Source organism: Haloarcula sediminis, from assembly GCF_035656455.1.
In the GTDB taxonomy this organism is placed as follows: Archaea; Halobacteriota; Halobacteria; order Halobacteriales; family Haloarculaceae; genus Haloarcula; species Haloarcula sediminis.
The window spans coordinates 164,078-205,243 of the sequence record NZ_JAYMGA010000008.1; the positions used below are offsets into that span (position 1 = coordinate 164,078).

General features: G+C 57.4%; 40 protein-coding genes and 3 pseudogenes (1 of these 43 running past the window's edge). 22 read left to right on the plus strand and 21 right to left on the minus strand.

What is annotated here, in order from left to right:
- A protein-coding gene (locus VJ162_RS14775; RefSeq protein WP_324665338.1) for an alkaline phosphatase family protein crosses the window boundary here: on the plus strand, nt 1–799 show its 3' portion. The gene continues 128 nt to the left of window position 1, outside the view; only the last 799 of its 927 coding nucleotides appear in the window; the start codon falls outside the window, past its left edge; it ends in the stop codon at nt 797–799.
- Complete coding sequence (locus tag VJ162_RS14780) at nt 796–1,935, plus strand: glycosyltransferase family 4 protein (protein ID WP_324665341.1); 1,140 nt, start codon at nt 796–798, stop codon at nt 1,933–1,935. The genes VJ162_RS14775 and VJ162_RS14780 overlap by 4 nt, the downstream gene beginning before the upstream one ends.
- Before the next feature lie 160 nt (nt 1,936–2,095).
- Here the strand turns inward: VJ162_RS14780 and VJ162_RS14785 are convergent, their stop codons facing one another.
- Nucleotides 2,096–3,256, minus strand: coding sequence for a glycosyltransferase family 4 protein (locus VJ162_RS14785; RefSeq protein ID WP_324665343.1), 1,161 nt, complete (start codon nt 3,254–3,256; stop codon nt 2,096–2,098).
- Nucleotides 3,257–3,333: 77 nt separating this feature from the next.
- Here VJ162_RS14785 and VJ162_RS14790 point away from each other — a divergent pair, with 77 nt between their 5' ends.
- Both VJ162_RS14790 and VJ162_RS14795 read left to right on the plus strand, forming a co-directional pair.
- Nucleotides 3,334–4,767, plus strand: coding sequence for an oligosaccharide flippase family protein (locus VJ162_RS14790; protein ID WP_324665345.1), 1,434 nt, complete (start codon nt 3,334–3,336; stop codon nt 4,765–4,767).
- Between the two features lie 701 nt (nt 4,768–5,468).
- Nucleotides 5,469–5,783, plus strand: coding sequence for an alkaline phosphatase family protein (locus VJ162_RS14795; protein ID WP_324665347.1), 315 nt, complete (start codon nt 5,469–5,471; stop codon nt 5,781–5,783).
- Here VJ162_RS14795 and VJ162_RS14800 read toward each other — a convergent pair.
- The 6 genes from VJ162_RS14800 to VJ162_RS14825 all read right to left on the minus strand — a co-directional run bounded on the left by VJ162_RS14800 (nt 5,774) and on the right by VJ162_RS14825 (nt 13,853).
- The gene (locus VJ162_RS14800) at nt 5,774–6,589 is read right to left on the minus strand and encodes a DUF2334 domain-containing protein (RefSeq protein WP_324665349.1); all 816 of its coding nucleotides are present in this window, start codon (nt 6,587–6,589) and stop codon (nt 5,774–5,776) included. The genes VJ162_RS14795 and VJ162_RS14800 overlap by 10 nt on opposite strands.
- A gap of 85 nt (nt 6,590–6,674) precedes the next feature.
- Nucleotides 6,675–7,661, minus strand: a complete 987-nt coding sequence (locus VJ162_RS14805) for an SDR family oxidoreductase (protein WP_324665351.1) — start codon at nt 7,659–7,661, stop codon at nt 6,675–6,677.
- 67 nt (nt 7,662–7,728) lie between these two features.
- Nucleotides 7,729–7,878 (minus strand): hypothetical protein, encoded by a 150-nt coding sequence (locus VJ162_RS14810; protein WP_324665353.1) that lies wholly within the window; start codon nt 7,876–7,878, stop codon nt 7,729–7,731.
- A 60-nt stretch (nt 7,879–7,938) separates the two neighbouring features.
- Complete coding sequence (gene aglF, locus VJ162_RS14815; protein ID WP_324665355.1) at nt 7,939–8,697, minus strand: UTP--glucose-1-phosphate uridylyltransferase AglF; 759 nt, start codon at nt 8,695–8,697, stop codon at nt 7,939–7,941.
- Between the two features lie 41 nt (nt 8,698–8,738).
- The gene (locus VJ162_RS14820) at nt 8,739–9,311 is read right to left on the minus strand and encodes a metal-dependent hydrolase (protein ID WP_324665357.1); all 573 of its coding nucleotides are present in this window, start codon (nt 9,309–9,311) and stop codon (nt 8,739–8,741) included.
- 897 nt (nt 9,312–10,208) lie between these two features.
- Nucleotides 10,209–13,853, minus strand: coding sequence for an ATP-binding protein (locus VJ162_RS14825; protein ID WP_324665359.1), 3,645 nt, complete (start codon nt 13,851–13,853; stop codon nt 10,209–10,211).
- A gap of 357 nt (nt 13,854–14,210) precedes the next feature.
- Here VJ162_RS14825 and VJ162_RS14830 point away from each other — a divergent pair, with 357 nt between their 5' ends.
- Both VJ162_RS14830 and VJ162_RS14835 read left to right on the plus strand, forming a co-directional pair.
- On the plus strand, nt 14,211–14,354 hold the full coding sequence (locus VJ162_RS14830; protein WP_407066865.1) for a DUF2080 family transposase-associated protein: 144 nt from the start codon (nt 14,211–14,213) through the stop codon (nt 14,352–14,354).
- Nucleotides 14,355–14,362: 8 nt separating this feature from the next.
- Nucleotides 14,363–15,586 (plus strand): RNA-guided endonuclease InsQ/TnpB family protein, encoded by a 1,224-nt coding sequence (locus VJ162_RS14835; protein ID WP_324665363.1) that lies wholly within the window; start codon nt 14,363–14,365, stop codon nt 15,584–15,586.
- On the opposite strand, the gene VJ162_RS14840 is transcribed toward VJ162_RS14835, so the two are convergent.
- The 6 genes and pseudogenes from VJ162_RS14840 to VJ162_RS14865 form a co-directional block, all read right to left on the minus strand.
- Complete coding sequence (locus tag VJ162_RS14840; RefSeq protein WP_324665365.1) at nt 15,558–15,851, minus strand: DUF234 domain-containing protein; 294 nt, start codon at nt 15,849–15,851, stop codon at nt 15,558–15,560. The two genes, VJ162_RS14835 and VJ162_RS14840, sit on opposite strands and share 29 nt — an antisense overlap.
- 385 nt (nt 15,852–16,236) lie before the next feature.
- A complete protein-coding gene (locus VJ162_RS14845; protein WP_324665367.1) occupies nt 16,237–16,671 on the minus strand; it encodes a PIN domain-containing protein in 435 nt (144 codons plus the stop codon).
- Nucleotides 16,672–16,923: an AbrB/MazE/SpoVT family DNA-binding domain-containing protein gene (locus tag VJ162_RS14850; protein WP_324665370.1), complete on the minus strand. Its 252-nt coding sequence runs from the start codon at nt 16,921–16,923 to the stop codon at nt 16,672–16,674.
- Nucleotides 16,924–17,231: 308 nt separating this feature from the next.
- Nucleotides 17,232–17,633 (minus strand): HVO_A0114 family putative DNA-binding protein, encoded by a 402-nt coding sequence (locus VJ162_RS14855; protein WP_324665372.1) that lies wholly within the window; start codon nt 17,631–17,633, stop codon nt 17,232–17,234.
- Nucleotides 17,626–17,980: pseudogene (locus VJ162_RS14860) on the minus strand (toxin-antitoxin system TumE family protein). Before VJ162_RS14860 ends, VJ162_RS14855 begins: the two are co-directional and overlap by 8 nt.
- Before the next feature lie 110 nt (nt 17,981–18,090).
- A pseudogene (locus tag VJ162_RS14865) lies at nt 18,091–18,233 on the minus strand (IS200/IS605 family transposon protein TnpB); the annotation flags it as partial.
- A 237-nt stretch (nt 18,234–18,470) separates the two neighbouring features.
- Here VJ162_RS14865 and VJ162_RS14870 point away from each other — a divergent pair.
- The 3 genes from VJ162_RS14870 (at nt 18,471) to VJ162_RS14875 (ending at nt 20,804) form a co-directional block, all read left to right on the plus strand.
- Nucleotides 18,471–18,989: a DUF7342 family protein gene (locus tag VJ162_RS14870; RefSeq protein ID WP_324665375.1), complete on the plus strand. Its 519-nt coding sequence runs from the start codon at nt 18,471–18,473 to the stop codon at nt 18,987–18,989.
- 89 nt (nt 18,990–19,078) lie between these two features.
- Complete coding sequence (locus tag VJ162_RS18510; protein WP_407066866.1) at nt 19,079–19,423, plus strand: hypothetical protein; 345 nt, start codon at nt 19,079–19,081, stop codon at nt 19,421–19,423.
- A 535-nt stretch (nt 19,424–19,958) separates the two neighbouring features.
- Complete coding sequence (locus VJ162_RS14875; protein WP_324665376.1) at nt 19,959–20,804, plus strand: DNA-binding protein; 846 nt, start codon at nt 19,959–19,961, stop codon at nt 20,802–20,804.
- A 619-nt stretch (nt 20,805–21,423) separates the two neighbouring features.
- Here the strand turns inward: VJ162_RS14875 and VJ162_RS14880 are convergent.
- On the minus strand, nt 21,424–22,650 hold the full coding sequence (locus VJ162_RS14880; RefSeq protein WP_324665377.1) for a Cdc6/Cdc18 family protein: 1,227 nt from the start codon (nt 22,648–22,650) through the stop codon (nt 21,424–21,426).
- Between the two features lie 782 nt (nt 22,651–23,432).
- Between VJ162_RS14880 and VJ162_RS14885 the strand changes: the two genes are divergently transcribed.
- From VJ162_RS14885 to VJ162_RS14900, 4 genes are all read left to right on the plus strand, one after another.
- Nucleotides 23,433–23,603: a hypothetical protein gene (locus VJ162_RS14885; RefSeq protein ID WP_324665378.1), complete on the plus strand. Its 171-nt coding sequence runs from the start codon at nt 23,433–23,435 to the stop codon at nt 23,601–23,603.
- A gap of 54 nt (nt 23,604–23,657) precedes the next feature.
- Nucleotides 23,658–23,897, plus strand: a complete 240-nt coding sequence (locus VJ162_RS14890) for an antitoxin VapB family protein (RefSeq protein ID WP_324665380.1) — start codon at nt 23,658–23,660, stop codon at nt 23,895–23,897.
- Entirely contained in the window at nt 23,894–24,268 is a 375-nt protein-coding gene (locus VJ162_RS14895; protein ID WP_324665381.1) for a type II toxin-antitoxin system VapC family toxin, read from the plus strand. The genes VJ162_RS14890 and VJ162_RS14895 overlap by 4 nt, the downstream gene beginning before the upstream one ends.
- A 193-nt stretch (nt 24,269–24,461) precedes the next feature.
- Nucleotides 24,462–25,397: an ArdC-like ssDNA-binding domain-containing protein gene (locus VJ162_RS14900; RefSeq protein WP_324665382.1), complete on the plus strand. Its 936-nt coding sequence runs from the start codon at nt 24,462–24,464 to the stop codon at nt 25,395–25,397.
- A gap of 257 nt (nt 25,398–25,654) precedes the next feature.
- On the opposite strand, the gene VJ162_RS14905 is transcribed toward VJ162_RS14900, so the two are convergent.
- Both VJ162_RS14905 and VJ162_RS14910 read right to left on the minus strand, forming a co-directional pair.
- Nucleotides 25,655–26,056, minus strand: coding sequence for a hypothetical protein (locus VJ162_RS14905; protein WP_324665383.1), 402 nt, complete (start codon nt 26,054–26,056; stop codon nt 25,655–25,657).
- The gene (locus VJ162_RS14910; protein ID WP_324665384.1) at nt 26,053–26,325 is read right to left on the minus strand and encodes an AbrB/MazE/SpoVT family DNA-binding domain-containing protein; all 273 of its coding nucleotides are present in this window, start codon (nt 26,323–26,325) and stop codon (nt 26,053–26,055) included. Before VJ162_RS14910 ends, VJ162_RS14905 begins: the two co-directional genes overlap by 4 nt.
- A 241-nt stretch (nt 26,326–26,566) precedes the next feature.
- Between VJ162_RS14910 and VJ162_RS14915 the strand changes: the two genes are divergently transcribed.
- Nucleotides 26,567–27,508 carry a transcription initiation factor IIB gene (locus VJ162_RS14915; RefSeq protein WP_324665385.1) on the plus strand — a complete coding sequence of 314 codons (942 nt, stop codon included), beginning with the start codon at nt 26,567–26,569 and terminating at the stop codon, nt 27,506–27,508.
- A gap of 215 nt (nt 27,509–27,723) precedes the next feature.
- On the opposite strand, the gene VJ162_RS14920 is transcribed toward VJ162_RS14915, so the two are convergent.
- From VJ162_RS14920 to VJ162_RS14930, 3 genes are all read right to left on the minus strand, one after another.
- Entirely contained in the window at nt 27,724–28,179 is a 456-nt protein-coding gene (locus VJ162_RS14920) for a type II toxin-antitoxin system VapC family toxin (RefSeq protein WP_324665387.1), read from the minus strand.
- A complete protein-coding gene (locus VJ162_RS14925; protein ID WP_324665389.1) occupies nt 28,176–28,529 on the minus strand; it encodes a hypothetical protein in 354 nt (117 codons plus the stop codon). Before VJ162_RS14925 ends, VJ162_RS14920 begins: the two co-directional genes overlap by 4 nt.
- 133 nt (nt 28,530–28,662) lie before the next feature.
- Nucleotides 28,663–29,970 carry an acetamidase/formamidase family protein gene (locus VJ162_RS14930; RefSeq protein WP_324665390.1) on the minus strand — a complete coding sequence of 436 codons (1,308 nt, stop codon included), beginning with the start codon at nt 29,968–29,970 and terminating at the stop codon, nt 28,663–28,665.
- Between the two features lie 150 nt (nt 29,971–30,120).
- On the opposite strand from VJ162_RS14930, the gene VJ162_RS14935 reads away from it, so the two are divergent.
- Nucleotides 30,121–30,591: an SWIM zinc finger family protein gene (locus VJ162_RS14935; protein ID WP_324665391.1), complete on the plus strand. Its 471-nt coding sequence runs from the start codon at nt 30,121–30,123 to the stop codon at nt 30,589–30,591.
- A gap of 41 nt (nt 30,592–30,632) precedes the next feature.
- Here the strand turns inward: VJ162_RS14935 and VJ162_RS14940 are convergent, their stop codons facing one another.
- Nucleotides 30,633–31,883, minus strand: a complete 1,251-nt coding sequence (locus VJ162_RS14940) for an RNA-guided endonuclease InsQ/TnpB family protein (protein ID WP_324665392.1) — start codon at nt 31,881–31,883, stop codon at nt 30,633–30,635.
- 509 nt (nt 31,884–32,392) lie between these two features.
- Here VJ162_RS14940 and VJ162_RS14945 point away from each other — a divergent pair.
- The 7 genes and pseudogenes from VJ162_RS14945 (at nt 32,393) to VJ162_RS18515 (ending at nt 40,506) form a co-directional block, all read left to right on the plus strand.
- Nucleotides 32,393–32,638 (plus strand): hypothetical protein, encoded by a 246-nt coding sequence (locus VJ162_RS14945; RefSeq protein ID WP_324665393.1) that lies wholly within the window; start codon nt 32,393–32,395, stop codon nt 32,636–32,638.
- A gap of 158 nt (nt 32,639–32,796) precedes the next feature.
- On the plus strand, nt 32,797–34,362 hold the full coding sequence (locus VJ162_RS14950) for a hypothetical protein (RefSeq protein WP_324665394.1): 1,566 nt from the start codon (nt 32,797–32,799) through the stop codon (nt 34,360–34,362).
- Between the two features lie 158 nt (nt 34,363–34,520).
- The gene (locus tag VJ162_RS14955) at nt 34,521–35,204 is read left to right on the plus strand and encodes a hypothetical protein (protein ID WP_324665395.1); all 684 of its coding nucleotides are present in this window, start codon (nt 34,521–34,523) and stop codon (nt 35,202–35,204) included.
- The gene (locus VJ162_RS14960; protein ID WP_324665396.1) at nt 35,204–36,439 is read left to right on the plus strand and encodes a hypothetical protein; all 1,236 of its coding nucleotides are present in this window, start codon (nt 35,204–35,206) and stop codon (nt 36,437–36,439) included. The genes VJ162_RS14955 and VJ162_RS14960 overlap by 1 nt, the downstream gene beginning before the upstream one ends.
- A gap of 4 nt (nt 36,440–36,443) precedes the next feature.
- Nucleotides 36,444–37,454: a hypothetical protein gene (locus VJ162_RS14965; protein ID WP_324665397.1), complete on the plus strand. Its 1,011-nt coding sequence runs from the start codon at nt 36,444–36,446 to the stop codon at nt 37,452–37,454.
- Complete coding sequence (locus tag VJ162_RS14970; RefSeq protein WP_324665398.1) at nt 37,451–39,484, plus strand: VirB4 family type IV secretion system protein; 2,034 nt, start codon at nt 37,451–37,453, stop codon at nt 39,482–39,484. Before VJ162_RS14965 ends, VJ162_RS14970 begins: the two co-directional genes overlap by 4 nt.
- A gap of 145 nt (nt 39,485–39,629) precedes the next feature.
- Nucleotides 39,630–40,506: pseudogene (locus tag VJ162_RS18515) on the plus strand (hypothetical protein).
- A 186-nt stretch (nt 40,507–40,692) separates the two neighbouring features.
- On the opposite strand, the gene VJ162_RS14985 reads toward VJ162_RS18515, so the two are convergent.
- A partial coding sequence (locus VJ162_RS14985; RefSeq protein ID WP_324665401.1) for an IS5 family transposase occupies nt 40,693–41,166 on the minus strand: 474 nt, incomplete at its 5' end.

Below are 41,166 nucleotides of genomic sequence, written 5' to 3' on the forward strand. Positions count from 1 at the left end.
CTTCGGTGAGGACTGGGACAACCTGCTGATTCTCGACGCCTGTCGGTACGACATGTTCGCCGACCAGTCGACACTCCCGGGGCGACTGGAGTCCCGGCAGTCGCGGGGGTCGAGTACCAGGGAGTTCCTGCGGGCGAACTTCGCCGGGAAAGAGCTTCACGACACCGTCTACGTCACTGCGAACCCACAGTTTTACCGGCACAGCGACTGGCTGGACGCGTCGTTTCACGCGGTCGACCACATCTGGAAGACGGACGGCTGGGACGAGGACCACCGTACCGTCCTCCCGGAAACGACGACCGAACACGCCCTCTCGGCGGCCGAGCGGTACCCGGAGAAACGGCTGCTCGTCCACTACATCCAGCCCCACTACCCCTTCATCGTCGAGGGCGACCAGCCGTTCGACGACGACCAGGCGTTCCTGAAACCCGACGTTCCCGGTAGCTGGGCCCAGCTGATGACCGGCGACCTTGATGCCGTCCCCGAGGAGATATGGCGGGTCTACCGGGCGAACCTGGACCGGACGCTCCCGCACGTCGACCGGCTGCTGGACGGTATCGACGGGAAGTCGGTGGTCACCGCCGACCACGGCAATATGGTCGGCGAACGGGCCGCCCCGCTCCCGATTCGGGAGTGGGGTCACCCACACGGCATCTACACCGACGAACTCGTCCGGGTCCCGTGGCTGGTCGTCGACGGCGACCGGCGGCGTATCGAGTCGGCACCGCCAGTCGAGACGGACACGGAGACGGCTGACGACGTGGTCGCACAGCGGCTGGAAGATCTAGGATACCGATGACGTCCCCGTCGGGCGACCTGACCGTCGGCATCGTCATTGCGGACCTCGACGCTGGCGGCGCGCCGTGGAACTACATCAAGAACCTCCCCATAGAGTTCGCTGATGACGACAGGGTAACGCCGGTCGTCGTCTACCGTCGCGGAGACCCAGATCAGTTTGACGCCCATGTCGATACAATCAAACTCCCGGACAAGTCGTACCCGACCAGCTGGCTTCCGGAACGACCGTTCCCTATACGCGTTCGGTCAGTCGAGAAACGGCGGGACATCGACCTCTTCCATCTCAACGCAATCCCTGACCTCGGCCACTGGTTCGCGCTGGAGTCCACAGCGCCCGTCATCGCCACAGTCCACGGGACCCTCCACTGGGAGAATCTGCCTATCGAGGTACAGACGTGGTCGTATCGACTCCGTCGGCGCTGGTTCGATCGGCTTGGCAGATTCAGCCTGGACAGGCTACTGACAGTCAGCGACTACGTTCGGGAGACGATGGTGGAGCGAGCCGGGTATCGGCCAGAGCAGGTCATGACGACGTATGAAGCCATTGATAACTGCTTCTTTTCGCTCCCTCCGTCTGATGGACTAGTCGACGCTCCAGACGAATACCTACTCCATGTCTCGAATGCGGCACAAAAAAAGAACATCCAGACACTGCTGGGAGCGCTGAAACGGCTGCATGACGCCGGAAGATCTCTCGAACTCGTCGTGGCCGGCGACCGCTGGGAGTCGACCGGCCCGGAACTCGTGGAAAAGTATGGTCTGGCTGAAGACGTACATTTTGCCGGCTACGTTTCCCAAGAGCGGCTCGTTCACCTCTACGACGAGGCGCTCTGTTTTGTGTATCCCTCATACCACGAGACGTTTGGTCTCCCCAACGTCGAAGCGATGGCGCGTGGCACACCGGTTGTAACAACCGCAGCCTACGCTATTCCGGAAATCGTCGGTAACGCGGCCATTACTGTGGAGAACCCACATGACATGGCTGCATTGGCCGATGCGATTCGAACTGTTATCGACGACACGTCCCTGCAGCGCCGGCTAATTGATAACGGGTTACAGCGTGCTCAACGGTTCCGATGGGACACTCACTGTGACCATCTGGTGAAGACGTATTCCCGAGTACTAGCCACAGAGTAATTACAACACGTTGGTTGCCGTTGACAATGCTCGGTTGGCCGGACTATCTGACATTTCGAGCCTTTTGTCCGCGTTCAGTACTGCTTGTTCAGCATGCTCCCTGCAGGCGTGTTAGTGCGGTAATCAAACTTCCTCTGGCTCCCGTAGTAACTGAACGCGATTACGTTTGGAGACCCAACGCCTCGATGACCTTTTGCGCATGGCAATCCCATGTCTGTTCCGACGCTGTTTTCAGGGCCCGTTCGCGCATCCGTCGACGCTCTGTCGGGTTTTCGCGTAGATATTTGAGCCGATCTGCGAGGGCCGCTGCATCGCTGGCCGGAACGACGAATCCCTCTTCGCCGTCGGTGATGATATCGGTCGTCCCTGTCCGGTCAGTTGTTATAATCGGTAACCCAGCCGCTATCGCCTCGAGTGGCGCCCTTGGACAACCATCAGAAACCGAGGGGAAGGCGAATACTGACGCTTTCTGGTGGTAATCACGCGGGTCGACGAACCCTGGGGTCGCGACGTTCTCGAAGTTGTATCGGTTCAGGACCTTCCGCATCGTCGACGAGACGTGCCCACAGAGTACCAATCGCGCCTGTTCATCGTCTCCCCATCCGTTGTGTTCCCAGGCGTCGAGCAGATATGGAATCCCCTTTCCGATGGTTACAGAGCCGATGTAGAGGACGGTGAACTGTTCCTCGGTGGCCGCCGGACTTGTCGGATAGTCAGCAGTATCTATACCCAATGGTGTCACAGATATCTTCTCTGCCGGGAACCCACCGTCGACGAGCGAATCCTTGACGAACGAGGAGACGGCGAGTATCTCATCACACTCATTTAGGGTCTGATCCTGTGCGTCAATCCGGCGCTGTTGGGTAGCCGGCTCAGGGGGTTGTATGCCAAGCCGCTCGTGTTCAGTTGCGATCCGCTGGTAGCAGGACACCGCGTACTCCGTCGTTGCCTTGACGACCGTCCTGCTTCCAGCTCGATTCCCGGCCCGCAGGGTTCGCAGGTACCCCGGCGTGTGGTGGAGCTGAACGTCCGTGTCACGAACCTCTCGGGCGGCGAACGTATCGAACAGCTGTTCTGCATAGTACCGCTTGTTGAACCGCTCGGTCACGTACCGCTGGACCCCTGTCATCGCCCGGGGTATCTTGCGCCCGAACGGAATCGGCGTCGTCACGAGCTCTGCGGGCAGGTCGTACGCTTCGACGCCCCGGCAGTACACCTGGTCGAGGAGCCCCCGCTGGTGGAGCCCGCGGGACAGTTCGGTGATAGGGCGGCCCGTGTGGAGCCCGATATCACCGTAGGCGACAAAGGAGACCGGCTTCATCGCCCATAGTTGGCATAGCCGAAACAAAAGACGTTTGGCTCCGACGACTCGTTCTGGCGTCTGTAACACTCACACTGATGTCCCGCTTTTCCGACCGTTCCATCGCAAAGCAGATTCTCGGAAACGGCGGGTTTGGCGCGGTCGGACAGGTCGCGAGTTTCGTCGGCGTTATCGCCTACACACAACTGGTTCCACAGGCGGTACTCGGGTCCTACTTCCTGCTCGTCGCGGTGCTCCGGATAACGTCGTTCGTCGGTGCGACCGGGGTGTCGACAGATATCACCCGCCGGCTGAACCAGTCGACGACGCCGGGAAGAGCGCTGACAACGGCCACCGTGTTCGCCCTCGCCGTCACCGGTGTCCTCGTCCCCGTCACGGTGCTTGCCGACCCGCTCGTCACGGGCTACGTCGACAACGGGTTCGGCCGCTGGCTGGTTGTCCTCCTCCCTGTTACCGTATTCGCGCTGTTCGCCCGGGCGGTGCTCCAGGGCGAACAGAAGAACACCCGCGCGGCGGGCCTCGTCGCTGCACAGCGGGTAACGACCTACGGCATCGGAAGCGGGGCTGTCCTCGCTGGCTTCGAGACGAGCATCGCCCTCGCCGGCGGCCTTCTCTGTGGCCGCCTGCTGGTGCTCGGCGGCGGGGTCGCCATGATAGACGTGTCGCCGACGGGTCGCCCGACGATAGGGGAGCTGCGGGCACTCGCGTCCAGAGCAGCCACTCTGACGGCCGCGAGCCTGGGGCATCTCGGCCAGGAGTGGACGGACACGTTGCTCATCGGGGCGTTCCTGACGCCGGATGCAGTGGCCCTCTACGAGATCGCCTGGCGCCTTTCGGCGGTCGGATTACTCGTGACGAACCCGGTCGTGTCGGTCCTCTACCCCCGGTTCGCCGAGGCGGCGGGGGCGGAAAACCACGGCGAGATCGGGGCATACGCCAAGAAGGCCGTCTTCTATCTCTCTGCACCGATGATAGCGCTGTTTGCCGGCGCCGTCGCGCTCGGCCCGGAACTCGTCACCGTGCTCTACGGGGTCGATTACGCCGGCGCCTTCGTGCCCTTGCTGGTCCTGCTCGCCGGGCGCCTCCCGTACAGTGTCGCTCGCATCACCACTGTGGTGAGCTACAGCTACGACCGCGACCGCGGCGTGACCACCGCCAGCGTCGGGGCGGGGCTGTTCAACGGCCTCGTGAACGCCCTGCTGATTCCGCTCGTCGGCATCGTCGGGGCCGCAGTCGGCAGCCTCCTGTCGTTTACTCTGCTGGCGCTCCTCCTGTTCCGGCTGGTCGCGGATCGCGTGCCGTACCCGTCGGTCACGCAGTTCGCACCCAGTGTCGTCGCGGCCGGCGTGATGCTTATCGCGGTCCGAGTTGTCGCTGTCCGTCTGCCCGCGACCCTTCCATCGCTTCTGGGCTCGGTCGCCCTAGGTGGCGCGCTGTTTGTGGCCGTGTTCGTGCTGGTCAGTCCCCGCGCCAAATCGGATGTCCGCAGCCTCGTCGACGGCGGCCGCTAGTTCGGTCCGTTCGCCGGCTGGCAAAGGGATTTATCCCCGCTTCCACGTAGTCCGGGTATGCCCGTCGATTTCGCCCAGTGGGCGGCACAGAGCCGGGAGCGAATCGGAGACTCGCCGGCCCGTGGGACTCTCAAAACGCTGTACTACGGTTACGTGGGTGCGCTCCTCCACGCGGCAAAGCGCGTGCCGCTGGGACGGAACGTCTTCGACGCCGACTGGGACCTGCTTATCGTCCTCGACGCCTGCCGCGTGGACGCGCTTCGAGCGGTCAGCAACGAGTACGACTTTCTCGGCGAGGTGGACTCGGTCCGGTCGGTCGGGAGCACGTCATTCGAGTGGTTGGCGATGACCTTCGGCCGCTCGTACCTGGCGGCGATTCGACGGACTGCGTACGTCTCCGGCAACCCGTATCCGGGACTCGTTTTCGACCGAAAGCTGGTCCCTCCCTACGAGAGTGCAGTCCCGTTCGGGCCCCGCGAGTACGATGTCGTCGACAGCGACGACTTCCGTTATCTCGACGAGGTCGCCGAGTACGGCGTCGATCCGGACCAGCGGGCGGTTCCAGCCCGGACGATAACCGACAGGACCGTCGCGGCCGGCCGGAGACGCGATCCGGACCGGCTCATCGCCCACTACATGCAGCCACACACACACCGTATCTCGGCAATCCGCCAGGGGAACGCCCCGATTTCGCCGATTTCATGGCCGGTGACGTGTCACGAGCGGAGATGTGGGACGCGTATCTGGCGACCCTGCGGTACGTCCTCGACGACGTGGCGCTCCTCCTCGAAAACGTCGACGCCGAGCGGGTCGCCATCACGGCCGACCACGGCGAGGCGTTCGGCGAGTGGGGGTTCTACTGGCACACCGTCGGCTGTCCACACCCCGCGGTGCGTCGTGTTCCCTGGGTCGGGACCACAGCGACGGACGAGGGGACGTACGACCCGGTGGTCACCCCCGAAACAGACGAGGGGTTCGACCGCCAGCAACATCTGCGTGACCTGGGTTATCGCTGAGGCGACTCACCACGGTGGTCCGCTGCCAGCGCTTCGCTCGCCGTGACGAACTCGGGGTCGCGACGTTTCGCGTAGGCGACTATCTCGTCGAGCTTTCGCTTGCCGGCGTCGCTCAGCCCGTTCGCGTGGACGGAGAGACAGAAGACGCCGTCCTTGCGCTCGATGTAATCGAACGCCCGCTTGCACCAGTCCATATCGGTCCGGCCGCTGAGTCGGTGGGAGTACACTTCTCGGTGGGTGCCGTAGTCGATGGGGTACGGAAACCGAAACTCCCTGCGATAGCGGGCGTGAAACGACAGGAACCGAGCGAAACTGGTCCACCACCGTGGATGTGGCTGGATTTCCCGCGGTCGGGGGCCGTAGCCGCGAACGATGTCGAGTCCGTCGCGGCGAACCGCCCGGACGCCCCTGTTGGAGAGGCGCACGTGCGGGGGGACGAACAGCTGGACGGTCGTGTCGAACGTCCGCTCTAGCTGCTGACGGCCTGCCCGGACCTTCTCGTCCAGCGCGCGACCGGTGACGAACTCCGGTTGCCCCTCCGGTGTGTCGTGGTGGTAGCCGTGGAGTGCCAGTTCTATCGCCCCCGAACGCAGGCGGTCCGCCAGATACGACCGTAACGCCGTGTTCGCCGCTATCGGCATCGGAACGGACTCGGTGGCATCGACCAGCGCGTCGGTGTCGGGTGAGACCATCGGTATACAGGCGAGTGTGATCGGCACCTCGTCCCAGATATTCCCGAAGATTGACTCCAGAACCTCTGGATCGGTGTAGTAGCAGGTGTCGTCGTCTCTGATACAAAACTTCATCGTGGTCCCATCGGTGGTTGTGGTGACCACATGCGGCTGCTTTTCTCTTTCGCCGGACGCGCCTTCACTGCCGGCTCTGCCCCGCTCAGGACCGTCTCACCAACGGTTCGTACCACTCCCGGTTCGCCTCGTACCACTCGATGAACTTCCCGACGCCCTCCCGAATCGTATGGCTCGCTTCGTACCCTAACAACTCACCCGCCAGTTCGGTGTCGGCGTGCGTGTGTTCGGAATCGGCGTCGTGGCGCTCCGAGTACTCAAGCTCAAGCTCCGGCGCGAGCTGGTCGCGGATCTCCTCGGCCAGCGTCCTAATTTCGATGTTGTCCGTCGAGCCGATGTTCAGGGCCTGCCCATCCGCAGTGTCCGACTCCAGTAGCGTCACGTTCGCTTCCACCACGTCCTCGATGTAGGTGAAATCGCGCGTCTGCGTGCCGTCCCCGTATATCACGGGCGGCTCGCCGTTCAGACACCGCGAGACGAAGTTGGAGATGGCCATGTTCGGTCGCATCCGCGGGCCGTAGACGGTAAAGTACCGCAGCGCGACTACGGGGAAGTCGTACACCTCGCCGTAGGAACAGGCGTACCGCTCCGCCGAGAGCTTCGAGGCTCCGTAGGGTGAGACCGGCGTCGTCGGATGCTCCTCGTCGTAGGGGAGATACCGTGGCTTGCCGTACACCGACGACGAGGAGGCCATGACGAACCGCTCGATACCCGTGTCCCGGCAGGCGTCCAGCAAGTTCAGCGTCCCGTCGACGTTGACCTCATCGTACTTGCGCGGGTTCTCGACGCTCGGGCGCACGCCCGCCTGGGCCGCCTGGTGGTAGACGTAGTCGGCGTCGGTGACGAGCTCCGTAACAAGGTCGGCGTCGCGCACGTTGCCCTCGACGAGTTCGTAGCTACCGTCGCTCTCCGCGGCGGCCTCCCGTCCGATTTCGACGTTATGATGCTTAATATCGAGGTCGTAGAACGGGTCGAAGTTGTCCAGGACGACGACGCTGTGACCGTCGCGGGCGAACCGCTCGGCGAGGTGGCCGCCGATGAAGCCCGCGCCGCCGGTGACGAGGATTTGCATTATCGAAAGGGGATGGGCAGCGTATAAAAAATGTCGGGTGTGGCATAAGTTCGCAATGAACTGACTATCACTTACACCTGGTGTAATCGTAACTGTCGAACCAGCTCGTGGCCGCACTGTCGACGTACACCGCAACCCCGTGACTGGCCTCGTCTAGCTGGGCCGCGTAGGTGAGCGGGTTCGTGAACTTGCGGGGGTTGTCTGGATTCGAGAGCAACAGCACTCGTGCTTTGTCGTGGCTCGACGGTTGCGCCCGTCGCAAAAGCGTGGTGACGGGTCAGTCGCCGTCCGACCCGACGGCGTCGGCCGCCAGCTCCGGGTCGACCTCACCCTGCAGCCGCTCTTCTGCTTCGTCGCGGTCCTCGGGGTAGCCGATGTCGTTGCGCCAGCCGTCCATCCGGATGGCGTCGATGGTCCGGCCCGAGTGGAGCAAGAGGTCGATGGCGTCGCTTATCTCGTACTCGTCCCGGTTGGAAGGTTGCACGAGATGACAGGCGTGGAAGATGGCGGGCGTGAACGTGTAGAACCCGGTCATCACGAGGTTCGACGGCGGGTCTTCGGGCTTCTCGATGACCTCCGTTATCTCGCCGTACTTGTTCGTGTCACAGACACCGTAGCGAGAGGCCTCCTCCCAGGGGACCTCCTCGACGAGGAAGGCCGCATCGGCCCGCTCCTCCCGCTGACGGTTGACGACGTCGCTGAGGTTCGCTTGGAAGATGTTATCACCGAGCATGAGCATGAAGTCGTCGTCCACGTCGTCCTCGACGGTCAGCAGGGCGTGGGCCAGCCCAAGCTGTTCGCGCTGGTGGGTGTACGTGATGGGCACCCCCTCGAACTCGTCCTCGTAGTGGTTGATAATCGCCTGTTTCTTGTAGCCGACCACGACCAGCAGTTCCTCGGCGCCCAGTTCGATGAGCTGTTCGAAGCAGTGCGTGAGAATCGGCTTGCCGGCGACCTCGACCATCCCCTTGGGTTTGTCTTCTGTGAGCGGGCGGAGTCGGGTCCCCTCACCGGCGGCGAGTACGACAGCTTGCATATGTTCCCTGTGGTCCGCCCCCGGGTAAAACTCTTGTCGCACTAGCGGCTCGACAACGCCGCCGTCGCCCCGTCGGCCCGGCGTCTGCACCATCGAGCGACCGCTCGGAGTCCCGGCGCGCCGTCGACGGCCCACAGCAGCGTCGCGGCGGCAAACAGGAGGAGTTCGACGAGGAGCTCTGGGGTGGGGTCCGCCGCGAGGAAGTGCGCGAGGATGCCCGCCGACTCCTCGTAGGCCGGCAACGAGAGGACGGGCCAGAGCAGGTAGGCGAGCCCGCCGAACTCGCCCGCAACGAGCGCGTAGACGCCGTCGGTCGCGAGATGGACGAGATAACCGGTCGCGAAGCCGGCCCAGGCCCGCCGCTCCGTGGGGCCGTCGAAGCGTTGCCAGAGGATCGCTAACAGCGGGATGGCGACCAGCAGCGAGTGTGCGCCCGCCCGACCCGAGGGCAGGATGCCGAACGTCCACGCCAGGGGCTTGTCGACGAGGTCGGGGAACTGTGTCCCGAGGGCCAGGGGCAGGACGAGCCCGGCCGTCGGGAGACGGCCGTAGCGTGTGCGGAGGTAGAGCGAACACAGGAGGTAGGCGACGGCGGCGTGTCCCCATGGCCACATGGCTGTAGATAACACCGGGTCCGTGTTGACACTATTGTTTCGCTCGTGGACTCACTGCATAGCGCACCTGGCCGGCGATCAGGAGCCAAATTTGATGGAGACTGCGGATGGGTCTCCCTCGATAATCACCAGTAAACCACCACCTGCTGAGCGGTGACCAACTCTGAATACCTCAGCCCGTTCAGTGATTAGTAGGACGCTAATCGAGTATCTGATACTGTTCAGGTATATAAACAGGCGTGGCGCCATCCCTCATATCCAACCTTGGAGAAACGCACCGCTAGATGAGTGTGATATGAGAGATAGGGACCCTAGGACGGGACAGAAACAGGCGTAGCGTGCGCAGGCACTTACGGTAGTAGCGAGGACGCCGTCTGTGGGTTTCTCTGGCTAGTTTGGGACTCCCGCGCTTTTGCCCACCCATGAACCTCACTGAATCTTGAACACTCACAAGGAAGGGAAAACCCGCAGACGGCGCCATCCTTGGACACTCACTGAGAGTGACCCATCTGGAACCTGTCTATTTATTCGGCGATGGGAAAGCCAACCTGCATAATGGAGGCAGGTCTATTCTGCTGTCTCTCGCACTCTCTGAGCACCCTGTGCTTATTCGCGTCGGCGACGCCGCGTGCCACCCCCGCGGGAACAGGCCCGTCCTAGTCACCATCTCTTGTCTCTGTATACTCCTTAGCGGGGCGGGTTTCCAAGGTTGGCCCTATTCAACAGCTTCGGGATTGAACAGCGATACGAGACCACGCTATATCCTCTTTTCACTCTCGGTGGCCGTCTAATCGCCCTGTCCCACTGAATCAACTACGGTGGTTCGGGTCTTGTTGATTGAGGAGTCTGTCCGGGCAACCACGGACCGTTGGGCAGTAAGTGACTCAGCAGGACGCTTTACTCAGCTTCCTCAACCATATCCCGAACCTGCTCGACCGTGAACATCCCCGTACACCCCGCGGTATCAATCCGGAACTGATTTGCCGGCGTACTATCGGCATATGTCTTCTCGACACGTGGTTCTCCCTCCAAGGGGTCGTTCAGTGCACCCAACATCCGATGGGCCTCAGAGTGAGACATCGTGACCCAAATAGCCTCATCTGGGTCACAGGCAGCCATCTTATCGAAGTCCTCAGGGACCGCTCTGCGAAGGTCGTGATTCACCCGCTCTGCTTCGAGTGTAATCCGAACATGGCCCTCCTCGTCCAGCCCAACGATGTCGATTCGATGGCGATTGTACTCATTCACGTCCTCGGCTAACTCCTCGCTATTTCCGCCCATCGCACTCGCCGCAGAGACAACTGTGCTCTCTTGTTCATCGAGTTCGAAATACGGGACAACGTCGACGACCGGCGAGACTTCGTTCTCGACATAATGCGTCTGGAGATACTGCCGGCCGACCTCCACGGCAAGGACGTGCTGGGACGTCTCGTCTAAATCGCCCTTGCCGTGGCCATAATCGACGCCTTTGCGATAGTGCTCCCCAATCAGACTTCGCCCCGACGGCGTCACCGAATACAGGCGATGGGGCCGATCCGTATCGTGTTTCAGTATATCTGCTTCGACCAGATCCGTCACGGCATCGCCGTCGATATCGAGGTACTCCTGTAAGCGAATCATGCTGTCGTACAGCAGATCGTACTCCAACGACTCGTACCGGAGTTGCTGTGCGTTATACACTGCCTGGACGAACATGAGCTGTCTGTCTGAGAAGTCGGTCACCTCTCGTTCGTCCGGCGTGAGCTTCAGATTCACCTCACAGATCGGGACGTCATCACGGTCGACCTCCTCAAGGATGGCACAGCACTCGATGGCTCGGCTCATTCCCGACCCATCTGGGCCATAACGACTCTCACACTCCGTACAAAAGAGCGCGTGAACCTCTCCGTCATAGCGCACCGTCTCAGGCAGTCGATTTGTATAGGGCAGGGCGCTGTCGACGCGCTCTGGACCTGTCTCTTCGTCGGCCGAATCCTCGACCGTATTCGGTTCGACTAACCGGAGTCCAACAGTACGCTTGATTCGCTCTGTGAGTGCCGTCGTGGCATCTCCGAACCCACTGCGACGTGTGCCCTCCCTCGCTGCGGGATGGCCTCTCGGCGGCGTGAGCGAGCGCACCAGAAACGGCTGGGGCTCGTCTTCGCCGAACGCCGCGGGTAGCGAGACCAACCACTCCCCACGACGGAGTGCACGCAACCGATTCCCGACATCACTGGGAGACATCTCGTCAGTGGCTAGTCGTTTCGCCAACCGTTCGTCGACGGCGACGTTCCCCGTCACGATAGTCGAGACGTTGTTCAGCACCTCCTGATAGGCACGCTCGCTTCGCTCACGCAGCTGAGAGGGAAACTGCATCGCGAGGGTCACCGAACACTCGAAACTTCGTGACTGAGAGAGCAGTTCTGAGAGCAACGAGGAATCCGCGATGCTTGCAGCCTCTTCGAGGTAGCAATTGACGAGTGGGAGGTCTGTGTTCTCGTTGTCTTCACTGTCAGTCCGCTCTTTCGCGCGGCGTTTCACCGCCGACCAGAGGTTCGAGATAATTAGGAGTGTCAATGCTCGTTGGGACTCGCTTCGGAGCCCGCCCGTATCGAAGATAATCACGATGTCCTCATCCAGATACTCGAAGAGGTCGAAATGTGGGTCGTCGCTGTCTTCGCCCCGCTCAGGAACATGATTGAAGATACGAGCCAGACGCGGATTGACCGGAATCTTCTCGATTCGGTTTGCGACCCCCTGCATAATCTCATCGAAGGTGCGGGCTCGATTGGCCACGACGCCGGCGAGCATCCGTTCTAAGTCCCCATCGGAGACTGGGGGTGCACTGTTTCGGTCGTGCATCTCCTGGAGTGCGCCATGAAAATCCCGATGGCTAAAGGCCTCCTCGCCACTCACCGGGTCGAACATCGCTTTGACGATGTAGCGAATAATATCGGGCGAGCGAACGGCCTGCTCGAAGCGGTCACGGCCCATCAGTGCCACGAGAATTTCGATATAGTGTTCGACCCGGTCTTCAACGGCGGCTGTTCGAGAGATACCTGCATCGAGTTCATCACGGATATCGAAAAAGGAGAACGCTGGGAGAACGTCGGCACAATCGAAGTACAGAACGTTCTCTAGACTCCCGTGGCGCTCGTAGTGTGCTTGCATATACTCTTGGGGCATCCCATCGCCTTTCGGGTCAATCAGGATGTCAGCGCCGTCTGTGGCCTCGTGGTTCTCCAGTAGCGCGTTGATGAGACTCGTCGATTTCCCAGAGCCAGTCTTTCCGAACCACGCAAGATGGAGTGACTGCAGGTCTGGGGGGAGTGAGATCGGATCTGGTTCCGGTGTACTATCCTGTGTGAGTGGATGGCCAATCGGGAGGCCCTGGGTCCGGTACTGTGTGAGTTGTTGTACGGGTGGGTGGGCCATTGGCTGGCGTTCTGTGGGCGTCGCGTTGAGAAGGCGTCGTCCCGACGCTGTGAGAGCAGCCCCATCCAGCAGACAGAAGCTCCCAACCTCGCTTGCGTCAGCGACGAGCACTGGTGACGGTGGATTCGCCCAGGGCAGTTTCTTCGTGAGCCCCCCGTTTCGGGTGTTCTCGCAGAACCGTGTTGCTTCGAGGTCCTCGACGATGTTCAGGGCGGACTCGCCAGTCAGAACCTGTCCATCCAGCTCGTAGGTCGTCTGATTAAGGTGGGTGAACGCTGTTTCGAGATCATGGGCGATGTCGCTCGGTGATACGCCCCTGGTTTCATCTGCAGCTTTGGAGCCCACGGCTGCTCGGCAGTTGACCTCGAAGGAGTGTCTCGGGTCTCGCTCGCTGAGTTCTATGAGACGTTGTTCGTCTGCGGCGGTGAGATGGGAAACGTCGTCTTCGGGTGCGCCGAAGATGGCGTTGGTGAGTGTGCCCCCGAGTGTATCTGTCCCATCTTCGAGTGAGAGTTGGCGTGTTTCGAGATCGGTGGTCCAGTCGGGTTTCGCTCGGATGAGTGTCTGGAAGACCACAGGGAAGGGACTGTTCGCGATGGTCTCTGTGACGCTTGTCAGTGGGAGGTGTGTCTGCTCGCTCTCATAGAAGTGCTTGAGGGGGGTGAGGCGAGTTTGCCAGTCACGACGATGGGTCGTATGGCGTTCATATTCGATGGCAGTCGGGTTGGTGCTGGTGTCTGTTTCGGACGATGGTTTCGGGGTTACTCCCGATAGGAGGTGGTCTCTAGACAGTTGGACACGTTCGAATGCATAGGCGTTCGGAAAGAGCCCTCTGAGAACGCTTTCGAGGCCGTCGAGTGTTTCAGCAGGGGTGGTTCGGACGTAGTAGGAGAGGTCGTCTTCGTTCCCGATGAGTAGCCACTCGATGGTGGGTCGTTCTTCGGAGTGTAAGAGTCCATCGAGGAACCCAGTGGATTCGGTGGGACTGTCGAGGCGATGCAGGCGACGCACATGCGTCTCGATATTCGCTGGGTCAAGTGGATCCGTTGCTGGTTGGATTCGAATGTAGGTATCCGTCGAATCTGCGGGGACGGGGAGGGTCTCCTCAGTTGGTGGGGCGCGGGCCATTATTGCTGGATAGTCCCCAGTTGCTGGAGGGGGAGATAACGCTTCTCGAACGTCGATATCGCCTAGCAGTTGCTATCCATTCACAGTAGAACTGTATCTGTTTCCAAGGTTAGTGTAAGGGGCTTTACTGCCAACCTTTGATGGATAGAGCCATTCTTGGAAATCCTTCTTTAGTAGTATATTCCGTGTGGTGACGGGCTTACCTGAATTGAGGCGCTAAGGCCCCTTCCTCAACGAGCGAGCGGAGCGAGCGAGTAGGGAGGGGATACAGCGCCGCACAGTTCTCATACACGATTCGGTGGCAGGCCCACAGGCACACCGCCACTTTTATGTTGAAACAAAGTATAAACAAAGATGATGGACAGGCACGAGATAGAAGGTCACGAAGTCATCACCGGGACGGCGAAAGCCACTGGTAACGGCGCTCACGTTCTCGTCCCGAAGGACTGGCGTGGCGCAGACGTGAAAATCGTCCGAACAAGCGAACCCACTGACGAATAGCCCAACAGATGAACTACAACTACAGGTATCGGCTTCGACCGTCCGACGCTCTCGAAGAACAGTTAGTGTGGACTGTCGATATCTGTAGACAGGTCTACAACCACTTCCTCCACCGACTCAACCGAATCGACAACACTTCGGCATACAGCGAACAGAAACTCCTGCCGAGTCTCAAGAAGTGGTGGAACGATCTGAAACAGGTTCACTCGAAGGTTCTTCAGAAAGTCGTTCAGCGATTGTACGACAATCTCTCTACGCTCCGTGGTCGCAAGGAGAACGGCTACCACGTTGGCACTCTCAACTGGAAGGCTCCGGGCGAGTACCGGAGTTTCACCTACAGTCAATCCGGCTTCAAGCTCAAAAACAAGAGCGGTCGGACCCGATTGTGGCTCTCGAAACCCGGGGAAATCCCGCTCACATTCCACCGTGACCTGCCAGATAACGCCGAAATCAAGACGGTCACAATCAAGCAGGAACCGACCGGGAAGTGGTACGCCATCCTCGGCATCGAAACGCTCGACGATCCGCCGCAGAAGCCCGAGAATCCCGAGCAATGCGTCGGTATCGACGTGGGGATTCTCAAGTACGCTCACGACACGGACGGCACCGCCGTCGAATCTCCCGACCTTTCCGACGAGCGCGAACGCTTGGAACAGGCACAGCGTGCCCTTTCACGGAAGGAACACGGCTCTGCGAATTGGGAGAAACAACGCCGAGTCGTGGCCCAACGCCACGCTGACCTCAAGCGAAAGCGGCGTGATTTCCTCCACAAGTTGTCGAACTACTACGCCACCGAGTACGATTTGGTGGCCGTAGAGGACTTGGACACGAAAGGCTTGGTTGAACTACCAGGCAACTCACGCAACCGAGCAGGCGCGGCGTGGGGGACGTTCCTACGGATGCTCCAATACAAGTGCGAGCTGGAGGGGACACACTTCGTTGCGGTCAACCCGAGAGGGACTACCAAGGAGTGTGCGTCTTGCGGCGTTTCAACAGACAAGCCGCTGTGGGTGCGCGAACACTCGTGTCCCTCCTGTGGATTCGAGGCGGACAGGGACGCGAATGCGGCGTGGAACATTCTTTCTCGCGGCTTCGAAGATGTAGGAGTGGGACACTCCGAAGGAACGCCTGTGGAGACTGCGCTCCCTGTGGACACCGATTCGGTGTCTGCAAAGTGCGTCATAGAAGCAGGAAGCCCCACCCTCAAGCGCGAGCCGTCAGGCGAGCGGTAGGGTGGGGTAGTTCACATTCACCAGCAATCAGTGTCTCATCGGTGGTGAGTCCGACAACATCGATTTCGTGATCATCATACCACCACTGACTGGTCTCCGTGGTCGTCTGTTCTGGATAGAACGCTCGGAGCGCTGAGCAACACAGATCTTCGAACGACCGGCTGACGAAATCCGCTAACTCCTGCTTGATGAGTACATCAAATGCTTCCTCCCCAAGTTCATCGTATTGCTCTCCAGTACCGTGAACCACCTCGGGGTCAAGCACCGAGGTACTCGCCTTGCTCATATGTATACGAAATCAAACTCCGTCTGTGCTGTCGTCGGGGGGTGAATACTATTGGTCGGCTTCATCCCCGCCCTGAAGGACGAGGCTTTTATCTCGAATTTTTCATAAACTTGACTATAGTACTTGTACTTCTGTGCCACTGATGACAATTTTGAGTATCGTACTTCAGAGTATGATACTCTAGAGTATCTTCTTCGCGTAGCTGCGTGTTGATGGATTGTTGCAAGTAAATCGCCCTGGATTCAAGTGGTTCGAGAGACTTCGTCTCTGATCATCACAAAAGACATCCAATCTTTCGAACGACTCCGCTCACTCCGTTCGCTGTACCAAGAGATGCACCAGTGCCGTGCAAGATACATATCGGTCACTCTGGCTGATACGGATTCGTTGCTATGTCGAGACGATAGACATCGTCGGCAGCGTCAAAATCATCGTCGAACGCGTAGAGATACCCCAGTCCCTCTGCTTGCATATATGCGACGATACAGGAGTCGACAAACGAAAACCGCTCGTATTGCCGAAAGAGCGCTTTCGCTGTGGCAAATCCGTCTGCTGTCAACGAGTCGATGTGGAATCGCGTATTCTCTTCGACCCGATCGAGAAAGTCGATTGCGGCATCATGACCCGCGTGTGTCGTTAGCCCATTGAGCGTCTCGGCGAGCACGTAATCGAGGATAACCGCTTCTGGGAGTTCAGCGGTATCGATTCCTTTGAGGATAGGGAGAGCAGTATCGTGAGCACTGTCCTGGCAGTACGTGGCTGCAAAGAGAACGGTGGTATCAACGAGTGCGCGCGGCATCTACTCCGAGCCTACGCCCCAGTTATCGTGTTCGCTCTCGACCTCTGTGGCCTCATCACCCTCGTAGCCATCGAAGTCACTGAACGTACCGCTCCGTTGTTGGACGACCTGCACACGGAGCGTCCCGCTGTCTTCAATGTGCCAGCGAAGTTTGTCACCATCGTCAATGTCGAGCTCCCGACGGACGCGGGCGGGAATGTTCGCCTGATTCCCCGAAACCTTGCTCTCTGAATCGACGCTCTCACTACTCATACACGGGGCTACGAGACCACCCCTGATAAATTATAGTGTGCCCTCACACTAGGTCGCTACGGGTGACGGATACAGCCTTTGTATCTCAGACGGGTTACCGATCAAGAACCGGAGCGCTCGAATCTTCCGCTGATAGGTGTCTCCTGTACTGTTCGTTGGTCTGTTCGGTCGAGAATGCCGCGAGAAGCACGACCAGATAATACCCGGACGGCGGCAGTTTTGGACAGTCTCTTGGCAAACCCGACAGGGCCCATTTGCCGGCGCGAATGAGTAACGGGTTGTATGAAATGCTCGGGAGAAGCAAAATGTCAGGGAGGGGCAGTTGCTCCGTCTCCGGGATCGTCAGCGAGCGGCGATACGACGAGACCGTCGTAGGGGAACACCGGCTTCTTTGCTCGCCCGACTGCCTCAAAACGGATGACACCCAGCGCTTCGAGTGTCGTCAGTTCTTCATGGACGTTCTTCTTATCACGGCCGACTAAGCGTGCTGTCTCACGAATGCTGTCGGGTTCTTCGTCTCTGATCACGCGTAAGAGTGTGTACGTCCGTTCGTTGAACACATCAGTTAGCTGGCTCTCGTTTGGGAATCGAACAGTGGCCGGCCGGTCGAGATGTTCTCCCTCTTTGAGTGTTTGAATCGCCTCAATGCCTTCTTCGTACGGATTGGTCTCGTCGTCGACCGTAACCACGAGCACGTTCTGTTCAGTCATGAGTATCACCGTTGTCGTTGGATGGGCCGAACCGTGGCTTCGGAATCTCGTCCCAGAACCGTTCGTAGCTCTTCGATGCCGGGGAACTCGATGAACTCCGGTTCCGGGTCAGGAGCGACGTGTAATTCATGGCCTTTCGTATCCTCGTGTGCGTTGTCGTAGCGACGGATCGTTCCGTCGTCGAGCGTCTCGGGACCGGCGGTCAGTGCTCCGTAGTGAAGCGTGTACCGCCACCCCGATGGATAAACGTCGTCGTCCGTCCGCCGAATCGACACGCGAACGACAGTCCCATCCTCGTACACTGTCGCGTTATCGTATCCATCGAGGTTGTCGGCCGTTGGTTCCATCCGGTACTACGTTGGTTTCGTAGCCAACGATAAAGGAGTGTTGGTTCCTCAAACAACGTAATAGAGACTGCCTGTACAGCCAATTGACATCCGGCCCGTGATAAAGCGCGAGGTTTCCCCGACCAGTTGTGGTCATTCCACTCGAACCGCACAGGCCGTGCCATCGGCCTGACTTCCGTATCGCTGTTTTCTCGAAGGAACGTCTCTGACGCCGTGAGGTCGGCGATCCCTCGAACCCACATGGACACGTCAACGCTGGTTCTGTATACTTTGAAAGCCCTTGACCGCTTGCCCTTTCAACCACAGACGAGATCGATCTCACCCTTTTTTCCACCAGGGAGGCGGCTCGTCTGGCCCGTACACGGCTTGTCCTCCGTGACTGCTTCGGCACTCACATCTACACTGTCGATAGCGTGGTAACGAAGCGTGATGAGAACGATATATTTTGCCTATAAAAAGAAATATGTGAGCCAATTCCGCTGGTAGGTGTATGAAAGATGACATCAGCCAGGACAGCCCACCCCCATTCGATAGACCATTCGAAGGCGAAGACACGAAGCAGCGGGTGTACGGGGCGGTCCTGCACGCTCGAGAACCAATGACGGCCGCGGAGATTGCCGAACAGGCGGATTGTTCGGTGGAATCGGCGCGGACACACCTGTCCTTTTACGCCAACCTTGGCATCGTCATCCAACATGAGGGCCGGCCAACTAGGTACCAGCGCAACGACGACTACTTCGAGTGGCGGCGGGTAAACGAACTGGCACGAGAAAAGAGCGTTGAGGAGTTACAGACTCGCGTCTCAGAACTGACTAGCCAGATTGAGGACTACCGCGATCAGTACGGTTCTGATTCGCCCTCTGATGTTGATGTCCTCGAGTTTGATGCGGAGCGTGTCGACGACGTGTACGCGGAACTGGGTGACTGGGCCACCGCTGTCGAAGAGCGTCGCCTTCACGAACGGGCCAGACAAAAGGTCGCCGGCTCGACGGCCCCATCACACAACTGAAGATGGTGCCAGTGGACGACGGCGCGAGCCCCGCGCCGATAGACCGATCCGTATTAGAACGGGTACAGTCTCGGTTTGCCGGGAGCGGTATATTCCACTCGACGGAAATTGTCGAGGAAGGAAAACTGTCCCTCCAAGTTGAACTGTCTGATAACTATTACCCGGGGAGTGTTTCTGCACGCCTAGAGATCCGATGGTACCGCAATGATGAGTTCAATTTCCACTATCAAGAAGACCGACAGGATGGAGCATGGGAGTGTCGGTGGGATCGACATCCGAACGTCCATAACTCACGGGATCACTTCCACCCGTCACCGGCAGCCAGCCGTACCAACGCAACGGATGCCCAGTGGCCAACCGACCATCGCGATATGAGCCAACTCGCCCTTGATCGCATCGAGGAGCGTATCGAAACGCTTTGGGACCGACGATAACGTGGGTTCTGGAGTGGTCCGTTCACATCGCGTTGGTGTGGAATCGGGCTTTTTCGTACTTTGAAAGCCCTCGGACCGCTCGCGGTCGCTGGGCACCATCTCCTCGCTTCGCTCGGAGAGGGGGCGCCCAGACGACCACGTGAACGCGACCGGCCCTCGCCCTTTCAGTCCACCAGGGGGGCGGTTGGGTGGGTCTAAGCATGGCCCGTCCCGCTCGCCCGGCCAGACGCCCACACCACGAACAGCGAACCAGTTCGCTGTTCGTTCCTCGCTCGCCCTTTCGGGACGCCAGCATCAAGTGCGGTTTCGGTCTTCGTCCCTCAGACCGGAAACCGACTTGAAGCTGGACACTCGGGCGGGCTGGCCGGTCGCGCGTGACTGGTTGTCTTCTCTTGAAAGTGCGCGCTGCCCGCGCCCTGTCGGGCGCGTGAAGGCGCGGACAGCGCGCGAGGAGGTTGTCGGAGTGTGATTATAGTCACGACTGGGAAGTCGTGAAAGTGGAAGACGCTGGATGGGCGCCTTCGGAGCAATTGCAATGAGTATAGAGAACTCGATTCAATATGAAGTTTCGCACGATGAATACCCGGTCGAAGATGAGGCGGTTGTCGAGGAGGAACCGGAGCTGCAGCGGTCGGTTACCCAGGAGATACAGGCGAAGGTCGATACGAATCATTTCGAGGCAGCTGGACGGGGACTGACCTTAGAGGCCGAAGAACGAATGGCAGCACGCGAGGCAGAAATCGAACGAACGAGCAGCCGGTGGGACAAGCGCCAAGACTCAAACCGAGAGTCACGGACGAGGGGGATTGTGGAGCGAGGAAATGAGGCACGTCGACGACGATTCTCGAAGCGAGCAGCGAGCGTGGACCAATGGGAAGATCCGGACAGGGTGGACCCACGGGCAGAGATGACTCGGGAGGAACTGGCAGGCGTGAATCGGCAGGCCGAGCGGATACAAGAGCGAGTCCGAACGGGAACGACGACGGCGGCGCTCTCGAAGAAGGTAGCCAGGCGGATGGCAGATGGTGCGGATATCGTGGATGCGTCGGTGAGTGTGACCGAAGAAGAGTGGCTCGCGCCAGGGACGATTGTGCCGATCGAGAAGATTGGGGAGGCAAATCGAAGCGAGGTGGACATTGCGGGTCGAGTGAAGATCCTTTGGGAGTCCAGTAGTCCAGCGATCTCTCAGGTGGGTCTGATAGAGGATGAGACAGGTGTGACGAAATTTACGGCGTGGCGGGCATCCAAAGTGCCGATGGTCAAAGAGGGCGAGCGTGTCAGGTTCCGGTCGGTAGCCAAGAGCTGGTACGAGGGACGTGTCTCGGTTGCACTGACAGGCTGGAGCAGGGTTGAGTTCCCGGAACGAAGCGAGCGGCTGTAGGGGTAGACCGGAGGTGTTTTTTTATTGTACGCCAGCCCCTCCCCAACCGTCGTCCTCACTCCGTTCGGACGCCCCTCGCGCGTTCTCGACGCGACCGAGCGTCGATTCATCACGCGCCATTTTCAGAGAGAGGTACCACTTCTGACGAGTGCTATCTCTTCCAAATCTGACCACAAGAAGTGGTTGCAGGCTATAGAAACACCCCACCTCATATTTCAGATGTTCTGCACAGGGACTTACCCCACTATGTCCGCAGTAATCGCTGAATAGACGGTCTTTTCGTCCGGTATGCTGCCTTTCACGGATACTCGTTTCATCTCGTGGGAACAGCGGACATAGTGGTGTGAGAGATGGTTCCCCTTGTTATACTCTGAGGCAAAGAATAGCGGACATGGTGGGGTAGATCTCTGTACGTGTTTTTCGAGTATGTACGTTCGCTGATCACCAAACCCATTGGCGAATTGTATGAAGTGTATTGAGTGAAAGGCACCCCCCGTATGTCATAAGCGGTCCACAAATAGAATATCCGATTCTATTTCCACCACTATTCAATCTTCTACGGATGGACCCCCCATGCGTCATAAGCGTAGTATGAAAAGAGAACTCGCTTGCTTGTTTGCTACGAGAAGTCACTTTGCTGCTGTATCTCATACAGCTTCTCAGGGATTCCACTAAACCGAGCATCTTGTTCAAGCGCATCAATTGCTTCATCCACGCCGATCTTCAATTCGAATTCTAAGTGTCGACCCTGGCGGTGTCCCTTATTGACCTCTCGTGATTCAATGAATCCATGGGTAGACATCGCCTGTAGGTGATCATACATCCGACGCTTAGTGTATGTGTCCGCATCGATAAATTCAGTGATCTTTGTATACTGAGCAAAGATTTCCTTCGTTCGAGCAGGAACGTCACCCTTGATTTCGAGAATAAGTAACCCTGCAAGCGCCAGCTTATCTTGGGTTGTCATGCTCACAAAATCCTCAATAAGATCCTCTTTGTCAATTTCATCTTGTGCTCGGTGGACGTGCTCTTCAGTGACAACGTCAACACCATCATCGCGTGCAAGTTCACCTGCCCGGTGGAGATACTGAATTGCCTGCCTTGCTGAACCATGATCTTGTGCGGCCAAAGCAGCACACAGTGGAATTACGTCATCTTCCAGTACGCTGTCATTGAAACCGATCTGTTCTCGTTGTCGGAGGATTGTTCGGAGTTGATTAGCGTTGTATGGCTCGAAATGAAGCTCAACATCACAGAGGGTGTCTTTAACTTTCCGTGAGAGATTGTTATAGAAGTCGAAATCGTTCGAAATCCCGACAACGCTCACCTGTGCTTCTTCAAGACGGCCATTTGATTGAGCCCGAGGAATCTGATATAAGATACTGTCATCACTGCCGATGCTATCGATCTCGTCTAAAATTATCGCATTGAGCCCCCCTTTCTTATCCAGCGCTCGAAAGAGTCGTTTATTCAGGTCTCCAATTGAGTGGCCCTTTGGACGGTCCGTTGTTCCAGGTTCGACAGCGGTGAGGATCTCACCGACGACTTGATATGATGAATGTGCATCCTCACAGGAGGCATAGATGACGTTGAGGTCTGTCCCTAATCCACTCCCTTCTTTATGAAAGAATTCTCGGAGCCCTTCGAGTACATACTCTGTTGCTGCCGTTTTGCCCTGGCCAGACTTTCCATAGAGGAATATATTGTGTGGCGTTGTTCCGTTAGTCGCTGGACGGAACGCAAATTTCAGTTTGTCAATCTCTTCTTCTCGCTCTGGGAGTTCCTCAGGCACCCAGTCATTCCGGAGTGCTTCCTCGTTGGCAAAGATATTTGATGTGGTGAACATCGGGTGTATACCTGCATATATCCGGTTTAGTATTTAAAACCATACGTCATAAGCGTCATATGCAACTGCTTCTTTATATATTCGACACCCCTTTTGTCACGAGCGCTTTATCTCGATAAGCATCTCGGCGCTTATGACATACGGGGTGTGAAGATTAACTCACATAATCTGCTCCGCGAGAGCTAACTGCCTCCTTTCCCACAGCAAGCGCTCGTGACAAGAGGGGTCCCCTTGTTTGTACAGAGAACCTTCGTTTCAGGGAATTTTGAATTCGTCAGCGCTCAAACGCACGCATCCCGTCAGCCGCAACGACATACAAACCGTCCTTAATTAGGGCTGGTAGTCCACGACCAATATCCTGTTTCCACAGAAGGTTACTGTTCTGGCGATCAAACTCAGAGGGAGATCATAACTCTGGACGATAACCCCTTCATCGGTAACAGTTGGCATACCCATACCACCTCCATCGACAGAAATCGTCCACTGGTGCCCACCAGTAACTCCATTGCGAATGGCGACTAAGCGTTCGTTTCTGGACTCTGCCGTATAGAGGCAACCATCGGCAACGACAGGTGACAAGGGCGATACATGACGGCCCCAGTATATTTCTGGTTCCTCAGGCACTGCCGTTACATTGCATTTCGGTCTTGGAGCGTTAAGTCTGCCGTGGTGAGAGAGAGAGCGTTGTACCGGTCTATTTCTGCCACTGTTCAACGGTAGAAGATCTACAATAATTCTATCTCGCCCTCACGAGTGAGGGCGATTTCGCCCTTATCTCACCAATGAGTACAACCGAACTCCAGCAACTCATCGAAACAGAACAGCATCTTGAACGTCTCCTCGTCGCAAGCGCTACTGACGGCGTCCCCGAACTCGCTCTGATTTCCCTCCTTCGAGACTACGCCGATCTCATTGAAGAGACAGGCTACGTTCCCCGGACGTGGCGAGAATGAATTACAGCGGCACTAACCACTATATGCACAGAAAGCAAATACATAGATACACAGATGTCGAGTAAAACAATCAGTCTCAAAGAAGAAACATACGAGCGCTTACGCCGTGAAAAAGGCGAAGATGAGAGCTTTAGCGACGTCATCGATCGCTTTCTCAACGAGGAGGAACATCCACTGTACGGACTGGTTGGACTAGCGGCGGACGAAGAAGTGGAACAGATTCGAGAAGGATCTCGCTCGTTCCGTGAGGACGTCGACAGTCGCATGGACAGTGAGAACCGGACCGAACAGTGATCCTCGATGCCTGCTTTCTGATTGACTTACTCGCTGAGGATGCCGGGGCAGTTGCGAAGCTCGATGAAATCACCGATGAACTGCTCGTCGTCCCGACGCTGGTCTATACCGAGGTGGGAATTGGTATCGACCCGACGACAGCGACTGGCCAGCAATTCGACGAGATTCTCGACGACATTCCGCTGGTGCCATACGATAGTGAAGCAGCGCGTCGTGCTGTGGACATTCAACGTGATCTCTCTCAGAACGGCGAACAAATCGGTGCAGTTGATGCGATGATTGCGGGGATTGCGGTATCCCGTGATGAACCAATCGTGACGCGCAATGCCAGTGAATTCGCTCGTACACCTGTTCGTGTCTCTCCGTATTAATTGACTGATACTGACCACCCGGGTTGTTCCGTTCGATTCACAGGCTGATGAGGCCGCTCTCTGGAGTATCCAATGCGTATCTCCGTAGTATTCTATCCTGAGCGCTCGGCTGGATTTGTTGAGACGCGACCGCCGGGTTTTATCGCCCCCTGAGGGGTGCGGGGCGCTCTTTTGAGTGTTCCAGAAACCAGATATGCAATCAACGAATCCAGCGACATCTTTCAACGACAAAGAGACCAGGAAAGACGAGATGCACCAGACCATCGAAGCGTGGTGTGAGGAACTCACCGACCTCGTCGCCGAAGCCAACGCGAGTGAGCACTTCCAGGAGTGGTTAGACGTCCAGAGTCGCTTTCACCAGTATTCCTACCGGAACACGCTGCTCATCCAGGCCCAGTATCCTGAGGCAACGAAGGTTGCAGGCTACAAGACGTGGCAAACCGAGTTCGACAGGCAGGTCAACAAGGGCGAACAGGCTATCTGGATTTGGGCACCCATCATCGCCAAACAGTGCCCTGAGTGTGGGAATTCCCCGAGGTACCACGAGAGTACTGACTGTTCTTACAACGAAACGCCATCCTCAGAGTGGTCCAGGGGACCCGTTGTGTTTCGGCCTGTTTCAGTCTTTGATGTGTCTCAAACTGAGGGCGACCCACTCCCCGGCCTACAAACGGATGCAACAGGCACAGTAGACGGGTGTTTTCAGGCGCTCTGTGACGCTAGCGAGAAACTGAATATAATACTCGATATCGTCTCGCCAGCGGCGTGGGAACACGGCCGCGCAAAGGGCGTCTGTGTGACTGCTGTGTCTGGTTCAAAGTCCATCCCAATCGAGATCAAAGAAAGCGATGATAGAGCTGCGATGGCTGGGACGCTGATTCATGAGTATGCACACGCCTTGCTGCATGCTGGTTCCGCATCTGTATCGACTCCAGAACGAGCAAAACGAGAAGTCGAAGCCGAAGCAGTAGCCTACGTCGTCGGTCGTCATCTTGGCTTGGACATGCGTGGTTCGGCGTTTTATCTTGCGGCGTGGCAAAACGATGAGCCAGACGAAATCACCGATAGACTTGGTCGGATTTCGCGTACAGCACAGACGATCATTGGTGCTGTGGGTGGGGATGAATAAACACGGCGGGTTCTAAATTAACCAACAAGCGAATCCAAATTGTTGGTTAAGAATCCGTCGTATTAGGCCAGGGCATTCTATAAATATTCGTCATCGACCGCATACTGTATACAGAGGATGAGTTCAGCTGTTGGCCGCCGGTGTTTTCACACAGATGCAGGTGAATCACCCGGTCAGTAGAGAAACGTAGTGAACGGATGGTTCAGTAGCTTCGACGGGAAACAAACTCAGACCGCGCGATGAACCGATTCCGCTGGTTAGTCCCAGATGACTGACTCAGATGTGAATTCGTTGTCTGCTGAAATGATTGCGTCAGTCCCTCGGACGCGGTGGTTTGCGATCAGGAGAGCGTCATGGAGTGTATGGTGGTCGATGAGGCTCCCATAGACTGCGAGGTCCTGCGCATCGGTTGGCGCGACCTGAACGGGGCCGTCGTTGACCAGCCCACGAAGCACTGCATTCGGCGTTGTCTCGACTGCAACACCAGCGATCTTCCCCTTGTTGACCGCAGTCCAAATGGCCTCGCTCACCGTAACTGTCGGCGCCTCGATTACATCGGTACCTTGCTCAGCACGCTCGAAAACCTCGTCGGCGGCCGGAGGGAGTCTATCGACGAGATATCGCGCCATAGCGACGCCGTCAACGGTGTAGTGGCTCACGGTTGCCACTCTGTTCTGCGCTGCTCGTGGATGTCAGCTTCCATTTCTTCGGCCATTTCCTCCCGCTTTCCCTCAGAGATATCGTCGTCAACGAGCATTCCGCGGCCGGCAGACTGGGTGGCCTTCCGAATCTGAATACCGTCCTCAGTCTTTACCCACCGAAGCTCATCACCCTCCTTGAGTCCAAACTCGTCTCGCAGTTCTTTCGGGATAGTCACCTGTCCCTTCCGCGTCACGCGCGTGGTTTTCTCGTCTGTGTCAGTACTCATGCGAAGTACTACGTACTGTACTACCTAAGTATTTGGCTACTAGACCGTCCCAATGTCTGCGCAGACAAGTCACTCCTGCTCAGTTCACAGTCTGTATACAATACCTCTAGAAATCTCTCAACTACCGCTACTGTAGCTATCCTCTCTGAACTTTGCTAACTGGTGATGCCGTCCGCCCGTATTTTCTGGCCCCCTGACGGGTGCGGGGCCTGAGAGAAACATTGGCCTCGCGTGACTTCGAATGCATACAAGAGACATCTACGACAATGGCTTCGACGAAGAATCCGGCCGAACACTCAGCGAACAGGCCTGTCCCGAATGCGAGGGACGGCTCGAAACTGACGGCGGGGAGACGAGCTGTGGGGCGTGTGGACTCATCGTCGATAGCTATTATCTTGACCACGCAGCTGAACCACGGACGTTCGCCGATGACGACACCTCGAAAGAGCGTACTGGGGCGCCACTAACTGAAACCCGCCACGACCGTGGACTCTCGACCGAGATTGGCTGGAACAAAGATGCGAATGGCAACAGCCTTTCAGAGACAAAACGACGCCAACTCAATCGCCTTCGACGTGAACACACCAGGGGCCGGTGGCGCTCGAAAGCAGAACGAAATCTTGCCCACGGACTGGGTTCGATAAAACGACTCACTGGGGCATTGGATCTCCCGTATACGATTCGAGAGCAGGCCTGTGCGTTATTCAAAGATGCACAGAAGGCGGACTTGCTGAAAGGACGGTCTATCGAAGCGATTGCCGCAGGGAGTGTCTACGGTGTCTGCCGGATCAACGGTATCACGCGTACCGTCGAGGAAGTTACGGAAAATGCCCGCGTCAACGAATCCAGCATACTCAACAGCTATCGCACACTCAATGAAGCACTTTCACTACCTGCCCCACCTCGGTCGCCCCAAGAGTTCGTCCGAAAACTCGCGAGTGACTTCGAGTTACCACCCGCAGTAATCTATCGGGCAGAAGAGTTGGCTGCTCGCGCACACGAAAGCGGTGTGAGTGGTGGGAAACATCCGGCTGGCTTTGCAGCAACGTGCCTTCGGGTTGTCGCTGCTGACTTCGGATACACGGTGGTTCAGCGTGAACTGGCCGAAGCTGCAGGGGTGAGTGCCGTTACCGTTCGAAATCATCAAGAAACCGTCAACGCGCTCTTGGAGGAATCAGAATGATTTGTGGCGTCTGGCCGTTTCGTCGACTGTTTGAGAAGTCGACGACTCTGTATGAATGTCGTCACTGTGGAACGACTGCCGATTCAGACAGCCGTGTCTGCCAGCAGTGTGGACACGATGGTATCGCGACGTACGAACTGTCGTAGTCAAATACACAATTTGGTTTCGCTTTTCTCTCTTGTAGGTGACACGACTCATCTCTGTGAATTTAGAGTCTACATCTCTTGGAGCTCGACATCTTCGGGAACAAGTGTGAAGCCCAGCGTTCGAAAGTCCCCATCAAAAGCGAAGACGTGCTCAATATCTCGCTCATCGGCGAGAATACTCGTCGTGTGATCTACGAAGGAGATCTCCTGATCATCGTAGTCCGCGAACTGTTCAGCTGCAGCCTCAAACGTCGCTCTACCGACTGGAACGACATTAATACTCTCGGAGTCTCGGATAGCGTTCAAGGCTCGAATAGCGTCTTTATGGCCGAGTTTGTATAGCGTAAGAGTTGCAAGCTCCGAAAGGACAGATTGTGAGGTGAATATCGGACGGTAGGCGATATCGCCAGAACGGATCTTATCAAAAATCTGAAGAGCGGTTTGATGATGTTTATCATCTTCATCAGCACGGGCATAGAACGCTCCTGTATCAACGAATATCGGCGTTGCACCTGGCCTATTCATACGGACTCTCGGCCATACAGCACCTCATCAACTCTCTCAGATAAGTCGGATTCACCTGATGCGCCGGGTTCAAAATCCCAGAAGGGATCTTCTGGATCAATTCCTCGTGTGCGGTCATGTGTATCTATAGTCCACCATATGACTCTTCCTGCTGTCTTTCGACTGGCGACGTGGTCCTGTTCTTCCAATGTGCGGAGCTTCCGGCGTGCCGTTTCCCGAGAACAATCAAGCGTTTCAGCAACATCACCAGATGTGACTACTGGGCCCTCGACAGCCCCGAATACACTGAGAACGTCATCAAGAGTGACGGTCTCGGTGTACCGTCCAGTATCTCCGCGTTCACGAGACATAATAGAACGTTCGCGTTCTACGATCAAATGCCTATTGGTGTATGCCACAAGGTATACACAACCTGGAGCGATACATGGCACACAACGTAACCGGATGGCCGTGTTGGTGAATAGCCGACGACCAGTAGGACGGCTATAGGCCGTATTGTTCTCGAACGGCGTCAGCGAGCCCACGCTCTTCTAAGACATCGAGTGGCGCGAGCATATCGAGCTGGACAACGCCGGGCAGTCGGCCAATCTGGACGCCCCCGGTGAAGGTACACCGGGCTCGGATCTCGCCCTCACTCATATCGAGCAGTTTCGTTGCCCGGTCGAAAGCGTTCTGTGTGGCATCGTTGACTGTTGCGCCAGAGCCGACCACCTGAATTGGCCCCATCTCTGTCTTTGCCTCAACACCGTGTTCTTCCCCGAGGGCACGGCCGGCTTCGCGCTCTTCGTCGCTGTAGGGCTTGCTGATGTGGTGGAGGTCCTCCTCGTTGGGAAGTAGGAGTGGCCCGTCGAGTTCGAGCCCCTCGATCACCTCGACATCCATCGTGACTGTCCCGCTCACGTCGGTGGTGTGCAAGGAGAGTTCCCCGTCGCCCTGATTCGCGTGGAGGTCGCCGACGTAGATGCCACCGCCGTCGACGGCGACCGGACAGATGAGCGTCGCGCCTGGACGGACCTCCGGGATGTCCATGTGACCGTCGGTCCGCTGTTCAAGATCGGCTTCGGTTTCGACACCGTAGTCGTGCTCAGCCCCGATGAGGCTCTGTCCGAAGTCCCCAGCGTTGTGTGAATCCGGCATCGTGATCGGTGGCGTCGTACCGATGTTCCCGATGAACGGGCGTAGTCGGCCGAGTGTCCCGGGCATCCCGTCGGGCTCGTACAACAGTATCGGGTGCTGACGAGCGTTTTCGGGAATATCCATTACCTCCTCGGCGTTTGTCGCTAGCTCGTGGGCGCCCTCCTTATCGAGCGTGAGACCGACGGCGTTCTCGTGGTCGAAGGCCACGGTGTAGCCGTACTCGAAGCCAAAGGAGGAGGCGTTTGCTCCACACTCAGCACACTTGATTGCGTCCTCGCCGGTGCCCTCGACGACTGAATCTGGCCACGTCGTCCCGCACTCGGGACAGCGATGGTCGACAAACGGGTCGTCGTTGAAGGCCTCTTCGCGCTCGGCCATCGATCCCGTACTCGTCGCCATGCTCGTCACCTCGATATTCTGGATGTGGATTGCCACCGCGTCGCCGACGCTTGCACCCTCGACGCGTATCGGCCGCGTCACTTCGTGCCCACCGCGAAAGGAGGGCGTGACCATCGGTCCCCAACAGCCCGGTGGTGTATAGGTCGTGACTTGGCCACCGTCGGCGACCGTACCAGCCCACTCCTGGCCGGGACCGACTAATCCGAGTGTATACTGGTCAACGTGTAGCTCCTCTTGTACACCTTGTTGTGACATAACGTCCCACGCTAAGGACTATATCAACATAACAATAGCGTCGATGGGCCACACAATCTAGTGACTGAACGTCTGTGTCTCGCCTCACCGCGATGTTTTTTCTCGCGCCCTGACGGGTGCGGGCGCTCGTCTGTGGGTGCCCGAAAACCAATGCATCCTCTAGAACACCTCGAATTCAGCAAGCGGGTCGCAAAGCGAGCGCAGTACGAAGCCCTCGACATCTCCATCTGTGAAACCGATATCCTCGTCCGAAACGAGAGCCACGCCAATCCCGAAGATCACGAGTACACCGTCTCCATCGACGAAGGCATTCCTGTCTCCTGTACCTGCCCGGCAGATGCCCGGTTCGACGGGGCGTGTAAACATCGCGTGGCTGTAGCGATTCGACGGCCGCTGCTTGATACACTCCAAAGCATGAAACGGGGTGAACCACCTCTGGCTGCTGATGGTGGTCTCTCGGCGTCACAGGCCGGTAAAGACCACACCTCAGATACGAGTCCTGCACCGACCGATTCAGTCACGGAGTTCCTTGACCGGGACAGCGAGGAATGTTCAGAGTGCCTTTCTGACTTCCCATGCTGGGGGTGCTATCGGACTGGGGTGACATCCTCCTCGCCGTGAACGGCGAGGCTTCCCGTACCGCAGGTGGGATATTTACCGGTCTACGACATGACTTGCTCTCTCGTGCGAAACGTCCCGCTCTCGCGGTCGAACAAGTATGTCGATGGCTGTGCCACACAGCCGTTACTCCTATCCTCGCCGTGAGGATTCGGAGTTATCTTCTGCCGCATATTTTCTGCCCCATTGCAGTCCGCGTTGGCTACCAACTCGCACGACGAGCAGACGTACAGACCACGGTGCTTTCGGTTCGACTTCTGCTCGGAACCACACCGAGAACAGGTCTTACTGGTGTCCCATTCGTTCTCCTTCAGCACCTCAACGCCACGAATCTCTCCCTTGTATTCGAGGTACTGGTAGATTCGGTCGAACGCCCACGAGTGCAACTTCTTGTTGCCGGTCTTGCCCCAATCCGACTCACGCACGTCTTCGGGCCAACTCACCGCCAGCGTCCCAACACTACGTTCGACACATTCGGTGATGATGGTGTCCGTCAGAGTGTGGTAGAAGTGTGTCTCGCGCTCTGTAAGTTTCCGACGTGCCCACATCGACTTCTCGGACGGGCCATTCTCGCCCTCTGTGTCGTACTCTGCACGGGTGAAGTAGTGCTTGTCCTGTTTGAGCGAATTGCCGGGGTACAGCACGTATTCGTCGGGGAATGCAACCGTGGCGATATTCGTGATACCGAGGTCGATGCCCGCCACGCCGTTGCCTGCTGAGTCGTTCATTTTGAGTTCGACTTTGCAGACGAAGTGCAGCTCCCATTCGTCACCGTTCCAGACCGCTCGGACGTTCTGCACCGAGTTGAGTTCTGAGAGGTCAACATCCGGGCGAGTCTGATACTCACAGAGCAGGAAGTCCGAGAAGTGGTTTTTCAGATTCGAGCCTTTCGAGAGACGGATGCGGTTGTTCTCGGCGTCGTGTTTGAAGCCGTCTTCTTTGAATGTGACCGTGCTTCGTGGTCGGGTGTCACCGTGTTTGCGGTAGCCGGGCGGATTCGCCTCGTCGTCCTTCTGTCGCAGGTCGAACCACGACTGGAAAGCGTCGGAAAGTTCTTCGATGACTTTCTGACTGGATTGTGCGTTCAAATCTTTCCAGCACGCTTGGTTCTTCATGTACGATTTCAGCTCGCGCTCATCTGGAATGTCGCCAGTTGCGTTCCAGATTCGGTCGGCTGTCCATCGTGCGACGTTCCAAATCTTCGAGGCGGAGTCTCCGAGCGAATCGAGGCCATCGCAAACCTGTCGATGGTTCTTGATGGTACCAACGTAGGTCCGCGTGACCTCAATCGCCATACATAGCCTATGTTGGTATAATTATTTAATGACTCGGATTACCGTTGAATATCCGGGCTGCTATCGGCGGTAGTTGGCGTCAGGGTTGTCGGATTTACTCCCGTCGTAAACGACGGGATTCTCTCCTCGAAGAAAGATAGCTGATTTTGATTGAGGCCTGGTGTAATTGGTAAGTAAATAGTACGCAAATTTAGTTAATCTACCCTCATCTGGTAACGTTAGCAAGACATACGCAAAACTTATTATTTAACTCCCAACTGATTCAGTAGACGTAAGGGGTCACCCGGGCGCCGCGTTCGGGTTTAGCGGACTATTCGATTCTTGCGTCGCTGACAGATATGTCTACAAACGCCCCGTCGGCCTCTGGGCCGACAGACGGACGACGTAGTCGCATCGCTCGGTTCACATCGATGGTTGGTCGTGTTGGGCTCTCCGTGGGTCTCCTCTCGCTCATCGCGGCTGAGCCAGCTCTGGCTCAGTCTATCGGTGAGGACTTTTGTAACACGGATATGGCCACCACGATCCAAAATCTCTTCACCGTCATCCAGTTTGGTGGCCCGCTCGTCGGTGGAACACTCGCACTGGGAGCGGCAGTTGCCACGCCTGCCGTCCGGCGAGCCGACGTGAAAAAGGAACTCAAGGAAATCAGAAACCAGGGCGTCATCTGGGGGATTATCGTTGCGCCGCTCGCGACGGCAATCGTCCAGTTCCTCCTGAACACGGTCGTCTCCGGAGGGAACAGTTGCGCGTTCTAAGAACACTGGGGCGACCTTTGCTCCTCGGCGTTGCAGTGGTGGCACTGGCGGTTGGGTCGAGCGCTCCGAGTGGGGCACACCCACCGAACGAAACAGACCATGGCATCAATGAGAGTACGTTCTGGACGCTCTGGGCCGGTGACAACGACAGTGCCAATTTGAGCGAACCAAACACGACGGCGTCGTTCAGATTGCTCACAGACGGGACTGATGTTCCAGTAGATCGGCCGCCACGCGCCGTCGAAACCTGGAACACTGGCGAACACGGTGAGGTACCACAGACAGGGACAGAAGCTGCGACCCATCCACAGGGTACGACGCTCTCGGACGGGGCGTATCTCCAGGACGTCGGCGTCTCGATGCTAGCGCTTCAGCCATCGACGCGTGTCCATCTCTCAGAACGAACACAGCCGTTGTACATCGCACCGGAGGGGGAGGCTCACGGCGTGCTTGATTATCGTATCGATGTTCCGGAGACACGTTCGTCTGACTCTCGGACGATCCGGTGGGAGCTGCGCTCCCATGAGGTCGAGTCTGTCCAATTACGCCTCGACGGAGCGGTACTTGATGAGACGCACGGGAGCAAAACCCCGACGCTTCGCTATACCGACCTCGAAGCCGGCAGTGACTCCCAGCGTGAACTCACACTGGAAGCGACGGTGTCGACAACCCTTCGCCGGACGGTACTCAGAGCGGAGGAAACCTGTACGGACGCACAGACAAACGACACGGCCCAAAACACGACTGAAGACTGTCGAACCGTCCGAAGCAGTATCAGTACGCTACATGAGGACTCGGTTACTGTGCGCGATACCAGAGAGGTCCGAGTCTATTCGTTCGTCGTCTCCGGATTCAAAACCGAATATCCCGACGGCGACCTCGGCTTGGTGACGTACAAGAGTCACCCGTGGGGTGGCATCTCCCTTCCAAACGGTGAGGTTCGCGGTGTCTGGCGCTTTTACAGCGCTCGGAATTCGGCGTGGGATACCCTCACCACCTATCGTTCTGGTGAGACCACTACGACTCACTCGCCGGTCCATCCGCTTCAGGTCCACGCCTATCCCATCGCGACGGGACCGACACCGTGGCCGCGTGCAACCACGTCAGTACTCGAAGTATACGGTGAAACGTATCAGGCACCGTCGCTCCCTGACAGCGTCGAATTAGACGCTATCGACGGTCAATACACCGGCAGCTTCGGTATCGCGACGCGAGCCCAGACGACAAATCACGATCTGGGTCAGATGGAGATTATCGGACTCGTTCGGGGAACTAACAGGCCGCTCAATCCACAGAAGTTCTCGCCGGTTTCGCTCACTGAGAGTACTCTCTCACTGGAAATAGTCAATCGGACTGACGAGCGATTCAGTGTCCGCGCTCGTCTCAGCGCAAACGACACTGGGGACCCAATCGAGACGGCTTCGCGGGACGGGCATCTCGTTATCGCTGGTAAGACCGTCGAGACGAACGAGAGCGGTGTTGCCTTGACGACGGTCTCTCGCTCACAAGACGCTGTCTCGGCGCGGTACGTGCCCGGCCAGTGGTGGCGAAACGTTCCGGGCTACACGGGTGACACCGCGGTACTCCACACCGGCGGAACGGTGCTTCAGTACGTCGATGCACTGTTCCGTGGATTCGTTCCTGTTGGGGCGCTCTTGCTTGGCGGCTACATCGTTAGCCGACTCACAGGCTGGAACTTCTGGCCACCGTGGAGGGGGCTCTAATGCCGCCGCGCTCCACTCGCCGGGCGTTCCTCGCAGGAATGACAGGGAGTTCTCTCAGTCTCACTGGATGTGTCTCTCAGGGCGACACTCGGAGTCCTACTGGCCCGAGCTTTGACTCGCTGGTCTCTGCTGTTACCGTTGGCTCGAAGCATGTCGTTGTGGAGTTGGCCAGCAACGATATTGAGGAGGTGGTGCTCATCGCTCCGGACGGGACGGCCTTCGACAGTCAGCGAGTCCAGACTGGAGTTAGGACGGTACGATTCCAGATTATTGAGTTCACTCCGGGGCGCAACACTTCCTCGCATTACTCCCCAGGAACCTATGAAATTGTTGTCGTTGCTAACGATACAGAGTACAGACAGGAGCTATCACTTGTTCCGGATCTCCGGCTTACTGACGTTCGACAGTATCGAGAGGGTGACTCGCCAGCCGATTTGGCACGAATCATCTTCAAGATGGAAAATGTCGGAACTGGACCGACGTGGATCTACGATGCTGTCTTCCAGGATTCGCCGAACTACACTGCTAACGGAGATTTGAACGTGCTTCCTTCTATCCCATATCTGCAGTCACCGACCACTGCAGATGAGCTAATCATAGTGGAAAACGAGACACAGAGCTATATAGATTCCGCAAAACCACTGGCGGTCCCAGAAGCAGAACGTGACTGCGAACAACAATCTCAGCCGTTTCACATGCAAATCGGTGTTGCGGATGGCTCTGTAATTGAGACGAATCTGTCTCGGACATGCGAAGGGGATCGAATACCGCTACCGTTCGTTGACCGCGTTGTCTACTCGCGAACCAAGATCGAGTGGGAACAGCAAGAGGGGGATACGTAGTGCCCTCCCTTGGCGACGTTATCGTTGATTCTATCGACGAAATCATCCGTGTTCTGGTCAATCCCATCTCTAAATTTGTGAGTGATCACGCTGGGGACCTGCTTGACCTCATCGTCCAGACCCCCAATCCAGACTCAGTATTCGCTCGCCCGACCAACGGCGGGTGGCCAGCCATCTATGATTTCTATTGGGAGACGATGGTACCCCTCTCACTGCTACTCTGGGGGCTCATGATCGGCCTCATCATTTTCCTCGAATCGACGAGCTACCTCTTTAGCAACTACCACCGAACGAAGCTCAAGAAGCGGGCGTTTTCCGGGCTGCTTGGTATCCTCTCGTGGTGGTGGGTCGCCAGCCTCTCACTCCGGTTCATCGACGGTCTGAGCGGTTTTCTACTCCCCTCACTATCGAACATCTCGTTGTTCGATACACTCTCAATCGGTGCTATGGGTACGCTCGGCCTTGCGCTCTCGCTCTCCGTTGACCTCACGCTGTTCCTAATTCTGGCGCTGGTCTATATGGTTCGTCAGGTCGTCCTGTATCTCTTCGTGCTGATGATGCCCCTACTCATCGTCTTCTGGGTCCCCGGTGTTGGCCCCTTCTCGCTTGCCTCACAGTTCATGAAGCGACTGGCTGGCTTTTACGTCCCGTTCTTGTTCATGACCGTCCCCGTGGCCCTGCTACTGCGCTTAGGGCAGCTGCTTGGCTCGTCGGTGACGCTCTCGATTGGTGGCGCTGGACAGTGGCTTCTTGCAATCCTCACACCGCTCGTCGCGGTCATTTCGCCCTTTATCCTGTTCTGGCAAGCTGGTGCGTTGTTCTTCATGGCCGACAGCGCGTCCAGACACACCTCTCGCGACCGTGGCAAAGCACGCGTCGAGGCTGCTCGCAGTGCCGGTGCCACGACGAAGACAGGCACACAGAACTTCGCCCGGGGTCTGCGAGGTGAGTCTGCTGTTCGACAAGATGGTCAGGCTGTTCTCGGTTCTGGTGACTCCAGTACACACGCCGCGGGGACACGCCTCAATAGCACTGCAACGTCGCTACAGTCTCGATTGTCTACAGAGACGACTCACTCCGAGACGGCGACACAAACCACTGACTCCTCATCGTCGGACTCTCGAAACAACCAGTTCGAGACGCTCCGTGACCGGAACAGTCCTTCTGAGACATCCTCGGGGAGCGACGGTTCCTCGGAGTATCCCGACGACGACCGACCGCGATACATCAACTAGACCTATGAGCAACCAACCTGCAAAACGAATCCCGAAGTCGCTCGGTACAGACGCGAAACTGATCGGTTCGTACACCCTGACAGACGCGGCAGTCGCGCTCTTTCCCGGTGTCGTCGTTATCCTCTTTACCCAGACGGTGCTCCCTGCCTCACTCAGTGTCGGGGGGTATCGCGTCCAGACACTGACGCTGCCCCTTGCCGCCCTTGCAATCAGTGTCGGCGTCCTCTTCGTCTATCTAACGCCCTCCTACACCACAAGTCTCGATTGGGTCATGCTGATGGCCCGATTCAGAGCTACGGATACGGGCCAGGATCACGAGGCTGCAAAAGCGCATACACAAATCGAGCAGGTCCATCTCGATAAAGACGTCCTCGAACGCACCGACGGTGCCTTTCTCGCGTTCGTCCAGGTGCTTCCCCCACCAATGGCCCTTGCGACCGACGAGGAGTGGGAGCTGAAGGCAGCTTCCTTTCAGGACTTCCTGAACACGACCGTCACGTTCCCGATCCAGATTTTCTCGACGACACAGGCCTTTCCCGTCGAGACGTATCTGGATCACTATCGAGAACGCCGAACCGACCCGGATGTCAAAGACAATCCTCGGCTACAAGCGCTCATCGACAACTACATCGAGTGGTACGAACGCGACCTCGCTGCCAGGCAGATGACGATTCGAGACCACTACATCGTGGTCTCGGTCACGCCCGACGAAGTCAGATTCGAGCGTGAGAGCATCTTGAACAAACTCGTCGGCGTTCCAGTGCTTGGGACCTTCGTTCAGGCGTGGAACGCACCTCCTGTGGAAGACCAGCGCGAGACGATGTTCGATACCCTCGAAGAACGCGTCCGTCGTGTCGAAGCCGGTATCAAAGAAATAGATGGCTGTCAAGTTAGCCGGGTAGATGCCGGCGAGGCAACGACGCTCATCGGTGAGTTCTGGGCCGGGCAGGAACTCGAATACGGCGACATCTCGCAGGCGCTTCGGACGGGCCCGCTTGTTAGGGGTAGCCGATGAACTTCGACTTTCTCCCGTTTGTCGGAACCGATTCCACAGAAGACGCCGAGCAAGCGGACGACGAATCCGAGACAGACGACGAGTTCACGATGTCCGTTAACTACGAACCAAGCGACAGCCCGCTCTCAGAGACTCCTGCCAGTCATCAATCGCTACTTGGACCGGATTCAATCGAAGAAGGCTCGACGGCAATCAGAACCGGCGACAAATGGGCGCGCACACTCTGGATGGCTGAGTTTCCGGACGCACCCATCGACGGTATCTTCGAGTCACTCTATTCGACGGCTGAAACCCGTGAGACGGATATCTCGATGCATATCGACCCGCGCGATACCGAATCCACGCTCAACTCTCTGGAGAACCGCATCGAAGATCTAGAGGCCGACGTGGAGTACCTATCGGAGAAACGCCGTGCCGGCGCCCGTGGCATCCAGAAAGACCTCAGCGACCACCAGGAACTCTATGACGTTCTTCGCAATACGTCGATGAAAGCCTTCGACGTATCGATGTATCTCACCGTTCGAGGCGAGACAGAGGACACACTCGATATCGACAGCGTCGCTAACACTGCCCGTCGGAGCCCGGCGAATCTGACGCCAGTCACCCCACGATTCGCACAAATGGATGCACTCACGTCGAGCAGTCCGGTCGGTGTCGACCAGCTCAATTCCCAACTGAACGCCAAGACACCCATGTTGAGTGCTGCAGTCGGGGCCATGTTTCCCTTCGTTGCAGGTGCACTTGCCGAACCCGGTATCGAGTACGGCACCTATGCACTTAATGAGAGCCCGCTCATCCTCGATCGGTTCACCCGTGAGACGGGCTACTGTATGATGGTCATCGGGAAACTCGGCGCTGGGAAATCCTTCTCGACGAAACTCCAACTCGTCCGCCGGGCGATGTACGACGCGGACTCGATGATAGTGATGCTTGACCCACTGGAAGGATTCGCAGGCGTGAACGATGCCCTTGGTGGTGAGCGTGTCACTGTCGGTGGCTCACGCGGATTCAACCCACTGGAGTTACAGCCAACGCCGGCGGAGATCCTCGACTCTGTCCCGGACCTCGATCCGTGGTCCGAGCAGATCTCGTGGGTGCTCACCTTCTTTGAGACGTTCTTCGAAAACGTCGCGAGCAGTCCCCTCGAAGACCGAAAACAGACACTCAGGCGAGCCGTCCAGGAGGCATACGAGCGCCAGGGAATCACCAAAGATCCGGCGACGCATGTGAACCCCTCGCCGACGATTCGGGACGTTATTGCGGTCCTTGAGGACATACTCGAAGACCCCGGTGCGTTCGGGTACGTCACTGGTGGGGAACAAGAGCGTGTCCGGAGTGACGTTCAATCGCTGCTCATCGACCTCCGGCCATCCTTCCGCGAGGGCGGCGACTTGGCGAATCTCGCCGAGCCGACGCAGTTCGATTTCACGAACGACGTTATCTACCTCGACTTACACCAGGAGGAAGGTACCCGTGGGCAGACAGAGACGAGCCTCATGATGCAGGTGCTGTTCAACGCCGTCTATGAGCGTGCCAAGCAGACCGACAAACGCGTTGTCTTCGTCATCGACGAAGCCCACTACCTCATGGGCGATTCGACCTCGCTTGGGTTTCTGGAGACGGCCGTCCGACACAGCCGACACTACGATCTGTCCTTGCAGTTCATCACACAGACCGGTGGGGAGTTCTCGCTGACGCCTGAAGCACGAACGATTGCGAACCTCTGTTCGATGAAGCTGATTCACCGCGTCGACGAGGCCGCCGAGCAGCTGGCCGAATGGTTCGGGTTGAGTGAGCGAGAAGTGAACTGGGTCCGCTCGGCGAAGGCCGGAAACGACGACGATGGGTACTCAGAAGCATTGCTGGGCGTCGACGAAGAAGGTTGGTTCCCACTGCGGGTTCGGGCGAGTGAGTATGAGGTCTCTGTTCTGGCTGGTGACGGGCGAGACGCGGTTATGGACGCGGTGAGCCAGAGTACGACAACCCGGGTTGGGACATCCCCCATGGAAACAGACGGTGGTTCTCAGTAGCTGCTGGTAGTGTCTAGAACAGAGCCCCAACGCTTGAGCGGAAAGATCAATGTTCTTGATTATCGCCACAAGCGGGGACGCCCTCCAACCTGCATCTGTCCACGAAGTCATTTAATATGCTCTCCGAGAATTGTCCGATAGCAAGATGGGGCACGTCTACTACCACCACCCTGCAGACAAGCAGTTCTCCCTCGATTTCGCCAATCCAGACCCCGAGAATCTTGTGTCGCAAATAGTTGACTACGACGGGGATGTAGCTGTGAAAGTCATGGAATACGAGCTGGACACGGAGTTCTACGGTGTCTACACATCTCGGGTCGGCGGCGGTGCAGTAAGCGATATGGAATTCGACATCAGTGACACTCTTGCGGACATGACTGAGGACAACGGGACGATTGTCGCACGTCTCCTAGAGATATATCGGGCACTCCTCTCGCAGAATGAGGAAGAAGAGGGAACACCTGTGGAGGCCTACAAGAATATCGACATTGACGCCCCTCCCCGAAGCGCTTGACGAGACATCGTGGGAGGGGACAGCAACAGATGTCGCTGGGCGCCTCGCATCGAATCTAATTCTCAAGCACGCTCTTCCCAACGCCAATCATCGAACTGCTGTGGCACTGATACAGTTATACCTGCGCCGCATCAACGTCGACTTTTCCATGCCCGAAACAAAGACCGAGATTGAACTAGACACGTACGACTGGCGAGAATGGGTCAACGAGTATATTAACGAATCAAAGCGTCTCCTGACTGTTCGTCGGAAGAATGTCTTATTCAAATATTTGCGTGAGTTCGGAGCTACGACGCTTGAGCGGAAACACCAGGTCATAATCGATTTGTCAGAGTATGAGCTCGACATGTATCCGCATGAAGCGAAAGCATTCTATGCCGAAAGACACGAAGACCTCTGGATAGAATTTGTTGAGCAGGCTGTCGAACGAGCCAGCTTTCCAGAATTGGCCGATACTACAGGGATATCTAAGGCGGAGTTCGCAGCAAAAATCCGGCAACTCGACTAGCGGACTGCGTTAGTCTTGAAGGGTAGCGACTAATCGGCCCGTTTCCTCGGCCTCCTCGCTACGCGACATCCCATATGTCGCAAGCGCCTCGTCAACTGCCTCATCAAGACTCATATCTCACTTCAATCTTAGCTGTGTGATTGTATAAATTCTTGGCTCTGTAGTTTCGATACACTGCGCTGGATTTCACGGGTATCGGACGCTCCGGCGAAGGTTGTAGACGGTGGCTTTGAGGATGATTTCACGGAATTCGAGCCACCAGCTTCGCGCACGCACGGCACCGCCGAGCGTGCGCTTGATGCTTGAGAAAACGGTTTCAGACATGGATCGCTGGTGGTACCGATCACTGTCCATGCGGGCGTTGTGAGCGTGATCGAGTGAGTTGAACAGACGGTGTTTGATCAGTGGGCGGATGCCGTTGTGACGGAGTTCGTCACGGAAGGCTTTCGCGTCGTATCCTTTGTCAGCAGCGAGGCTTCGCAGGTCGCCCGCGTTCCGGCGGGCGACCTGCGGGCCGATCTTGGCATCGTGTTTCTTCGAGGTAGTCGAGTGGATGTCGGTGATGTACAGCGTTTCGACATCCACCAGCGCAGTCACTTTCAACGACCGGACACGGTAGTCTGTGCGGTTTGCGTAGTGTCGGCTTGGCTGGTCACGATC

Excerpts from the sequence above, each read along its gene's own strand:
- VJ162_RS14780 (WP_324665341.1), top strand. The coding sequence starts at position 796 with ATGACGTCCCCGTCGGGCGACCTGACCGTCGGCATCGTCATTGCGGAC.
- VJ162_RS14785 (WP_324665343.1), bottom strand. The coding sequence starts at position 3,256 with ATGAAGCCGGTCTCCTTTGTCGCCTACGGTGATATCGGGCTCCACACG.
- VJ162_RS14790 (WP_324665345.1), top strand. The coding sequence starts at position 3,334 with ATGTCCCGCTTTTCCGACCGTTCCATCGCAAAGCAGATTCTCGGAAAC.
- VJ162_RS14795 (WP_324665347.1), top strand. The coding sequence starts at position 5,469 with ATGGCCGGTGACGTGTCACGAGCGGAGATGTGGGACGCGTATCTGGCG.
- VJ162_RS14800 (WP_324665349.1), bottom strand. The coding sequence starts at position 6,589 with ATGAAGTTTTGTATCAGAGACGACGACACCTGCTACTACACCGATCCA.
- VJ162_RS14805 (WP_324665351.1), bottom strand. The coding sequence starts at position 7,661 with ATGCAAATCCTCGTCACCGGCGGCGCGGGCTTCATCGGCGGCCACCTC.
- aglF (WP_324665355.1), bottom strand. The coding sequence starts at position 8,697 with ATGCAAGCTGTCGTACTCGCCGCCGGTGAGGGGACCCGACTCCGCCCG.
- VJ162_RS14820 (WP_324665357.1), bottom strand. The coding sequence starts at position 9,311 with ATGTGGCCATGGGGACACGCCGCCGTCGCCTACCTCCTGTGTTCGCTC.
- VJ162_RS14825 (WP_324665359.1), bottom strand. The coding sequence starts at position 13,853 with ATGGCCCGCGCCCCACCAACTGAGGAGACCCTCCCCGTCCCCGCAGAT.
- VJ162_RS14830 (WP_407066865.1), top strand. The coding sequence starts at position 14,211 with ATGGACAGGCACGAGATAGAAGGTCACGAAGTCATCACCGGGACGGCG.
- VJ162_RS14835 (WP_324665363.1), top strand. The coding sequence starts at position 14,363 with ATGAACTACAACTACAGGTATCGGCTTCGACCGTCCGACGCTCTCGAA.
- VJ162_RS14845 (WP_324665367.1), bottom strand. The coding sequence starts at position 16,671 with ATGCCGCGCGCACTCGTTGATACCACCGTTCTCTTTGCAGCCACGTAC.
- VJ162_RS14850 (WP_324665370.1), bottom strand. The coding sequence starts at position 16,923 with ATGAGTAGTGAGAGCGTCGATTCAGAGAGCAAGGTTTCGGGGAATCAG.
- VJ162_RS14855 (WP_324665372.1), bottom strand. The coding sequence starts at position 17,633 with ATGACTGAACAGAACGTGCTCGTGGTTACGGTCGACGACGAGACCAAT.
- VJ162_RS14870 (WP_324665375.1), top strand. The coding sequence starts at position 18,471 with ATGAAAGATGACATCAGCCAGGACAGCCCACCCCCATTCGATAGACCA.
- VJ162_RS14875 (WP_324665376.1), top strand. The coding sequence starts at position 19,959 with ATGAGTATAGAGAACTCGATTCAATATGAAGTTTCGCACGATGAATAC.
- VJ162_RS14880 (WP_324665377.1), bottom strand. The coding sequence starts at position 22,650 with ATGTTCACCACATCAAATATCTTTGCCAACGAGGAAGCACTCCGGAAT.
- VJ162_RS14885 (WP_324665378.1), top strand. The coding sequence starts at position 23,433 with ATGAGTACAACCGAACTCCAGCAACTCATCGAAACAGAACAGCATCTT.
- VJ162_RS14890 (WP_324665380.1), top strand. The coding sequence starts at position 23,658 with ATGTCGAGTAAAACAATCAGTCTCAAAGAAGAAACATACGAGCGCTTA.
- VJ162_RS14900 (WP_324665382.1), top strand. The coding sequence starts at position 24,462 with ATGCAATCAACGAATCCAGCGACATCTTTCAACGACAAAGAGACCAGG.
- VJ162_RS14910 (WP_324665384.1), bottom strand. The coding sequence starts at position 26,325 with ATGAGTACTGACACAGACGAGAAAACCACGCGCGTGACGCGGAAGGGA.
- VJ162_RS14915 (WP_324665385.1), top strand. The coding sequence starts at position 26,567 with ATGCATACAAGAGACATCTACGACAATGGCTTCGACGAAGAATCCGGC.
- VJ162_RS14920 (WP_324665387.1), bottom strand. The coding sequence starts at position 28,179 with ATGAATAGGCCAGGTGCAACGCCGATATTCGTTGATACAGGAGCGTTC.
- VJ162_RS14925 (WP_324665389.1), bottom strand. The coding sequence starts at position 28,529 with ATGTCTCGTGAACGCGGAGATACTGGACGGTACACCGAGACCGTCACT.
- VJ162_RS14930 (WP_324665390.1), bottom strand. The coding sequence starts at position 29,970 with ATGTCACAACAAGGTGTACAAGAGGAGCTACACGTTGACCAGTATACA.
- VJ162_RS14935 (WP_324665391.1), top strand. The coding sequence starts at position 30,121 with ATGCATCCTCTAGAACACCTCGAATTCAGCAAGCGGGTCGCAAAGCGA.
- VJ162_RS14940 (WP_324665392.1), bottom strand. The coding sequence starts at position 31,883 with ATGGCGATTGAGGTCACGCGGACCTACGTTGGTACCATCAAGAACCAT.
- VJ162_RS14945 (WP_324665393.1), top strand. The coding sequence starts at position 32,393 with ATGGCCACCACGATCCAAAATCTCTTCACCGTCATCCAGTTTGGTGGC.
- VJ162_RS14965 (WP_324665397.1), top strand. The coding sequence starts at position 36,444 with ATGAGCAACCAACCTGCAAAACGAATCCCGAAGTCGCTCGGTACAGAC.
- VJ162_RS14970 (WP_324665398.1), top strand. The coding sequence starts at position 37,451 with ATGAACTTCGACTTTCTCCCGTTTGTCGGAACCGATTCCACAGAAGAC.